The sequence below is a fragment of the Succinivibrio dextrinosolvens genome (assembly GCF_900116345.1).
GTDB lineage: Bacteria > Pseudomonadota > Gammaproteobacteria > Enterobacterales > Succinivibrionaceae > Succinivibrio > Succinivibrio dextrinosolvens_B.
This window is the reverse complement of the sequence record NZ_FPAH01000005.1, coordinates 1-57,671: the sequence shown is the minus strand read 5'-3', so window position 1 is coordinate 57,671 and position 57,671 is coordinate 1. Positions and strand designations below refer to the sequence as shown.

Genomic DNA, 57,671 nt, shown 5'->3' with positions numbered 1-57,671 from the left:
CATTGGCGCATTGGTATTAACTCTCATTCTATGAGTAATATCTCCAAGCTTTTCCTCGTAAACCTCGTATTTGTCAGCAAGACCGATTCCGGAAATTTCCTCTTCAAGAGTCTCTAAAAGTTTAGTTGAAACCTGCTCTGGGATAGCATCCTTATCAGAGCCAGCCTTTAAGATATAGATATTCTTATTCTGATAGATAACGATATCCCCAGGAAGACCAACTACACGCTTGATAAAGTCTACGTTTTTATCCTCAGGATACTTGAATACGATTACATCGCCTCTCTTAGGTGTAGAGGTGTTGATAAGAATTGAATTTGTAAGAGGGTTTCTGATGCCGTAGCTCCACTTGCTTACAGCGATAAAATCACCATCCTGAAGAGTTGGCAGCATTGACCCTGAAGGAATTCTGAAAGGCTCAATAATGAACGATCTGAACACGAATACAAACAGAATCACAAAAAAAAGAGAACCGGTCTGACCAATAATATCCTTTGGCTCAAGCAGCTCTTTCTCAACCTTTGAATCAAGTTTACCTGCAGTCTCTTCCCTAGCTTTTGCAACACTTGCAAGACGCTTTGGTCTGGTAATCTTATAATCGTAAAAATAAGCAATACCAGTCAGAATAGTTAATATAAACAAAATCCATGAAAACAGATTTTCAAAAATAACGTTCATTAAAAATTCTCACTAAAGATAAAAAGTGAGACCTCCAAGTACAATTTATATTAAAACTTATTAGTTGCAGTTCTATTCTTTACCGACCTTCAGAATAGCAAGGAAAGCATCCTGAGGAACTTCTACTCTTCCTAACTGCTTCATTCTCTTCTTACCGGCCTTCTGTTTTTCCAGAAGCTTACGCTTACGGGTAATATCACCGCCATAACACTTTGCAAGCACATCTTTTCTGAGAGCTTTTACAGTACAGCGGGCAATAATCTGAGAACCAATGGCAGCCTGAATTGCAATATCAAACATCTGACGAGGAATAACTTCCTTCATCTTCTCCACAACAGCTCTTCCTCGAGACTGAGCCACGGAACGATGAAGGATAATTGCCAGCGCATCAACTCTTTCACCTGCAATAAGAATATCCATTCTTACAAGGTCATCACAGTTGAAACGCTTGAAACCGTAGTCTAGCGAAGCATAACCTCTTGAGGCAGATTTCAGACGATCAAAGAAATCCAGAACAACTTCTGACATAGGAATCTCGTATGTCAGAGCAACCTGATCTCCATGATAAACCAGACCAGTCTGGATACCTCTCTTTTCCTGACAGATTTTCATGATTGATCCGACATATTCGGATGGCATCAGCATTCTGCACTCAGCAATAGGCTCTCTGATTTCTGCAATATTGGAAATAGGAGGCAGAGAAGCAGGAGAATCAATATGGATTATCTCTCCGTCAGTCTGCAGAATTTCGTATACAACAGTTGGAGCTGTTGTAATAAGATTCAGATTGTACTCACGCTCTAAACGTTCCTGAATGATCTCCATGTGCAGCATACCAAGGAAGCCACATCTGAAACCAAAGCCCAAAGCCTTTGAATTCTCAGGTTCAAAAAACAGAGAAGCATCGTTTAGGGACAGTTTATCCAAAGCATCTCTGAATGCATCATAATCCTCAGTATCCACAGGGAACATACCCGCATATACCTGAGGTTTAACCTTCATAAATCCAGGAAGTGGTTCAACTGCACTGTTCTTAACGTGGGTAATGGTATCACCTACAGGAGCAGCATGAACAGACTTAATATCACATACAACCCATCCAACTTCACCGCAGTTTAAAACCTCAACCTTTTCGCGCTTTGGAGTTGAAATACCTAAACCTTCAACTTCCCAGGCAACGCCCTGAGACATCACCTTGATCTTGTCGCCTCTGCGCAGAGTACCGTTCTTAACACGAACCAGAGCAATAACACCAAGATAGTCATCAAAGTAAGAGTCAATAATAAGAGCCTGTAGTGGAGCATCCGGATCTCCAGCTGGTGCAGGGATCTGAGTTACAATTCTTTCTAAAACATCCTGAACACCAACACCAGTCTTAGCTGAACAAGTACAGGCATCCTGAGCTTCAATGCCAATCAGATCTTCAATCTCATCAATTGCTCTCTGAGGATCAGCTGATGGAAGATCAATCTTATTTAAAACAGGAATAACCTCAAGATCGAGATTAACAGCCTGATAACAGTTGGCAAGAGTCTGAGCCTCAACCCCCTGACTGGCATCAACAACTAGAAGAGCACCTTCACAGGCAAACAGTGAACGAGAAACCTCGTAAGAAAAGTCTACGTGGCCAGGAGTATCAATAAAGTTAAGTTCGTAGGTCTTTCCATCTTTAGCTTTGTACTTCAGAGTAACTGCCTGAGCCTTAATGGTAATACCGCGTTCGCGCTCAATGTCCATATTGTCCAGGACCTGAGAGGTCATTTCTCTGTCAGTAAGACCACCGCACATCTGAATAAATCTGTCTGATAAAGTTGATTTACCATGATCAATGTGGGCAATAACTGAAAAATTTCTTACAAGGCTACGATCAAAAACTTCTGCCATACTCATTCCATTTGAATTCTTTAATTCAGACGTAATCTAGATTTGTTAATCCATATATTAGTTAAAAAAGAATACGTCCAAACGTCATATGCACGATTTATGAATCGCTCATTTTATCATTTTTGCACAGAATCACAAAATTGTAGTTTTATTTGGAATCTGAGATTTTGGAAAGAATCAGAGAGCACAGATCTAAAGGTATTTCTCCCACCACAGCATACTCATTATATTTACTGTTTTTTCTCATAACAGAAAGAGTTCCATCTGTTGCAGAAACAATATTAAGAGAAGACTTGCTGTTTTTATAGACCTTGAATTCAACAATTCCGTCAGAAAAAATCTGATATGAGATTTTATCACCTTCAGATGATTCTTCTTCGCCCTGTCTTTTAATGGAAAAGTTAGCAGGAATTACAAGTTCAGACCAGACCACAGGGAAATCGTTTTCCTCTGCAGTAGACATTTTCTCGATTCTATCAAATGTTTCATCAGGAAAAGACAGATTAATAGCGGCTGTAGAATGGACAGCCGTAACAGTAAACTTTGCAACAACTGCCTGATTAGGAGCAATCACAGCAAGTTCCACAGGAAGATTGGTATCCGCATCTTTGGAGACAATAAAACCGTATCGAATTTCATCCACAGGAGAAAGTCTTAAAACAGTTACCTTTCTGCCTGCAAGGCGGGTTCTGCCAAGAATACTGCAGTCATAGCCCCTGAGATTGGAATCATTGGAGAAAATCTTGTCCCAGATTAAAGTCTGATGCCAGATTAAAGGTCCAACAAAACCACGATTCTGATTGTAGTCAAATCCTTTGTTTTTTCTGATGGAATATCCAGAAACCTCATTGTTCAGAGATTTCCAGGTTGTATAAGGAATACCGTTCTTATTCAGATGAATCAGAGATAAAGGCTCCATTTCAGACTGAGCTGACTGAATTACAGTTGCCTCTATGTTGGAGTTTACATAGGTATTCTTTAAGGAATTAAAATCAAGCTCACACTGCTCGCCTTCAGTTGCATTGGCGGGGGGCATAAATAAAAAAACCGCAGTACATAAAGCTCCTGCGGTTATTTGAATAAATCTTTTCATATAAAACTAATTATTTGAAGCTGTGTCCAGTACATAACCTCTAATGTAATTATTTATACGGTCAACTTCAAGTTTTTGTTGTTTCTTAAGCTCAATATTATTAGCTGAAGCACTATCCTTGTCAGACTTATCCTGATTCAGCTTAATCTCATTTGAGCTTTTACGGTTGGTCTGATAGCTTGCAAGATTTGCTGTGCCGATTGCACCAATGGTTGATGCGGCAGAAACCTCATTTGAAACTGTACCCTCGGCGTTATAAGTCTGATAGCCGATAATGGTAACTGCTGCAACAGAGGCAGCAATTGCCATCTGAGCAATACCGAATGAAACCTTCTTAAATACATTCCTGAATGAATGATAGGAAACAGTCTCAATTTCAGTCTGATCAACAAGGTCAGGAGTAATCTTCTCATCCTTGATTCGATTCATTACAGATGATGCAAAATCTGACTTCAGAGTGTTGCCAGTCATCTCATTTCTGAGTGTTGCACCTATCAGAGACCAGTTCTGAAGATGCTCAATATCATTCTCAGAAAGTTCTAGTTTTCCTTCTGGTAAATTCTCTCCGTCATACAAAGCAGACTTCAGCTCTTCTTTGTCAACATTCTGAAAATTCATCATAGTTACTCCTAAAGTAAATCGTTACTTTCCAGCAAATTTAGACATCTTTTCCTCGATGAACTGTCTGGCTCTAAAGATTCTAGATCTTACTGTTCCTAGCGGGATCTGCAGCAAATCTGCCATATCCTCGTAGGACATGCCTTCAACTTCCCTTAGCATAATTGCCTGTCTAAGCTCCTCAGGAAGTTCATTCATCGCACTTAATATCACCTGCTGTAATTCTTGCGATTCTATTATTTTATCTGGCGACTCTCTGCTTGTAAGAACACCTTGAGAATCAATTGACTGAAATTCTTCTGAGTCAACATCTATATGATTCTTTCGTTTGCTGTTGGACTCCAGATAAGTCTTCGCAGCGTTCACTACAATTCGATATAGCCAGGTGTAAAACGAACTTTCGCCACGGAAATTGTTAATTGCCTTGTAGGCCTTTATAAAGGCTTCCTGTGCAACATCATTCACATCTGCCGAATTTCCTACAAACTTGGAAATAATCTGGGCAACCTTGTGCTGGTATTTTATTACCAGAATGTTGTAGGCACTAACATCTCCCTGCTGCACCCGCTTAACAATAGCCTCATCGCTGGAGGCTTTTTGCAGATTTTCATCGGATGCCATGTTTTACCTTTACCTTTTTTGACCAAGAGTTTTTTTTAAAGTTCAAAAATTTTTTAACGGATTATCAAACTATGATATTTATCACAAAAAAATTAACGACTATTCATCTAATTAAGTAATTTTGACATTCTATGTCAGCTAAAGCAAGTAAGCACCTTTAAAACTGAAACTTTATGACAAACATCTATGTATTTATATGGTGCATAGAAGACTAACAATATGTGTAAAGTACAAAAATACGATCACTCGTTGTAGAATCTTTAAGCTAAATCAAACATTCATTCATCATCGACGCTTAAGCGCCTTAGGATAATTAACATGAACTATACAACAGACTGCCTTATTATCGGCAGTGGTGCAGCGGGACTAACCCTTGCATTAGGTCTTGCAGAAAAGACCAAGGTAATTGTTCTCTCAAAAGAAACAGCTTGTGCTGGATCAACAAATTATGCTCAGGGTGGAATTGCCGGAGTCTATAACATAAAGGATGATGACGACAGTATTGCCGCACATATAAAGGATACATGCATTGCCGGTGGATTCCTTTGTGACGAGAAAACAGTTGAATTTGTGGCTAAAAATGCCCATGATGCAATTCAGTGGCTTATTGATTCAGGCGTTCCATTCGACCTGAAAGAAGAAAAAGCCTCCGACGAACAGTCTCCTTACCATCTGCATCGAGAAGGCGGTCATTCACACAGAAGAATTTTCCATGCAGAGGATCATACTGGTAAATCAATTCAGGAAACTCTGACTGATCTTGCAAGAAAACACCCAAACATCACCCTTCTTGAGAATCACAACGCAATTGATCTTGTAACCACAAGAAAACTTGGCCTAGCCGGAAACAGAGTTATAGGTGCCTATGTATTAAATAATGAAACCTCTCACGTCGAGACAATAAGTGCAAAATTCATTGCCCTGTGTACCGGCGGTGCTTCAAAGGTTTATCAGTACACCTGTAATCCAGAAGTATCCTCAGGAGATGGAATCGCAATGGCCTACAGAGCAGGCTGCCGCGTAGCAAACATGGAGTTTAATCAGTTCCATCCAACCACTCTGTTCTGTGATGCAGACAGAAACTTCCTGCTAACAGAAGCTTTACGCGGAGAAGGCGCCCAACTGAAAAGACCGGATGGCACCAGATTCATGCAGGATTATGATGAAAGATTAGAGCTTGCCCCAAGAGATATTGTGGCAAGAGCTATCGATCATGAAATGAAAAAACTAGGTGCAGACTGTATGTACCTGGATATCTCTTTTAAAGAACCAGAGTTTGTAAAAAAACATTTTCCAACAATTTATGAGCGCTGCTTAAAAGTAGGAATTGATATTACCAAACGACCAATTCCTATTGTTCCAGCTGCACACTTTACCTGCGGCGGAATCATGGTTGATAACAATGCAAGAACCGATATAGAGAATCTGTATGCAGTAGGTGAATGCGCATACACCGGATTACATGGAGCTAACAGACTTGCATCAAACTCCCTTTTAGAGTGTGTAGTCTACGGCAAAGCAGCTGCAACACATATTCTGAAACATCTGACCGATGCAGAGTTATCACCTATCCCAGACTGGGATGAAAGTCAGGTAACAAACTCAGATGAGGAGGTTATCATCACCCATAACTGGCATGAGCTCAGACTTACAATGTGGGATTATGTTGGTATTGTCAGAACCAACAAGAGACTTGAAAGAGCAATGCACAGAATTGAACTTCTGAAAAAGGAAGTTCATGAGTATTACTCAAACTTCAGAGTAACAAGAAATCTTCTGGAACTTCGAAATCTTCTGGATGTTGCTGAAATCATCGTAAAATCAGCAATGATGAGAAAAGAATCTCGCGGCCTACATTACAATGTAGACTATCCTAATCAGGAAGAACATTCAGGTCCAACTATACTGAATCCTTAAGTTTAATTATTTTTTCGACCAGGATTTTTCCTGGTCGACTATTGTTACTCATTTCTTCCACTCCTCCTCAAAAAAAGCTCACTCAACTTTCTGATTCATATTAACAAAAAAACACTTAAGATAATTACGCTCCAAACAGGTAATTGCTATGTTTTAGCAATGTGATGAATGGTATAATTTGCAGGAATTTAATGTATACAGAAAACAAATACAGCACATCACAAATAAATAACAGCTGATTTGTTATTAAACCAGTACTCGGATCTCTCTTAGTATGAAAAAAATTCTATCGCTAATAATCATTGTCTTATTCAGCATTTCAACAGCCATTGCCCAGCCTCATGCTGAATCTCAAAACAATTCTCTTTCAACAAGATTTGGTCAGATAAAACTACCTTCAACCAAGGAACTGACTGCAGCGATTAGTAGTACAAAGGACAATTCAACACTTTCTGAAAAAGACAAAGAAAAGCTTATCGCCACCTATACAAAAGCTATAGAAAAAAACGAAGAAATATCAGATACAAAAGAAAAACTCTCGGGTTTGAACAAACTGTTTTCTACAGCAAAAAAAAGAATTGTTGACTATTCAAGAAAGATTCACGAAGAAAAGAAGAAAACAGTTATAACCGATTCAGAACTGGAATCTCTATCATATCAGGAAGTTTCAGATAAACTAAAGGCAGATACCGAAGCCTTATTACAGGAAAACATTCTTCTGGAAAGAGCAACACAGTATCATAATGATGTACAGACTCTCCCTGAAAAATCACAGAGTACCGTAACCTTTAATAACGAACAGACAAAATCACTAATAGCAGAGATTGACAATAATCCTGATACAGAGAATATGCTTAACCGAGCATATGCAACTATTATTTACGAGACCACTCTTGAGAATAATCTGTATAAGACTCAGCTGTCTAATATTTCTATTCTGCAAGATATATCTACCCTGGAGCTTGAATATTCAACCTTAAAATACAACCGACTGAATGCAGAGATCAAAAAATTATCCGACAGATTAAAGGTTCTTGATTCCAGTGCGGATAATAAAGAATCAAAACTTGATAATGAAACTGTTAAGAATAATCCTTTGTTAAAAAAGATTATCAAGGAGACAAATGAAGTCAAAAACTATCTGTCTCAGGCAAAGGAAATGTATTCTGAATATAAGGAAACCAATAAGGAAGTACGTGATGCAAATCTGAAGGTTACTCAGATTGAAAAGAATCTTGACAGTCAGATAAAGGAATTAAATAAGAGTCTGATTCTTTCAAGACTGTTAAATAAGCAACTGACCTCTCTTCCAAAAGTCAAAATCAAATATGATGTTGATGAGAAAATCGCCAATATCAATATATATCTTTACGAAATCAGGGAAAGACTGAACCAGATCAACGGTGTTTTTGAGGAAGTTGAGGAAGCGATCAAAAAATATCCAGAACTTGAGCCATACCGTGAAGATGTTATCTCCATTTATGGGCAGAGAAAGGCTACTGTCAGTGAGATTTATCAGGTTATTGCAGATTCTCTGAACGAAAATATCGAAATCAAAGTCAATTACGCCAGTTACAAGAAGATTTACGACAAAATCAGTGCCGATATCGGAGAACAGCTGTTCTGGGTAAAATCCAATCAGCCAGTTGGCAACGAATTTTTGAAGCTGTTCCTGCCTACAGCAAACTACGAATGGGAATCTTTAAAACAGAAGCTGTCTTCAAAAGCATTTCTTTCTGATACTACTAAAACCTTGACCACGCTTTTACTGCCTTATTTGCTGATATGTGGAATCGTTCTGATATTCATAAGAAAGATAAAAGATAACAACAACAGACTTGCAAGAAGGTTGGACAGCGCAACAGACTCTGTATTTCTGACTCCACTTGCTCTATTTAATAACATGATTCTTATGATTCCAGGAATGGTCTGGATGATTTGTCTGGGAACCATCATTATCTGTGTGGCCTTAGGAGAGACTCATTCGCAGCGTTCTGTTATTACAGCGATGCTCATGCACATTTTCGTCTTTGTATTTTTCATGCAGATCCTAAAGCCAAATGCACTGGTGCAGAGACATTTCAGTGTTGAGCCTTACAAACTTGCCCATTACAGAAATATTCTGAGCGGAGTCTGGACCTTTGCTCTTCCACTACTGATCTTTGCAAATGTTGCAGAAACCGACGCTGTAACTATTTATTCTGATTTAACTTCATTTTCTGTAGTTCTGCTCTCCTGTATCGGTCTGTTTATCATTTCATTTAGACTACTGATAAACAATCTGAGAGATCTAAATTACACCTCAGCAGGTTACATAGCTTCCTGTTTAATCGGTATTCTGATTACGTCGATTGCAGCTGTTTCCGTTTCTTCAGGATACCTGTATACCGTTGTAAAACTGACCAACAGAATCGCCTATACCTTCTATATTGTATTGGCATATTTCCTTGTAAGTCAGACTGTTCATCGAATGATATATGTCCTTACAGTAAAGATTTACGAGAAAATCTATGGAAATAACGTGTATTCAGACAGCTCTGATCACAAGGGCAACATGATAATAAGTCTTGTATCAGTTTTGAATCTGAATGCTCCTGCTCTATGTGCCCGTATCTATAAAATTGCCAGAATAATTCTAATCGTCGTAACCGCAATTCTTCTGTACATACAGTGGAGTGACCTGTCTTCTGTACTTCGTTATCTGGATACTGTTCATATCTGGAGCAAGACTGAAATTATAAACGGAGCCCATGTTGTAACAGATTACTTATCAATAGCCAACATCCTGTTTGCTATATTCCTGATTTTAATAACCAGCTTCCTAAACAAAACCCTGCCGGTTCTGTTTGAAAAAATTATTCTTATAAGAAAGGACGAAAGATTTAAGAGTACCAGTTATTCCGTAAAAGTAATTTCATCATATATTATTATTGGACTGGGACTTATATCTGCTGCAGGAGCCCTTGGCATTAAATGGGAAAATCTACAGTGGTTGGTTGCAGCTCTTTCTGTTGGTCTAGGTTTTGGTCTTCAGGAAATATTTGCAAATTTCGTCTCTGGTATTATTCTTCTGTTTGAAAGACAGCTTCGTGTAGGCGATATCATCACCCTAAACGGACTCTCAGGAACCGTAAGCAAGATTCGTATACGTTCAACAACTGTAATGTCCTTTGAAAACAAGGAAGTAATGATTCCAAACCGAGAATTCATCACTTCGGCCCTTACCAACTGGTCATTAACAAGCTCTATTACAAAAATGGAGTTTAACGTCGGTGTTGCCTACGGAACAAACATTGAGAAAGCTAAAGGAATTCTTAGAAATATTATTAACAGATGCCGTTATATTGCAAAAGATCAGGCATCTCTCATCTACGTTAAGGCATTGGCTTCAAGTGAGGTTACCTTAGCCTGTGATATCTATGTAACCAAGATCGGTGACAGAAAACTTGCTATTGATTATCTTTCACAGGAAACCTTAAATTCCTTTGCCAACGCTGGAATTGAAATTCCGTTCAATCAGATGGATGTTCATGTTAAAACTCTAGAACAGCAGGAATTCATTGATCAGCTTAAGCAGGGGCTTTTTTCCAGAAACGCTGAACAGCTGAAGTTAAACAGTTCAGATGAGAGTTCAAAAGAAAAATAAGGAAAATTAGACCTTTTTGCTGCAAAATAGGTAAAAAAATCAGATTTTGCAGCAAAAATAAAGAAAAAAGATAAAAAACTAGTAAATAGAATAATCGTCAGCGCCAAGTCTTCCAAAATTGCCAGAGGATTTTGACTTTCTATAGGCAAGAGGAGTCTGTCCAAATTTAATTTTGAATAGCTTAAAGAAATAACCGATATTATCAAAACCATGATCAAGAGCTATATCCGTTATGGATTTTGAGGTCAGCACAATTTCCTGACAAGCTCTTCTCAATCTCAAATCATTTATAAAATCCACAAAACTCATACCTGTACTCTTTTTAAAATAACGGCAGAAATACTGTCTTGATACTTTTAAATAATTGGCAGCATCATTCATGGAAATTTTTTCTGAATAATGATCATTAATAAAAGTTAATAAGTCTTTAATTTTTTGCTGTTTATGCTCAAAATCCTCAGTTTTTGATAGAGAATCAGTCAAAAATAGACCATTTTCATACATAATAGCCAATAATTCCACCAGGTGGGCTTTGATTCTCAAGCGCATTGATCCACTCTGAGAAGATGCATTATCAATGATAAATCTTAAAAGGCGATCAGCGCGCTCAAAACATTCCATATCCTTAGTTATCAGGGGAGGCATCTGTTTACCACCTTCGGTAAGGAACTTAAGAAGTTGAGCTTCGACTTCATCAAAATAATTAAATTCAACAATTGAAGGATTAAAAACCAGAGAAGACTGATCGGAGCCTCTTTTAATAACAAGATTATGAAGGACATTACCAGGTGAAATCGCAATGCATGGGCCCTCAATCTTGTACTCTTTCATAGCATAATTAAAGATAAAGGTTCCTTTTTCAAAACGGTTGATTTCAACCTCAGGATGCCAGTGCATTCCTATGTTTATATTGAATTTCTTTCCTCTGCAGAAATAACTTGCAAGAGGAAAGACATTGGAACCATGCTTGGTGTTTTCTTTTAATTCTTTCTTCAGTTGAGGCATTTGCTCTTCTCATTATCATCCAGATATAGAATATCTAGAGAATATTAACCTTATTATTATATTTATTATTTGATTGAAGACAGGAGAAACAATTCCTGCTACAGCTGAATTTTACCTAAAAACAGCCAACAAAAAATTCAATCATAATTACACAATATTAAACCATTTTTTAAAATCAGTTTTTATTTTCTTCTATGAATAGTTCTCAAAACAAAAAAAATGACCAATATTTTCCCTGTTTATATTGTTCCTAATTTTAGTTCTCATTGATTTTTAAGCAAAATATTTTTTATAAGCAAAAAAATATACTTTCAGTGTATAATTTTGCGTTTAATGGAGAATACAAAAGAAAAAAGTTGAAGGAAAATTATGTTTTTTTCACAGATAGTTTGTAATCGCGCACAGGAAAATATGCGATTTTTCCTATCCAGAATATTTGGCGGTATGCTTATATGCCTAGCAGTCTTACTAGCTGCCAGATTTATTCTGGTATTCAGTTTTGTAAAAGATCAGTATTTTCAGCTTTCCTTAGATGAACAATTCAATTTCTGGCTATTATCCTTAAGATTTGATCTGAAAGTTACCACTATTGCCTACGCACTTCCTTTACTGATTGCATTTATAACCTTTATTAACAAAACCTTTCTATTTTTCAAAGGATTTATTAAGTACTACAACACGCTGATATTCTATATTGCACTTATATTCAGTATTGTTAACTACTTTTACTTCAAGACCTATGATAAATCCATAGATACCTTTATCTTTGCAATATCAAAAGAAGATCCTCTTGCTGTTATCAAAACAGTAATCAATGATTACCCTGTGGGTATTGGAGCAATTGGACTTCTGCTGGCATTTTTTATTTACAAGTATGTCGCAACAGCTATCTTTAAAAAGCTTGAAGGTAAGGTTTACGTTCCTGACAATAGAAGAAAGACCGTTTTCGGCATTATTGTTCTTACTCTGGTATTTTTTGGATTCATCCGCGGTTCATTTGGAACCTTCCCTTTAAGACAGCTGAATGCGCAGGTAACCGATAAACCAGGTATCAATTATTGTCTGCCAAATGGTCCTCTTGCCTTTTACTGGGCATATAAATGGGAGAAAATCTCAACAAAAGTCCCTACAGTCAGCCCTTCAGAAATCCTTAAAACCTATCAGGAATTAGGGATTGAAATTGAAGGAGATACTGTTTCAGCCTTGTTTAAACCATTAAAGAAACATACCGCTCAGAATGATTTCCTAGAGCAGAATCGTCCAGACATTGTTTTCAATGTCATGGAAAGTATGAGTACCCACATGATGACTTTCGATGATGAGAAAGAAAGAGATCTAATGGGGGAACTACGTAAACATTTCAAGAGCGATTTTGTTTTCCGTAATTTTGTCTCTGAAGGTGATGGTACCTCAGACAGTATGACCAGAATGCTGGTTTCTTCTCCTGATCTGAACCTATCAACTTCAATCTATTCAGGAAAGGATTACATCTGCAATATTGCAAAGCTGTTTAATGATGCAGGATATGAAACCATATTCATCACAGCTTCAACAGCATCTTGGAGAAACTATGATAATTTCCTGAGACAGCTTAATTTCAGCAGAGTAATCGAAAGAACTCAGGTCCTGAGAGATTTCCCAAATGCTACCTCTGGTGCCTGGGGCATTGATGATGAATATCTTTTTAAGGAAACATTTAAGATCCTGTCTGAAAAGTCAGATAAACCTCGCTTTATCATGACCCTTTCAATTACCAATCATCCACCATTCAGATTACCATCTGATGTTGAGATTCAGAAGGTATCACTTCCAAAAGAAATTCTGGACAGATTCCCTTATGAAGATACGGAAACCATATTTGCAACTTTCAGATATGGCAATGATCAGCTAGGCAGATTCATCGATATGGTTAAAGCAGATGAAAAATTAAAGGATAATACCTTTATTGCAGCAACCGGTGACCACAATATGAGAGGAATCGGCTATACAGACCATCCAACCGAGCTTGTTTTTGGTCACGAGGTTCCATTCTATCTGTACATGCCTCAGAAGTATATTCAGAACACTAATGTTCATTATGATAAGGAACGTCTGGGCTCACAGAAGGATATAATCACTACTATAGCATCTCATGCTCTGTCAGATCATGAGTTCCACTCTTTTGGCTGTGATCTGCTTTCAAATGAAAAATGTAATTTCCCATTTGCCTTCAACAGCAGTGTTGCTGTTTCATACGAGAAGACGCATGCCTGTGACATCAGTACAGTAGAAAGACCAATATCCTATGATTTTACTCAGATGGAGAATTTAATGGTTGACTCTAAACCAGGCAACCGAAACTGTACTAAGGAAGCTGCGATGAAGAAGCTTGAGACCCAGCTGTATTATCTGCAGGCCAATAAAGCAGAAACAGATGATTATGAAAATCAGAAAATTGAGTAAATCAGAATAGATAGTTTTACAAGAAATTGAGATGAACAGAATACCGTTATTCAAACAAATAACGGTATTTTTTATTACTTGGAGAGGAGCTCCTCAATACCACGGATCATAATATGAATAATCATGGTATGAACTTCCTGAATTCTGTCTGCATAACCAAAATGAGGTACGATAATTGGAAGATCACATAGATCTTTCAGCTTTCCGCCGTCTTTACCCAGAAGAACAACTGATTTAATCCCCTTTTCTTTGCAAACTCTGCAGGCCTCAATAATATTCTTTGAATTTCCAGAGGTTGAGATACCAAGGAACACATCCCCCTTAAAGCCCATTCCTTCAAGGAATCTTGAGAAGATATAATCATAGCCATAATCATTACCTACACATGAGATATGACTTGGATCGCAGATTGCAATTGCAGGATAGGAAGGGCGATCATTACGGTATCTTCCGGTTAATTCCTCAGCAAAATGCATTGCATCACACATGCTGCCACCATTACCGGCAGATATGATCTTTCCATTGGTCTTAATTGAATCAGTCATCATATAAATAGCTTTTTCGATGACTTCTCTTGTATCTTTCTGCTCTATAAAATCGTTAAGAACTTTCAGTTCTTCTCGTAAATCATCAAGTACATCAAAAGATAACATTACATCTCCTATTTCTTTCGACCTAAAACTCTATCAAGCCAGGCTTCCTGAGCTTCATTATCTTTCTTTTTAGCTTCGGCTAAAACTTCACGCTGCTGAGGAGTAAAGATCTTCTCGAGCATCATATTTTTCTGTTCAGATAATCTTTTTTTGAAATCGCCTTTCTTCTCATCTTCACCTTTGACAAGTAATTCCATGTCAAAAGCGTCAGACCAGTCACTTCCGGCAACAGAAGGCTGACCTTCCTCTCCTTTTCTGAGCATATGGGTCTGAGCCAGAGAAAGCATTTTTTCCATGTGTACGACATGACACTCTTCACTCAATGGCATGATAGGTATTTTAATTCCCTCGGGTCTTACCCATTTTTCGTTAACTACGACTTTATCTTCTTCTGAAAAATTCAGAGAAGCCTGTCCGCCGGTCATAGCCAGATAGACTTCTGCCAGAATCTGAGCATCAAGCAACGCTCCGTGAAGAGTACGGGAGGATCTGTCTACTTCATAGATATTACACAGATTATCCAGATTTACCTGATGGCCAGGACAAAGTTTCATAGCAAGTGAAACGGTATCCACAACAGTGGCCATATCACTCGTCTTTTCATTAAGCCCCATCATGAGCCACTCTTTATCCATAAAACCGACGTCGAACTTTGCGTTATGGATCAGGAGCTCAGATCCTCTGATGAAATCTATAAGCTCATGTGCAACTTCACTGAATTTTGGTTTGTCTTTGAGGAATTCATCTGAAATACCATGCACTTTAAAAGCTTCATCATCAACATGTCTTTCAGGATTAACATAAAGCTGAAGATTTCTGCCTGTAACCTTACGATCGATGATTTCAACACAGCCTACTTCGATAATTCGGTGTTCTCCAGGAGTACCATCGTCAGATTTACCTGTAGTTTCTGTATCAAGTGCAACTTGTCTTTTCAAAATACATTCTCCAATATTGTCTTTCCATTTTAGCAAAATTTGTTTTAAAGATATTGTTGAATCTGTTTTACTTTGGCTTGTCAACTATGACAAAATTCACTTTATTGATTTTTTTAGTATGTTTTCTTCTATAAATTTATGTTTGTTATCTAAAAAAATCATAGTGTATATGCAGAAGAACAGTTAAATAAGGATATTCCTATTAGTTAGTTAAAGCTAACAAAATGCACCTTTAAAAAGCTCAATTTATAGCCATTTTTGTGATATATAGCAAATTTTTTAAATCTAAGTATTAGCTAATTTTAATCATGTAACATACATTTGAGGAGCTACATATTATAAATCACTCTTTTTTTGGTAAAATCTCAAAAAGAATGAAATAATAGAAAAACGGATATTATTTTTATTCTTGAATCACATTTTTGTGCTTTAACATACTGAATTATAACAATTATTTATTTATAGTTTTTTATGATATAATAAAAGTGTGAATTTCATGAGATATTGTTTACAAACAGTATCGAGAAAGGGAAGGTTTACCTTCTTTAATAAATAATAATGAGACTTATGAAAGAGGTATTAATCTTCACTGACGGTTCTTGTTTAGGAAACCCTGGCCCAGGCGGTTACGGAGTTATTCTTAAATATAAAGAACATGTAAGAGAATTCGCCCAGGGCTTTATCCAGACGACTAATAATCGTATGGAACTAATGGCCGTCATTAAAGGGCTCTCATCTCTTAAAGAGCCATGTAAAGTAATAATAACAACAGATAGTCAGTACGTAAAAAACGGTATGACTTCATGGCTTGCAGGCTGGAAAAGAAATAATTGGATTTCCAGTACAAAGGCACCTGTTAAGAACAAGGATTTATGGCAACAGCTTGATCAGGAATGTTCAAAACACTCCATTACTTTTAAATGGGTTAAAGGACATGCCGGACATGCAGAAAATGAACGTTGCGATGAACTTGCCCGAGGTGCTGCCGCAGGAGATAACAAAATCCTTGATGAAGGTTTTTGCTCCTAATTATCAATATTAACAACCGGTCCTGTGGACCAAGTTAGGAAGGATGATTAGAAAAACATTATATTTGTGCTTTGGTATTGTGGTAGCTGCATTTGTTTCATTAAATGCATGCTCTTCAAACATGACTGCCAATGCCCAAGAAAACAAAGATGAGCAAAACGAACTAGAATTAAAGAAACTACAAGAGCAGAAGTCTGTATGGGAATCAGACCTTGCAGATAAATCCCGTTTTACTTTAAATCTTAAGTTAAATGCTCAGGAACGCGCTTTGGCTAGAAGTCATGCCAGATCGGTTACCTCAAATTTAAAAAAGAATAATTTCTACGTACATTATCTTTTAACCAAGTTAAAAGAAGCGGATATACCTCTGGAAATGGCTGCAATTCCTCTTGTTGAAAGTGGACTCAATCCTCATGTACACAACAAGGGAGCTCATGGAGCATGGCAGTATGTAAGATCAACCGGATACTCTCTGGGACTGAAAAGATCTCATGGTTACGACGGAATCTATGACTTCTTTGCATCAACTGATGCAGGTGTAAAGTATCTTAACAGACTGTATCAGGATCTAGGAGACTGGCAGCTGGTTGTAGTTGCATACAATCAGGGTGAATACGGTGTTAAAAGAGCGATTGGAAATGCCCAGAAGAAGGGTATTGCAAATCCAACTGCTGATGACATCATTATTTCAAGAACTGCCCGTAACTATCTGACCAGATTTAAGGCATATTCTGATATTCTGAAGAATCCGCAGGCTTATGGTGTAACTCTGCCGAAGATCAAGAACAGAACCGCCTTCAGAAAAGTTGAGGTTGCAGGAAAGGTTAGTTCCTTACATGAAGCAGCACGCCTGTCAGGAGCTTCTTTGGATATCCTGAAGAAACTGAATTCGGGTTATACCTCAGACAAGATCGATCCTGCTCGTGGAATTCTGGTACCTATTGAACATGCAGATACCTTTGAAAAGGCTATCTACGGTAAATCAGCAGTGAAGTATCCTGAGGATATTCCTCTGAAAATAAAGAACTAATCACGAAAAAAGGCTAACGCAATGTTAGCCTTTTTTGTTAACTTCTCTTAAGTTAAGACTCATATTGCTTAAGCATCTCTAAGAACTCTTCCTCGTAAATAACTCTGATTCCAAGTTCATTTGCTTTTACAAGTTTAGAGCCAGGATCAGCTCCGCAGATAACCGCACTGGTCTTTTTAGATACAGAGCCAGAGACTTTTCCCCCCAAAGCTAACAGCTTTGACTTGGCCGTATTTCTATCCATTGCATCCAGAGTACCGGTTATAACAAAGGTCTGTCCGTTTAAAGGGAGAGAGGAAACATCGATTTCCGACTGCTGAGGCAGAGGAATAATCTCAATTCCGGCACTGAAAAGATCACCCTGAGCCACAAGCTGACTTATAATCGATAAATTGTGTTTTTCCGAGAAGAAATCAACTATGTGCTTGGCAACAACAGGACCGATATCAGGCAGAGTCAGAAGTTTCTCGTAGGAGGCTTTGATTAGAGAGTCAATATTCTCAAAATTTGAGGCCAGAGTTCTTGCTGTTGAAACTCCAACTTCTCTGATACCTAAAGCGTAGATGAATCTGTTAAATGGTACCTTTTTGGAGTTTTCTATAGCTTTAAGCAGCTTTTTGGCTATAACATGGCCTAAAAGGCGCTGTTTCTTATCTTCAGTCTCAGCTTCAAGCACTGTGTTTGCCAGAGAGTCCTCAGAAAGCATGTAGATATCGGCAACCGAAGTCAGTGTCTTTGAGGAAACCAGCTCTTCTACAATACGATCACCAAAGCCCTCGATATCCATAGCATCTCTAGAAACGAAATGCAGAATAGATTCTCTTAGCTGAGCAGAACAGAAAAGGCCTCCAGAACATCTTGCAACGGATTCGCCTTCGATTTTTTCAATCAGACTTCCGCATTCTGGACAGTACTTAGGGAAAACAATCTCTCGTTCAGCACCGGATCTTTTTTCTGCAACCACACCTGAAACCTGTGGAATAACATCTCCGGCACGGCGCACAACAACATAGTCACCGATTTTAATACCCAGACGTGCGATTTCATCTGCATTATGAAGGGTGGCACTGGATACAGTTGCTCCTCCAACATATACGGGATCAAGTTTAGCCACAGGTGTAATTGCACCGGTTCTGCCTACCTGAAATTCGACATCCAGAAGTCTTGTCATCATTTCCTCAGGAGGAAACTTATAGGCAACAGCCCAACGTGGAACCTTGGCAGTAAAACCAAGCTCCTCCTGAACAGATAATGAGTTAACCTTCAGAACCACACCATCTATATCGTAATTTAGAGAATCTCTACGTGAGAGAATGTCATTGTAAAAAGCTCTTAGCCCCTCAATTCCATTAACACATCTGATATTTGGATTTACAGGAATACCGAATTTTTTTAGCTCTAAAAGTCGTTGATACTGATCATCAGGCAGCTCATATCCTTCACACTCTCCAACGTAATACGCATAAAAGGATAAAGGTCTTTTGGCCGTAATTTTAGAGTCAAGCTGTCTTAAAGAGCCTGCAGCCGCATTACGAGGATTGGCAAAGACTTTGCCTCCGGTTTCAAGAGCCATCTCATTCCATCTGTTAAAACCATCACGAGGCATAATCACCTCACCGCGGACGTCCAGATAGGAAGGGATATTCTCTCCATGGAGTCTTAAAGGAATAGCCTTTATAGTTCTGGCATTAGATGTTACATCCTCTCCGACTCGTCCATCTCCTCGGGTTGCAGCCTGAACAAGAACACCGTCTCTGTATACAAGGGATATTGCCAGACCATCAAGCTTAGGTTCGGCACAGTACTCCACAGAAGCAATACCGGTAGACTGCATCATGCGTTGATTAAAATCGGTAAGCTCATTGTCATCAAAAATGTCGCCCATGGACATAAGAGGAACTCTATGGGTAACAGGTGCAAATGAGGTTAACGCCTGCCCTCCAACTCTCTGAGTTGGAGAATCAGCTGCAATAAGATCAGGATTACTCTGCTCGAGTAATTCCAGTTCCCGATATAACCTGTCATATTCAGCATCAGGAACAAGCGGTTCATCGTTAACATAGTAAGCAACAGAATATCGGTTTAAATCACTAACCAGAGCTCTGTAACGCTCTTTAATATCTGAATATTCCATTACTAATCCTCTGACTTATCATATTTTTTCAGAGTACGCTCGATAGAATCCAGTTTTTCCTCTGTCATTTCAACATTATCATTGTCATAAAGAACTCCGCCTAAATGCTCGATTAGGCAATTAGCCGCAATTCTCATTGCCTTAAAGTAAATAAAGCATTTTCCCTTGCTTGGCAGATGCATATAGATTGCAAGTGAATGAGTTGAAAAATCTGACATATCTTTAGGAAAAGAATAAGGAGCCTCTAATGAACAGATTCTAAATACAACATGATCCTTTAAGGTAGGATTTTCATACACACAGTAAATATCCTTGTCGCCTCTTATAAAGCCGTAATTTCCGAATAATTCCTCCAAATCAAGGCCTTTATAGACACGACCGTCAGCAGCGTACAGATTTAACTCATAAGTATTGCTGACCTGAGGAGCTGATGTTTTTTTCTCAGGACTGCTGTCCTGAGGAACTTTCTTGGTGTCAGTCTTGTTTACAAAAGTCTCAACTTTCTGAGGTGCAACGTCAAAAGAAGAAGCATCGGTCTGAGGCATAACGATTCTTACCTTGCCGACAGCAGAAGAATTGGCAATTTCCTGATCTTCTTTTGAAGTTTTAACAAGTTTACGGTTAATACTACGACCAGAGAACCACAGACCATGAACAACGAAGGCTAAAATCGCAACTGCCCCTACAATCAGAATAATTGAACTAGAATCGTTGAAAGTCATTGGAACTCCTAAATTTTTATCTCTTCTGCATTCCAATTATTTTACCGCATCTGTGACTTTAAGTCTTTTGAAACAATCGGCTTAAACAAAAATAAAAGAGAAATTGAGAGGAATTTTCGATTAAATAGTGTAACGAAATGGTAGTATTAAATCAGAATGAGCATAGTAAGTGCTTAGTTTTTTTTGTCTGCTTATATTTTCAGCAGTAATAAATACTCCACAGAAAAGAGGAATTATGCAAGGAACAAATCCAGTAAAACTTGGAATAATGGATGCTGTTAGCTATCTGAAAAACGGTATTAGGATAGCGCTGTCTAAAGAGTGCCGTCTTTACATTATTCTGCCTGTGCTGGTAAATATAATCCTGCTGTCAGCTCTGGGTTACTATCTTTTTTCAAATCTCAAGACGCTGGTTTTTAATATTTTCGAGGATATTCCTTCTTATCTTAACTTTCTGGCATATATTATTTCTGCACTCCTGAGTATCACCATTATTTTTGTCAGCTGCTACATCTTCTCGACGCTGGCCACCATAATTGCCTCACCTTTCTATGGTCTGCTTGCAGATAAGGTTGAAATGCTCCTCAATCAGAGTCACGGTGAGGATATGACCGTACCTCAGCTTATAAAGGACATTCCGAGGATCCTTATGAGAGAAGTCAGAAAACAGATGTTTTTCCTGCCACTGGCACTTGTTTGTCTGATAATCTCTTTTATTCCAGCATTAAACCTTATAGCTCCAGTACTCTGGTTTGCGCTCACCGCATGGATGGGCTGTCTACAGTACTGTGACTATGCTTATGACAACCATAAAATTCCTTTTAATTCCATGCAGCGGGATCTCAAAAATAATCCAGTTGCAACCTTAAGCTTTGGAACCGTAATTGCCCTTTCACTTTCGGTACCAATTCTCAATATTCTGATCCCGCCAGCAGCTGTATGTGCAGGAACAAGATATTATCTTGAAATACAGAAAAACATCCTCCAGAACATACGTCATAACAATCAGGAGTAGATATGTATACATTATCAGGAGTATCAGCAGGAGCAGGAGTTGGAGCAGCCCCTTCCCTGACCATATCAAAAACCAGAAACACCAACTCGACTGATGAAATATTTGCTTATGACGTTGAAACCGAAATCGATCGTTTTAACAAAAAATCCTCTCGTTTTTCTCAGAAACTTCTTCAGATTGTCAATCCAGCAAAGGACTCAGTAAGGGATCTTATCGGTGCAACCGCAGGCTTCATCACCTCTGCAGACAATAAACTGGAAATACTTGAGCTTATAAAAAGAGGTTGTTCTGCCAGCATGGCTGCCAGAACTGTACTCTTTGAAAATCTGGATAACTTTTTTAAAAAGGAAAACGATCTTAAAACAGATAAAGGCGAAATACAGTCTCTATTAAACGAATTTATTCATACCCTGGAGCATTCGAAGGCTGATGAAATTGAACTCCCAGAATTAAAAGAAGATGTGATTATAATCGCTCGAACAATTTCACCGGCACAGCTTCTTTCACTGGATACAAAATTTGTAAAAGGCGTAGTACTTGAAGAAGGCAGAGATTCCAGTCACCTTGGAGTCGTACTCAGAGAGCTGAGCATTCCAGCCGTTTTCGGTGTTTTTGATGCAACCAATATTAAATCAGGAACCTATGTAATAGTCGACAGCAACGCTGCAGTTGTGATTGTAGAACCGCCTGAGGACATGACAAAAGGAATTCTTCGCAGGCAGGAATCTCAGTTATTTCAGATAAATGACGAATCACTTCTGAATATAACTCTTGGAGCAGCTGTCGGAGCAATAAGTCCAAATGATGATGTTGAGAAAATTACCGCACACGGACTTGGTCTTCTGCGTTCAGAATTTCTATTCTTAAGCTCCATGACAGAACCAACTGAGGAGGAGATGACTCAGAGGTTTTACCAGATTTTCTCAAAAGTCAAAAAGAATGCCCCTCTAACCTCAAGAACCTTCGACTTTGCTGATGACAAAAAGCCTTTGTTCACAGTAATTACCGATGATGACGGTCCGCTTAAAGGATACGGTGCAGGAGTGGGAACAGCCCTACTGAAAAAAGAAATCAGAGCAATGCTAAGGGCATCAGTTGGACAGGAAATTACCATCGTATTCCCTCTTATTACAAGGATCAGCGAAAAAGATTATCTTTTCAAACTGGCAAATGACTGTCAGGATGAACTTGAAAATCAGAAAATCCCACATGGAAAAATGTTAATCTCCTTCATGGTGGAAACTCCTGCAGCAGTACTTCTAGCGCCAGCTTTTGCAAACAACAGTGCCATGATGCTTTTAGGAACAAGCTCTCTGGCAGAATATGCATCGGCTCCCTGCCCGGCTGATTCAGCTTTTACCCCTGTTCTTGCTAAAATGATAGCCATGGCAGCAAAAGCAGCCCACGAGGCAGGTATTACCCTAGGAGTTGCAGGACGATTTGCTGCAAGAACTGAGCTTTTACCATTCTTTTACAAGATGGGGGTATCTTATCTTGTAACAGGTACATATAATATTCAGAAAGTAAAAGGTGTTGTTGAAAGGCTTAATCTTGAACACGACATTCAGCCTGACTTCGATATAGAGCTCTACAACAAGATTGTTACCTGTTATACAGGTTCAGAGTTAAGCGATATACTGAATTCCTTCTCCTGTTAAATACTGAAGAAGGAATTCTTCTAGAATAACTGCAGATACTGGTACATTTATGTTTCAGTAAATGGCTGCAATCTGTTTTAATTAGGATTTTTTATGGGTATCTTTTCTTTCTTTTCTAAGAATGACGATGCTATCAACGAGGCAAAAAACGAAGCAGATCTAGAGCTTCTGGCTCCAGTTACAGGAAATCTGGTCCCCCTAGGAGAAGTTCCTGATCTGGTTATATCAGAAAAACTGATTGGTGACGGCGTAGCCATTATTCCAGATGATTCACATATACTTGCACCTTGTTCAGGTATCATTTCAAGACTCGTTGCCTCTAATAATGCTTTTGCTATCAGAACCGATAGTGGAATTGAAGTTTACGTAACATTTGGAATAGGTACCTCCAACTTTTGCGGTGAAGGATTAAGTTCCAACGTAGGTATCGGCGATAGAGTTGAAACAGGAACACCAATTATTAACATAGATATCAATCATGTATCAGAACAGCTTGAGTCAACCATTACATCAATGATTGTGGTTAATTCCTCTGCCTCGATCGCAAGAGTAATCAGTGCTTCGGGAAAGGTTGTGGCAGGACAGACCCCATGTACCTGGGTTATCCTTGAGGATGACAATACGCAAAAAAAGGATGATGAGCAATCTCAACATCCTTAGTCAAATATACATCAATCTGCATTTGGATAGACCAAATGCAGATCTCAGAACAATTATCACACACCTAAAATCTTATACATTGCTTAAAGTAGCAGACTCTGACATTTCATCAGCACCATTTACAGTAGCATCACTCTGAGCAGCTGTCTCATTCTGATCAGGCTCCTGTCTTCCGTGAGGATCAGTAGGACTCTCATCCTCAGACTGAGTCTGAACTTCAGCTCTTGGCTGAACATTTAAAGTCGAATTATCAGCTGCTGTTGATGAAACCGCTGCAGATTCTGTCTCTTCAGCTTCAGGAGTTTCCTCACTTTGAACAGATGCCTGAGGATTGTATTTCTCAGCAACTTCCTTCTCAATCTTTGCCAGATTCTGCTCTCTCTGCTTCTTTAAAGTCATGTAATCATAGGTATAGGAAACATCTGAAGTCTTTTTATCAGTTTTCTCTGTATCCTGAGCACCTGTCTCATTAAACTTCTTTAAAGCATCTAGAGCATCTTTGCTTATCTCAACATCCTCAGAACCAGTAGCTTTCTTGAGTTTCTCTTCAAAAGCCTTCTTAAATCTGGTCTCTGTACTTACAGAAGCACTAGCTTCCGTTAAAGTTTGAACATAGTTCTGCGAACCAGTGTTCTGAGTGTTTGAAGAAGAAAAGCTGGCAATAGCATTCTGGATGCTGGTTAGTGCACTTGCATCTATACTCATACTTTCCTCCTAAAATTAGTCTAAATTTCCCCTCTACAATTGTTATCGGAATTCCTGCAGAGGAACTTTAGAAAAAAAATAAAAAAAATCCTCTAATTTAGATAACTAGAGGATTTTTATAAAGATTTTGTTAAAAATTAGATATTGGCAACAATCTCTTCAACTGTCTTCTTAGCATCACCAAAGCACATAGCTGAGTTTTCCTTGAAGAACAGAGGATTCTGAACACCTGCATAACCAGGATTCATAGAACGCTTGAACACAACAACGTTGCGTGCCTTCCAAACCTCAAGAACAGGCATACCTGCAATTGGGCTGGTTGGATCTTCAGCAGCGGCTGGGTTTACAGTATCGTTTGCACCGATAACCAGTACGGTATCAGTATTCTCGAAATCATCATTGATTTCATCCATCTCGAATACGATATCATATGGAACCTTAGCTTCTGCTAAAAGAACATTCATATGACCTGGCAGACGTCCGGCTACAGGATGAATTGCGAAGCGAACGTCTACACCGCGAGCCTTTAATTTCTCGGTTAGAGAAGCTACAGCATTCTGAGCCTGAGCAACAGCCATACCATAACCAGGGGCGATGATTACAGAGCTTGAATTCTTACAAAGCTCAGCAACATCCGCAGCCTTAAGTTCACGGTACTCACCCATCTGCTCGTCATCCTTGCTGATGACAACCTCGTTACCGAAGCCACCGGCAATAACAGAGATGAATGAACGATTCATAGCCTTACACATGATGTAGGACAGAATAGCACCTGATGAACCTACTAAAGCACCGGTAACAATCAGAAGATCGTTTGACAGCATGAAACCTGATGCAGCTGCAGCCCATCCAGAGTATGAGTTCAGCATTGAGATAACAACAGGCATATCAGCTCCACCGATTGCAGCAACCAGATGAATACCGAATACAAGCGCAATGATGGTCATTGCCAGTAAAGGTAGAACTGGGGCATGCAGAGTTGATACGTCACCGCCAGCTACGAACCATATTAAGAGCAGGAATGATACAACTAGTGCACCTAAGTTCATAGCATTGCCGAATGGTAGAGTTAATGGAGCTGATTTGAAGATTCTCAGCTGATATGTACCATTTAACTTACCGTATGCAACGATAGAACCAGTGAAGGTTACAGCACCGATGAAAATACCTAGGAAGATTTCAACCAGTTCAGTATTGAACATAGCAAGGGTCATCTGTGGGTGAGCTAAAGCTGATACAGCCTGCTCCTTACACTGAGCAACCTTCTCTAAAACTTCCTGAGTTGAACCTTCAAAAGGTACTGCGCAACTTGCAACTGCTGCAGGATCAGCACCTAACTTGATAAAGCTGTTAAAGCCTACAAGAACAGCTGCTAAACCTACGAAACTGTGCAGACAGGCGATAAGCTCAGGCATCTGAGTCATCTGAACTCTCTTTGCAACATACAGACCGATAACAGCACCGATCAGCATTGCAACGATAATTGCTGCAAAACCAAATGGACTTACGGTAGTGAAGGTTGCAATCAGAGCAATGGTCATACCAACCATACCAGACAAACAGCCCATTTTTGCAGTTTCCTGCTTTGATAGTCCTGCTAGCGCTGTAATGAATAATAGCGCTGCAAGAATGTAGGCCATATGAGTTAAACCTAACAACATACTAAATTATCTCCTTACCTACTATTGCTGTTTTCTGAACATTGCCAGCATACGACGTGTTACAGCGAAACCACCGAAAATGTTGATGGATACGATTAACACACCAATGAAGGCAAATATGCCGATTAGAACTGAACTGTTGCTGATCTGGACCATGGCACCAACGACCACGATACCGGAAATAGCATTAGTTACAGACATCAGAGGAGTATGCAGAGAATGAGAAACATTCCATACAACATAGTAACCAACCACAACAGCAAGTACGAATACAGTGAAGTGAGGCAGGAACTCTGATGGAGCGTAAGCGCCCATTAACATAAACAGCACTACCATGCCAACCAGGCAGCCGATCTTCAGAGCGGTATTTGGTTTCTTTGGCTCAACCTTTGGAGCTTCAGCGGCCTTTGTAGCCTGAGGAGCAGCGGAAACGCTGATCTTTGGAGGTGGGAAGGTAACTTCGCCTTCCTTGGTAACAGTCATGTTGCGTAGAACAACATCTTCAAAATCTACATCAATCAGACCGTCCTTGTTCTTGCACAGAAGTTTTGCAAGGTTTACAAGGTTGGTTGAGTAGAGCTGAGATGACTGAGCAGGCAGACGAGCAGCAAGATCGGTATAGCCAATCATCTTGACGCCGTTTGGTGTGGTAACAACCTTGCCGGCTTCAGTGCCTTCACAGTTACCGCCTGTTGCAGCAGCCAGATCAACAATTACTGAACCAGGCTTCATTGAGGCAATCATTTCCTTGTTGATCAGACGAGGAGCCTGCTTGCCAGGAATTGCAGCTGTAGTGATGATGATATCAACTTCCTTACACTGCTTTGCGAATAATTCCATTTCAGCCTTGATAAACTCATCAGACATTACCTTTGCGTAACCGTCACTTGAGCCACCGTCTTCATTCTTGAAATCAAGCTTTAAGAACTCACCGCCCATTGATTTAATCTGGTCGGCTACTTCAAGACGAGTATCAAATGCACGAACAATAGCACCTAATGAGTGAGCAGTACCGATTGCAGCAAGACCTGCTACACCAGCACCAATAACCATAACTTTTGCAGGAGGAACCTTACCAGCAGCAGTAACCTGACCGGTAAAGAATCTGCCGAAGGCATGAGCAGCTTCAATAACAGCTCGATAACCAGAAATGTTTGCAGTTGATGATAGAGCGTCTAAAGACTGAGCACGTGAGATACGTGGCACCATATCCATTGCTAAAACAGTTACCTTTTTAGCATTCAGCTTATCAACAAGCTCCTTATTCTGAGCAGGACGTATAAAGCTTACTAAAGTCTGACCTTCATGCATCAGTTCAATTTCAGCATCGGTTGGAGCATTGAGCTTGAAAATAATATCAGCCCCCCAGACCTGCTTTTTATTGACAACCTTTGCACCTGCCTGTTCATAGGCAGCATCGTCAAAACTTGAAAGCGCACCAGCTTCGCTTTGAACTGTGATATCAAAGCCTAATTTTTTAAGTTTTGCAACGGTATCAGGAGTTGCAGCAACTCGAGTTTCACCGCTTAAACTTTCTTTAGGAATACCTATAAGCATCGCATTTCCCTGTTTGATTAAAGACACTTTCGTGACAACATTGTATTTTTAAAAGAAGACGATTAGTCCTACTTCCTTATGTATTATAGGTTCTATACCCTTCCTACAAAATGTAGCTTTTTTCAAAACTGTTATTTATTCGCTAATAATCTCCCTCGCTAGTCATTAAAGGCTTAAATTTCAATTAGTTAAAAATTATTAAAAATAATTTCTTTATAAAAATCAATTGCTTCCATTTAGTGCATAACATTTTGTATTATCGCGTTTTTTTTATAAATCATAAAAAAACAGACTGAATAATCTATTTGACACTAAAGATAGAATACCACTAAATATTTTTAGCAAAATAAGCTGAAGAAATAAACATGCACAATGTTAAAGTGCGAGCGTCTTATCAAGATTTTCCTTAATATCACATAGATGCATGGTATAGGCATCTTCTGCAGGGGAATTTCCGACAGGATTGTAATAAGCGGGGCGGGTTCCAACTATCTTGAAACCGTATTTCTTGTACAGATTCTGAGCAACTATATTACTTACTCTTACTTCAAGGAAACATTCCTGAACCTCATTTTTAAGGGCAGCAAGAAGGGTGTCCCTTAAAAGAAGACTACCAAGTTTCTTTCCCTGATAATCAGGATCAACTCCTATAGTCAGAAGATCAGTGGTAAATTTTGTATTGTAAATGACAGAAAAGCCGATCAGGTTCTGAGAATTAAATAGCCCAATGATTAAGTAACTGTCATCAAAGCACTCGATTAGAGACTGTGCGTTCCAGGCATTCTTCTGGGTACGAAACTCGATTTTTTCCATACTGTTAACAAGAGACAGATCATCTCTTGTCAGAATTCTTGTATAAAAAGGATTATTAGCCATTCAGTCTTGCTCCAAACTCTTTTAAAAGAGCATCCCATATATAGCGTTTGCCCTGCTGCAGAACCAGTACTGTGCCAGCATCTATGAGTCTTGAAGCATCAGCAAGAATAATATCTGATGGAAGATAATGCACTTCATCGTTATATTCTTTTACATCCAGGCCTTTGTTTTTAAGAAAATCCACCAGAGATTGAAGATAATCGACGGATGCCTGCATATCAACGAATACATCCGCTCTTTTGGATCTTAATCTGTATGGTATGGACTGCCATCTTGCGCCTAAAGGCTGAACAATCTTGGATGTATTCACCGCAAGACCATCTACAACAGGACTTGAATTTGCTGGATTTTCAAGGTGGTGATTAACGCTTTGCGGATATGCCTGATCAATATGCGCCTCAGATTTTTCAGATATAACAGTATTATCTTTAGCAGCGGAAGGCGCCTCCGTTTCTTCTGTAGATTCAGGAGCGATGACAACAGAATCAGCTGTACCCTTAGGGAACGGATTTTGACTAACAGATGACATTTCTCTCTGATGAGAAAAATCTGTTACAGGAACAGACTTAACAGATACTTCTGAAGATTTATTCTCGGCATCGGCATCAGGAGCTGGACCATACTTTAATACAGTCCCCTCTTTGAGTTTCCATGTAATCTGAGTGTTTTTTAATATCATTTTTTTAATATTTACAAAAACCGCGCTCCAGAAGAGTAAACATTAAAGTTCCTTCTTTCGAGATCCAAAAGCTTTTAATTGAAAGTAGAAGTCATTATAAAGGAAGAAGAAAGAAATAGAAAAGCAAAGGTTTCTTTACTTAGAAAAATTTTTTCTTTAAGGGAAATTAAGAATACTAAGGAGAGTGGCAGGGGCAGTAAGACTCGAACTCACAACCGTCGGTTTTGGAGACCGCTGTTCTACCATTAGAACTATGCCCCTGTAGAATTTGCCGTAGTATTATCTTTAAAACCAATGTATTTGTAAAGAGTTATTTGTAAAATTGTTCATATAATTAAACACATTGTATATAATTCACAGCTGAAACAATGATAACAAATAACTCTATCAGATTGATTTAACAAGGTTTTAGTCAAACATTTTCCAATATCCCCTCCCAAATTATGGAAGGGATATTTTTGTATTAGTCATCCCAATGATGGTGGTGATGATGGTGATGGTGGTGATGAGGACGAGGAGGCTCATGATAAAAATGGTGATGCTCAACTACGTGCTCATGTGGTCTATGGTGTCTTGGGTAAAATGGGTAACCACTGCTATATGAGAGATTACTTCCGTCCTTACTGTAGAAGAATCCGAAACTATCTCCCGCAAAAGAGACATTAGCAGAGGATAAGCCTAATACTAAGGCAGAAACAGTCAGGATTTTACTTAATTTCATACAAAACAGCTCCTAATTAAACAAGTTTGTCTTGCTGAGTCACAGAGTAAAGGATCTCGCTTAGGATGGACTTAGAAATAATGAATTAAAAACAAGCAGATATTTTAAATATGACTAATTGTATAATAAGCAAAAACTAAGTATATTGTCCCTAACGAGGATGAATATGGCAGAACAGAAACAAAGAGTGAGAAGAAAAGAGTCAAGAGCAGATGAGATCTTGGCCTGCGCAGACAAGCTTTTCCTTGAAAATGGTTTTGAGGAAACAACTTTTTCAGATATTGCAAAGGAAGGAAAGATGGCAAGATCTACCATCTACCTTTACTTTAAGGATAAGAATGAAATCCTGAAGGCAATTCTGCACAAAAGTTTTATCTCTCACATGCCTATCATTCAGCACGAAAGTCTGTATGAAAGCAAAACTGTGGGAGAACTTTTCAACAATGCAGTTATAGGTATTGAAAAGTTCTTTGATGAACCTCTGTTTATCCGTCGTTATCAGATGCTTTTCAATCTGGCAATAAAACATCCGTACATTGCCAAGATGATGAACGAGGAATCTATTCTCCCAACAAAGAATCTGTGGAACAAGCACTGTTCAAGACTGAATGTAAGTCAGAAGATGACAGATTACTTCTTTTCCTCCCTGTACAGTATTTTCCTGATGGCATGTCTGTCCGGAAATATTTTTGGTGAAGAGAATCCGTTACTCGACTTTAAGGATTTTTCAAAAATCTACAGAGAAGGAATTCTGAAGCTTGAACTTCTACAGAAAAAAGAAGAACCACAAAAGTCTGAATAAACAATAATACATTCTGCCCGTACAGCACACTTTTGGTGCGGATTATAATTAGATGAATCATGACTAAAAAGCGATTTTTCAGGCGCTTAAGATCCCTCTGAATTTAAATTTCTGCTTTCTCACAAAAAAAAGAATCTTCTAGAGTATAATGTAGCTTTCAGGAACAGCGTAAACGCAAGCGCTCCTGAAAGCGAATGCGTCCCAGTTCTTGCTGGTTTTCTAACAGTAAAGGGACAAAACATGACAAATCCACTTTTCCAAAAAGATATAATCTCTATATCTGAATTCTCCAAAGACCATATCGAATTAATTCTTAAAACTGCGTTTGAACTTAAGAAGAATCCTCGCACCGATCTGTTAAAAGACAAACTGATTGGTGTAACCTTCTTTGAAGGCTCAACCAGAACACGCCTTTCATTTGAAACTGCAATTCAGAGACTAGGCGGAAGAGTTATCGGTTTCCCTGATGCAGCCAATACATCATTAGGAAAGAAAGGTGAAACCTTCATGGACTCAATGAGAATCATCACCTCCTACACTGATGCTCTGGTAATTCGCCATAACAAGGAAGGTGCTGCCAGATTAGCTGCAGATATATCACCAGTACCTGTTATCAATGCAGGAGACGGTTCAAACCAGCATCCATCTCAGACCATGCTTGATCTGTTCACCATCAAGGAAACCCAAGGCAGATTAGAAGACATTTCCATAGCCTTTGTAGGTGACCTGAAATATGGCCGTACAGTTCACTCTCTAGCTGAGGCTTTATCCTTATATAACGCAAGAATTTATCTGGTTTCTCCTGAATCTCTGGCAATGCCTCAGTACATTCTTGACGATCTGACCAAGAGAGGCATCACCTTCTCAGTACACACAAATCTTGAAGAAGTTATGCCAAAGATTGATATTCTGTACATGACTCGCGTCCAGAAAGAAAGATTCGATGAAACAGAATATCAGCACCTAAAATCAAAATACATCCTAACCCCAGAAACCCTTGCTGATGCAAAGGAAAACATGAAGATCCTTCACCCTCTGCCAAGAATTGATGAAATTGTATCTTCAGTTGATGATACCCCTTACGCATACTACTTCAAGCAGGCAGCAAACGGTGTATATGCCCGCGAAGCTATCCTTTCACTGGTTCTGAACAAGGAGATTTAAGATGTCAGAAGCTCATGTAGAAAACAATAAATCAAAACTCCTTGTAGAGGCTATTGCTAATGGAACAGTAATCGACCATATTGCTCCAGGACAGGCAATCAACATCATTCGCATGTTTAAATTCTTAGGAAAAGGAAATCAGCTTACTGTTGGTTTTAACCTTCGTTCAGGAGATTTGGGAAAGAAAGACATCATCAAGATTGCTGATGTTGTATTTTCTCCAGCTCAGACAGAGCAGATTGCAGTTCTGGCTCCAAATGCAACCATCAATCAGATTGAAGACTACAAGGTTGTTGATAAGTACAAGTTAAGACTGCCAGCAGAAACAGTAGGTGTTTTCAAATGTCCAAACAGCAACTGCATCACAAATGAAGAAAAAGATGCAAATGCACGTTTCAAGATTTCCACTGAAGGAGATCAGATCCAGATGAAATGCCGCTACTGTGAAAGAGTCTTTTCAAGAGAAGTTGTACTTGAATTCAACGGTCTAGGTTCTTAAAAGTAAATCTCATAACATTCCCTTCCCTAAAAAGAAAAGGAGAAGGATAATTCCCTGTATCTTTATAGATACGGGGAATTTTTATTTAGCTAATTTCTTATAATACTTAATGATTCTACTGGACTATGCTGGTCAGAATTCTTCTCTACATACTCAAGGATCTGATCTGAAGATAATGGTCTGGAAAAGTAAAATCCCTGCAGAAACTCAATTCCACATTCCTTAAAGTAATTTGCCTGAGCTTCAGTCTCGACGCCTTCTGCAACTATGGAACAGCCAATGGAATGAATCATATTTATAATCGAGAGTAGCACCGTCATAGATTTTCTATTTTTTCCATCAAACGCCTGCCAGATCAGAGACTTATCAATTTTTATCAAATCATAACTGATTGATGCCATATTGTACAAATTGGAATACCCCGTTCCAAAATCATCCATTGAGAGTTTATAACCTAGTTTTCTTAACTTGCTAATATTGGCCTTAGCAGTATTACCTGAGTGTACAGCTGCTGTTTCCGTTATTTCAAAGTATATAAAATTAGGAGCAATACTGTAGTTCTTGACCGCCTGATGTAAACGGTAAGGTAATGACGGATCTGAAAGCTGAATGCCTGACAGATTCACGCCAATCCCCAGAATATTATTTTTCTTGTCCAAATTGTATTTTCTGATAAAACTGCAAACCTTGCTCATTACCCTGTCTCCCAGAGGGGAAATTAAGCCTTTCTTTTCGGCAATAGGGATAAACACATCAGGGGAAACATAGCCAAGAGAGGATTCATCCTTAAGTCTGACCAGAGCCTCCAGAGACACACATTTTTTGGTTACAGCATTGATAATCGGCTGGAAATAGACTTCAAATCCATCCTCATCAACAGCCTTCTGCAGCAGACTCTCAATAGCCTCTCTATACTCTCGCTTTTCAGTAGTATCCTTATCAATTACATGAATGGTGTTATCGGTGCTGTATTCATCGGCATTTCTGCAGAATGAAAGTAAATCCATCAGATCTTCAGAATCAGAAACAATATCAGGACACTCTACCGAACATACAGAAAAAGAAGGTGAAACCATGTAATCAGCAAGCAACAGAGTTCTATCAGACAATTTAAAATTACTGTATAGATTATCCAGCTCTTCCTTAGAATAGATAATGAAACCAAAACTGTACTCTAGTGTCCTGAAAATATTACGGCTTTTAAAGTCAGGAATGGTTAGAATTGCCTTTTCTATACAGTCCATACAGACCTTCTGTCCATATGTAGCCCTGATTGAATCAACATTCTGTAGCGAGAAATTTATCACCCAGAAATGGCGTCTTAACTTTAAGAATTCCTGAACTGTATATTCAAAAGAATACCTTGAAAAAGCCGACGGTATATCCTTATCCGTATGTTCCTTCGGATTTTCAAAGATTAAATAGAAAAACAGAACCGCTACACAGGACGATGCTGAGGACAGATGCATATATGGAAAGAAATACTGAACCATGGCGGTTGTAAGCCATATAAAGAGAAACTGAATAAATTCATAATATGTGTTGCTTTTCTTTAACGGATCAGACCTTAAAAGCATAAAAACTATAAGCAGGAAATAACAGGCAAAGGCCAGATAGCAGCTTTGTGAAATCAGTCCATAGGAATAAGCTTCATCCGCCTCAGAGTGATATCCTATATCTCCCAAAACAACCATCATAAAAGAAACGCACAAAGGAATAGTTCTTAATACAAACTGCAGATTTGTATAGTTTTTTATTGGTCTTGTTCTCAGATCAATATACATATAAATCAGCCAGATATTGATGTTAACCGTAACATAGAAAAGCTGATGAACTATCTTGGCACTTAATATAGTGAAGTATTCTGGGTTGTAATAAGAAAAAAGACATAAGCATTTAAACAGAATACTTGATACCGAAAAGAAAATCAGGACCTCAAACATTTTTGTGGTAAAAAGATTCAATCTTCGATAACGAAAAAACTCCATCACTACAATGAAGATAATAATTAAAGAGGCAATCTGCAAACCGTAAGACATGTTTTCCACATCCTCAAAAAAATGTCGAGTATTCTTTTAGGAGTAATTTCTTTCTGAAGATATTTAAAACATATCACTTTCCGTAGATTTGTGCCTAGAAATGGCTCACAAGACTGTGTTTTTTATGATAATGTAAAAAAAAATAACAATTCTCATCTATTGAAAAATGACCACAATGCACTTTGCTGACTACTATGATTCTCCTCTTGGCACTCTTACTCTCGCAAGTGACGGGAATAGTCTTATAGGACTCTGGATTGAGAGGCAGAAAAACTATGCTGACACTCTAGGAGATGACTTCACAGTAAAAGATATCCCTGTCTTCGCTCTAACAAAGAAGTGGCTAGATCTGTATTTTGAGGGCAAATGTCCTGACTTCATACCGGAGATTTCCTTGAAAGGAACTGATTTTCAGGAAAAAGTCTGGAAGGAATTGTTAAGAATTCCTTACGGACAAACTACAACCTACGGAGAAATTGCAAAAAGTCTGACTGTAAAACAGGGTCTAAAACATATGTCAGCTCAGGCTGTTGGAGGCGCAGTTGGACACAATCATGTATCAATAATCATTCCCTGCCACCGTGTCCTGGGAAACGGAGGCAAACTTACCGGATACTCAGGAGGTCTAGCAATTAAGAAAAAACTTCTCCAGTTGGAAGGAATTAACTCTTTTCCAGAAGACAGATAGTCTCAACATGTGAAGAGAATGGAAACATGTCAAATCCCTTGACGGCTTTAACTTTAAATCCGTTTGAGCAGAGAGACTTCAGATCTTTGGAAAGCGCGGTCAGAGAGCAGAAAATATAGGCAAGTTTAAGCGGAGACTTCAGCTTGCATAACTGAAGACAGGCCTTATCGCCAATACCGGCTCTGGCAGGATCACAGATAATAGCTTTAATAGACTTATTCTTCAGATAATCCGGAATACCTCTGGTAATATCCGCAACCTCAAAGAATACGTTATCGATGCCATTAAGCTTGGCATTATCCTTTGCCGCAATAATTGAATCCTCAACTATTTCAATCCCATGAACTTCTTTGAATGATGGAGAAAGACATAAAGACATAGTGCCAACGCCACAGCATAAATCAAGAGCAACTGATTCTTTGTCAACTCCACACCAGCGGACGGCCTCTTCATACAGCAGTTTGGCAATCGGATAGTTAACCTGTAAAAAGGTATGAGGACCTGCAGCATATCTATAGCCGCATAAAGGCAGTTCAACCTTTTCTCTGCCAGCTACAAGATAAGTTGTATCCCCTAGAATTCTGTTCCCTTTCTCGGAATTAACATTGATGTATACGGAATCAATAGCAAACTGTCTGGCAATATTTAGATATGTATTTTTTAATTCCTCTGATGCCTTTGAGGATACAATCAGAGTACATAATTTACCCTCAATAGTATCTCTTAGAAAAAGAGCTCTCAGCTCCCCTCTGCCGGAAAGTTCATCATATACGGAAACCTTTTTTTCAGTCAGTTTTGAACATAATTTATTGGCAAAATCTGAAAACCATGCTGGTTCAAATTTAGATGAGCTTATCTCAATAACATCATGAGAACGGCTTTTATAGAACCCATTGATTATCCTGTCATTATCAAGAGCAAAATGTCTTATGGATTTAAATCTTGATGGTTTGGAAATGTCACAGGACTGCATCCCCTCTACAAGGTCAGCAGACAAGCCTGCCTTCTTCACCGCAGCCATGATATCCTGTTTTTTCTTTCTTAAGGATGCCTCATAAGTCATATGACCGTAGGCATATATGGAAGGATGTTCTAATTCGTTGAAATTCTCAGCTCTGTCTTCTGATTTTCTGACAAAAGATATAATTTTCCCAGGTCTTCTTTTAGAACCGTTAGCAAAGGGAGCACCGATCTCAACAAGAAGCTCTTCACCTTCAAGAGCCCCCTCAACGTAGATCTCGCTATCTTCATAGTAGGCAATCCCCTGTCCAAAGGAATTAACCTCAGAAATTACGATCTGACAAGGACAATCGTACATCTTATAGACTATACTTTTCTTAGACATATACTGAACATTTTTTCTACTTTTACACAGAAACGATTTTATCAAAAATGAGATAATATTCCTAAACTAACGTTCAACAAGAACATATTACAAGGACTTAAGATCATGAAGCAGAAATTATCATTACCAGCAATCGCTATTGCATCATCCATCCTGATTCTAAACGGTTGTACCAATCCAACCACCGAAGCAGGCGCTGTTAATACTTATTATGAGGGCACAATTACAGATATTGAATCTATAGATATGGATAACAAGCAGCAGGATTCTTCAACAAATGCTGTAATGGGAGGTGTTGCAGGAGCAATTGCCGGCAATTTGATTAATGGTCATACCACAGGAACCCTGGTAGGAGCCGGAGCAGGTCTTCTTGCAGGAAAAGGATATTCCATGCTTGCAGACAGAACTGACGGTGTAAGAATGACTGTTGAGACCGAGAATGGACCTATGATTATCGATATGCCTTTCTCCTGTAAGTACGGGGTAGGAAAAAAGGTTCGTATTGTGTCAGGAAGTTCAAACGGCACAGTGATGGTTGAAGAAAACGGTCATTACGTAACAGCTACAAAAGACAGCAAGAGCAAATGTCCGTCAGTACTAGAGAAGAAATAATCAGAATAGTTTAGAAAAGGATGGTGGCCCATTCCCGACTTGAACGGGAGACCAAACGATTATGAGTCGTCTGCTCTGACCAACTGAGCTAATGGGCCATATTTCGAGGAACTATTTTACATATTTTATTTTTATCAGTCAAGGAATTAGCCGGCTATTGTTGTGCTCCGGCAATGTTTTCTCACCGTTTGACATCATCTATTTCTGATAATTTCTGATTATTCTCTGAATAGCTCCATGTTCCTCAAGAGCATTCGGATTACCCTGAGAGAGCTGAATCTTCAGCATCTGAGCACGCTCTCTCAGAGGTTTAAGTAACACATCACCTAAAAGTACCGCAAAATAATCAATTCTGTCATTGAAAGGAAGTTCCGCGCCTGTGGTAGTAACAAGATTTAATGGAGCATCCATTAAAAAACGTACTGTTTTTTCATATTCAGTTCCGCGGGTTATTTCGATAAAGTTTGCAGGAGTTATTTCTGGATTCTCTGAGATTAGCTGCAGAATTCCCTCCAGATGAGAACTTCCGTTTACATCCATTCGCCTGCACAGAGAAACAAAGGTATCTAAGGCAAACTCATGATATACGGATGATACAACAATCGGCTGCTGCACAATAAAGGCCATAAGCTTTCTCATTGGAGTCTTCAGAATATCTCCTGAATCAGCTTTCTTTTCGTTACTGAAAGATTCAGAGACAAATCTTGGTTCACTCTTGGTTATTTTTACAGAATCCTTATTATCCTTGAGCATGTCATAAAGCTGATTTTCAGATATTCCGGATGGACCTGATAATAGCTTGATGCACACCATCTGCACTGCAGATAATGGAATCTGAGCAATGAGTTTTATTGAATTGTTTATAAAAATGGATAGTTCATTCGGATCCTGCAGATTAAAGGACTGTGAATTGTGCAGCACCAGAAATTCTGGATAGCTCATTGCCTCATCAAGAAACTTTATAAAAGCATCAAGTCCCTTTTCTCTTACCAGAGAATCAGGATCGTGTTCAGGAGGAAGAAAAGCAAAGCTAATCTCCTTACCTTCCTGCATAATTGGAGTAATAAGCTGTAAAGCATGCCATGCGGCATCTCTACCAGCACTGTCGCCATCATAGCAGAAAACAATTCTGTCTGTATAACGGAACATGGTCTGAATCTGCTCTGGAGTAGTTGCTGTACCCAGAGAGGCCACTGCATAGGAGCAGCCCGCCTGTCGGACTGAGATTACATCCATGTATCCTTCCACAACCACTAGACGCTGTGGTCGGTTGTTATTTGAAAGAAGACTTTCATACAGACCGAAGAGTTCCTGTCTTTTTCTGTAGATAGCAGTTTCTTTGGTATTCATGTATTTAGGCTTATCATCGCCCATGGTTCTGCCACCAAAAGAAATAATACGTCCTCTCTTATCAAAGATAGGGATCATTACCCTATTTCGATACATGGCATGAACACCGTACTGGCCCTGAACAAGCAGACCAAGGTCTTGCAGTTTCTTCTCATCTCCTGGATTTTTGCAGATTGCATCCTGAAGGAATCTTGGATTGGCAGGAGCAAAACCAAGTCGACATTTCTGAATAGTTTCATCAGAAAGGCCTCTATTGTTTTTAAAATAATTGTAACCGACCTGACCTTCCGGAGATTTCAGGCAAACAGAAAACAGGGAGGCACACCTGTCCATAAGCTCATAGTATTCCTTTAGCCTGTCATACTCGTCTTTAGAATGGGAAGATGACTTATCGTATTCAACTTCGAATCCAGCAAACTGAGCAACTTCTTCCACTGCCTCAACAAAACCAAGATTTTTGTATTTCATTACAAAATCAATGACGTTACCATGTTCCTTGCAGCCAAAGCAGTAGAACATCTGTTTAGATGGGGTAACACTGAATGAAGGAGTTTTCTCATGATGAAAAGGACAGCAGCAGGTATAGTTTGAACCAGCTTTTTTTAGCTGCACATAATTATTAATCAACTTCTCAATAGCAACATTAGGTAGAAGCTTTTCCGTAATAAAACTTTTCTTGATAAATGGCATTATTTGTGTCCTTTTCGTTTTTCAAGAACTCATTTTACTTAAAAAAAATCAGTCAATGTTTCTAAGGTATCTATTTTTTCCAAATTTAAAGAAAATTATTAAAAAAACATACAGAAAACAAAATATTAAAGCCGGATTATTGTTAAAATCGACCGTGGACAAACAGGTATTTCCAGCTTTTAGCAATCCCCAAAAAATAATGAAAAAAAATCTGAATAATATCAATGAGATTAATAGCCTTTTTGACCGGCTATTCCCTTTAAACAGAAGTCTTCTTGGAGAAGGATACAGAAAATCCCTTAACATCCTGTGTGAATATATACCTTTTCACCATATATCCTACCCTACAGGTAAACAGGTTCTAAATTGGAAAATACCAAAGGAATGGGTTATTCACGAAGCATATATAGAGGATCAGAATAAAAACAGAATTATCGATTTTAAATACAACAACCTGCATGTAGTAAATTATTCCCAGCCATTTGATGATTTCATTACTCTTGAAGAATTAAAAAAACATATTTATGTTTCTCCGCAGCTTGAGGATGCAATACCGTATACAACATCCTATTACAGAGCTAACTGGGGATTCTGCATGTCGCAGAAGCAGTTAAGATCTCTGACTGATGGGATATATCATGCCTGTATTAATAGCGAATTTACGGACGGCGAGCTGGTAGTTGGAGACTGTCTTCTTGAAGGCGAATCAAACAAAGAAATACTGATATCAGCATATCTGTGTCATCCCTCAATGGCAAACAATGAATTAAGCGGACCAATTGTTCAGGCTATGCTTTATCAGAGAATAAAGAAATGGAAACACCGCCATTTCTCCTACAGATTTCTGATCAATCCCGAAACTATAGGCTCTATAGCATATTTATCAGATCACTATGATAGCTTAAAAGCCAATACTTTTGCAGGGCTTGTCTTAACTTGTCTTGGAGGACTGCAGGATACATTCAGACTGAAACAGTCAAGAAATGAAGACTCGCCTTTCGACCTTCTAGTTGATCGAATCAACGACGGCACCTATTCAGAATTCTGGAAACGTTGTATTCCTCAAGATAAACGACATATCAGAGTAGAACGCTTTGATCCTTCCTGTGGTTCCGATGAAAGACAGTACTGTTCTACCGGACTAAATCTTCCGGTGTCCCAGATTGCAAGAAAGGTCTACGGTACCTATCCAGAATATCATACCTCTCTTGATAATAAAGAGCTTATGGGAATTGAGTCTTTGGAAGATTCATGCAACTATCTTGAGAATCTATTACTTCTCCACGAAAAAGAAAGGTACTACCAGAACAACTATCCAAACGGAGAAGTTAAGCTTGGAGATTACGATTTATACCCAGGTGTTAACACTAACGGAAACAGAAATGATTCCAGCATGAATGAAGTTATAAATAATCCAAACTTTATCAGAAGAGTAATGTTCATTCTCAATTACAGTGATGGAACCAAGCCTCTGAGCTATATTGCCAAAAGACTAGGATGCAGCTGCACTGAACTTCAGACAGTTGCGGATATTATTGAAGAAAAAGGTCTGATTCGGAAAATATAAGGATTTAAATCATGAAAAAAGTTGTGCTTCTCTGCGGCTCTCATCCGAGACATCTGTACGTTGCCAATGAACTGTTAAAACAGAATCTTCTTGCGGGTATGGTAATGGAGCTTCGGGAAAATTTCGAGCCATTGCCTCCTGCGGAACTTTCAGATCTTGATAAAAAGAATTTCATTCTTCACTTTAAAAAAAGATCTGAGTCTGAGAGTAAATTTTTCACACAGATAGAGCCTTCTGTTTTTAAAGCGCAGATCCCTTTCCTAGAGGTAAACTTCAAGGATTTGAATTCAGATAAGACCTTCAGTTTTGTTGATAATTTAAAGGCAGATCTTATGATTTCCTACGGAATACATAAGCTAGATAATAAGATTCTGAGCCTTCACAACGGAGATAATTTCAATATACATGGTGGACTATCTCCATGGTTTAAAGGAAATACCACCCTTTTTTGGCCATTTTATATGCTGAGACCGAACTGGGCAGGCATTACGATTCATCGTCTCACTCACAAGCTTGATGGAGGAGAAATACTTCATCAGAGTCTGCCTAAACTTGAAAGTGGCGATTCCATGCATGATGTAGCAAATAAAGCAGTTATAAAGGCTACTGAAGATCTTATAAAAATCATCAGAATGTATGACAACGGTAAAGAGCTGCTCTGTCATGAACAGAAAGGTAACGGAAAACTCTTTTTATCCGATGACTGGACTCCCCAGACACTAAGAGTTATCTATAACCTCTTTGATGACAGGATTGTAGATATGTTTTTAAATGGAGAAATAACCAGTAATCCTCCGAAAATTATTGATTTTTTCAACCAAAATTAGCAAATAATCAACATATTTCTCAAAATATTACAACAAAAGCAAAATTTGCGTTTTTGAGGAGAAATACTAAAATATACCAATATTTTGTTTAAAAAATCCTGTTTTAGTATCAGAACAGGTCAATTTGAGGAAAAAATGTCAGCATATGTATTTGGCGACCTCCACGGTTGTTATGATGAATTTTCAAAACTTCTGCATAAAATCGACTTTAATGCAAGTAAAGATGAGCTTTATCTGACAGGTGATCTTATCGGCAGAGGTCCTCACCCTGAAAAAACTCTTGATACAATCATAAATCTCAAACAGAAATTCCCAGATAAGATTCATTGTGTCCTTGGAAATCACGATCTGAATTTTCTGGCGATTGCTGCCGGTTTCCATACTGCAAGAAAAAAAGATAATCTTGAGGGATTACTAGCCTCAGATAAACTGGATCTCTACCTGCAGTTCTACTATTCAACTCCACTGCTATACATTGATCAAAACAGAAAGCTCGCTGTAAGTCACGCCGGAGTTTATCCTATGTGGGATCTTGAAGAGGCACAGAAACACTCGAATATCTTTTCAAATGTACTGGCAGATCCTGTTTCAAGAAAGCTATTTTTAGCCAATATGTACGCAGATCACCCCGTATGTTATACAAAAGAACTCGAAAGTAGTGACCTAAACTACTGGAGATTCATTGTTAATGCCTACACAAGAATGAGACTCTGTGATAAGAAAATGAACCTTGACTATGGTCATTCTGACTGCTCATTAAAAGAAGCAGAAAAAGATCATCTGTATCCTTGGTTTAAATATGGAAAACCATACATGTATAGAAATACTGCCTATACTCTGGTATTTGGTCACTGGGCAGCACTAAATGCAGAATGTAATGAAAAAAATATTATTGCACTGGATACAGGTTGTGTCTGGGGAAATAAGCTAACCTGCCTGTGTGTAGATAACGGTAAAAAAACTACAGTGAAATCAGGCGTAAAGATCGAATTCAGTTCGATGAAGAAAACTAGTTAAGCTCTTTTCCAGGTTTCAAATACGTATTCAAAACCACAACTTTCAGAGAAGAAAGATTCGCTTGAATCCAGTTTAAAAGGATATGAAGAGAAATCTGGGAATCTGGTATCCCCTTCTACAGTTTTTCTGATTCTAGTTAAATGAAGTACTGAGGCTAAAGGAAGAGCCTCCTCGTACATACGGGCTCCGCCAATAACCATTAGAGTCTTATCTCCAACAAGATCTATAGCTTCATTAAGACTCTTAACCACAACCAAACCTTCAACCTTCTTATCAAAAGTTGAGCTGACCATAATATTAAGACGGTTGGGTAAAACTCTTCCGATTGACTCAAAAGTTCTTCGGCCCATCACTACAGGGTGACCTGTTGTGATTGCTTTAAAATGTTTTAGATCTTCAGATAAATGCCAAGGAATCTCTCCTTTATTACCAATCACGTAGTTATCAGCAAGTGCAACAATTATCTGAATATCTGCCATTTTTATGCCTTATAAATGAATTCTGGACCATCTTCCTCATCATCAAAATCGTCGTCATCGTCAAAACGATTTTCAGGAAGTTCAGGTTCAGTCCAAACAAAGTTATCAGCCTTAGGTTTCTCAGGTTCCTGCTGTTCCTTGAGTTTAACCTCATCAACAAGATCCTGCAGAGCATATAGAAGCTCAGGAACGCCAGTCTTGTTTAAGCCGGAAATAATAAAGGTTCTCTCTGGTTTAACCTCAACAGCTTCAATAATACGTTCAAGAGTTTCCTTAGCCTCTTCCTCAGTGCCAAGATCAACCTTGTTTGCAACAAGCCAGCGAGGCTTATTGTATAGTTCATGAGCATACTGTTTAATCTCGTTTTCAATAACCATTACGTTATCAACAGGATCAGACTCATCAACAGGATGAACGTCTACAAGATGAACAAGCACACGACAGCGCTCAAGATGCTTTAAGAAACGATGACCTAAGCCTGCACCTTCAGATGCGCCTTCAATCAGACCAGGAATATCCTCAATTACAAAGGATCTTCCCTCCGAGGTCTTAACTACACCTAAAGAAGGAACAAGTGTGGTAAATGGATAGTCGGCAACTTTTGGCTTAGCCGCTGAAACAGAACGCACAAAGGTAGACTTACCTGCATTAGGCAGTCCAACCAGACCAACATCTGACACAAGCAGCATTTCCAGTTTTAACTGTCTTCTTTCACCTGGAGTACCGTTTGTCTTCTGTCTAGGAGCCTGATTGGTTGCTGATTTAAAATGAGTATTACCATAACCATGACGACCGCCACGAGCTACACACAGCCCATCCCCCTCTTTACGAAGATCACCGATAACCTCACCGGTTGCAACGTCTGTTACACGGGTTCCCACAGGAACCAGTAATACCTTATCTTCACCTTTTGCACCGGTACAGTCGGAAGTTCCGCCATTCTTACCGCGCTCAGCTTTATAGAATTTTGTAAATCTGAAATCAACGAGGGTATTCAGATTGGTATCGGCACGCAAATATACGTTACCGCCATCTCCGCCGTCGCCACCATCTGGGCCACCGCGAGGAATATATTTTTCTCTTCTGAAGCTGACAATGCCATTACCACCATCACCAGCTTCTACTCGGATCACGGCTTCATCAACGAATTTCACCTGACTATCCTCCTGATTTCTAGGTGGCAACAGCAGCCACAACTAAAGAAAACCTATTGTACAGACTAAAAAGGCCCGCCGGAGCGAGCCTCTTTATTGTAACTCTTAAGAATTACTGCTGAGTCTCAACGATCTCAACAAACTTACGGCCCTTAGAACCACGAGTTACGAAGGTAACCTTACCATTTGCCTTAGCAAATAGAGTGTCATCCTTACCTAAACCAACGTTTGCACCTGCATGGAAATGAGTACCACGCTGACGAACGATGATGCTACCTGCGGTAACTACTTCACCAGCATAAGCCTTAACGCCTAGACGCTGACCTTGTGAGTCACGGCCGTTACGTGATGAGCCACCAGCTTTCTTGTGTGCCATTTCAGTTTTCTCCTAATATTACTGATTAATACCAGTAATCTGTAAATCGGTAAACCACTGACGGTGACCGGTCACCTTCTGGTGGTGCTTACGACGACGGAATTTAACAATCTTAATCTTCTCGCCACCGTGTGCGCCTAATACCTTAGCGGTAACCTTAGCGCCATCAATGTAAGGAGCGCCAACTTTGATGTTGGTGCCATCTGATACTAATAGAACTTTATCTAGTTCGATATCGCTGCCAGCCTCAGCATTTAGAAGCTCAACGCTTAGCACGTCGCCCTCTGAAACCTTGTGCTGCTTGCCGCCGCAAAAAATAACTGCGTACATGCTCAAACTCCGAATAAATGCAGGAGTTCGTCTCCCGCAATCAAACAAAACTTTGCCCTCTAGGGCCATAATGGGTCATTATTTTACAGACAATAAGAATAAAAAGCAAGTCTATTTCAAATAGACTCACAATTAATATTTCTGACTTGAAGCTTCCATTAATACAGAGAAAAAAAGATTTGTATTAACTGACCTATAAAAGCGCTACGAATTTTAATTCTAAATAAGATTAATTTCAAGAAATTTATTAATTGAAAATTAATATGATGATACAATACTGTTGATAATAGAGAGAAATGCATGGAAAACCAAGACATTATTATTCAGCAGGATTTAGATTCCGTTGAAGGAATTTTATCGTCTGTACTGACAGACTCAATTTATGAAGCATCGATTAATGAGATGTGCCTGAGAGTCGTCAAGTCCGGTGGAAAAAGAATCAGACCAATGTTATCACTTATGGCATGGCACGCTTTAGGTGATAAGGGTGAAAAAAAATCCATACTGAATTTTGCTGCAGCTACAGAACTTCTACATACCGCAACTCTTGTTCACGATGATGTGATTGACAAGGCAACTGTAAGAAGAGGAAAAGCAACTTTAAATGAGACTGACGGCAATCATGCCGCCGTTCTTGCTGGTGATTACCTTTTCACCAGATGTTTCTTCTGTATCCATGACATAAATAATCAGAGAATCGGCAATATGCTGAATAATACTCTGGCATCTTTAGTATCCGGTGAAATCAAACAGCTTCATACTCAGGGAAATCTTAATATTTCAATTCCTGACTATGAACAGACTATTTACTGCAAGACAGGAGCTCTGTTTGAACTGGCAACTGCCGGCGCAGCTATTCTAAGTGGCGAATCCGATAAAGTTATCGCAGCACTTCAGGAATATGGTAAACAGCTTGGAATTGCATTTCAGGTTGCTGACGATATTCTTGACTACACTTCCTCTTCAGATACACTTGGAAAGAATATCGGAGAAGATCTTGAGGACGGAAGAATTACTCTCCCCCTGATTCTTGCCTTACAGAGTTGTTCTTCTGATGAAAGACAGATTCTTGAGGAGGCAATCAGAAACGTTAATCTTGATTCTGTTCTTAGCTTTATCAACAAGACAGATTCCATCCAAAAATCAAAAGATTTTGCTTTAGCTGCTGTTGAAAAGGCGAAAAAAGCACTTACAATCTTACCTCAATCACAGTACATAAGAAGTCTTGAAGCGATTGCCCTAAAGGCTGCAACAAGAACAAACTGATTTTTTGTACATTTTCTATTCAGGCATTAAACTTTTATTTATAAGCAGGATCTTTTCTTACTCAGGAATTCAAAATGCAAGAAACAACCTTTTTATATACCTATGATCTTAATATGACCATGACTCTCGGATTGGCTGTTATCCTGCTGTGTATTGGACATTATATAAAGAAAATCTTCCCTATCCTGACCAAATACTTTATTCCTTCACCAGTTTTAGGCGGAATCGTATTCTCTATTGTTACCCTCATAGGCCACCAGACACATACCTTTAACTTTACCTATGATGAACAGCTCAAAAACCTGCTGATGATTGCGTTCTTTACCACCATCGGCTTTACCGCCAGCTTCAGAATGCTTATAAACGGTGGTCTGGGAGTAGTGCTGTTTCTTTGCAGCTCAATTATTCTGATTGTTATTCAGAACGGTATAGGTGTCGGAATCGCTGAGCTATTCGGAGAATCTCCTTTGCTGGGAATGGCAGCAGGATCAATTCCTCTGACTGGTGGTCACGGTACATCTGCTGCCTTTGGTCCTGAGCTCCAGAGATACGGTCTTGATGCCGGACTGACAGTTTCAATTGCCGCAGCTACATTTGGACTGGTAGCAGGTTCCATTATTGGAGGTCCTGTTGGTGAGAGACTTATCGCTAAATACCACTGCAAGACCTCAGATATAACGTCCACAAATACAGATATGGTAGAAGGTAAGCTCACTCCTGAAGAAAAGACCATGAATGAGTCTCATCTTATGACAGGATGTGCTTATATTATTATTTCAATGGTACTAGGAAGTTTTATCATCACAGGGCTGAAGAATATCGGCGTAATCCTACCTGCTTATATCGGACCAATGATTATAGCCTCAATTATTCGTAACTATTTTGATCTTAAGGGAAAACATATTCCTATCAGAACCATTAATGTAATCGGAAGTCTTTCCCTGCAGTACTTCCTGGCAATGGCGCTTATGACCATGAGACTGTGGGAGCTTATCGATCTGGCAATACCACTGTTTACCATTCTCCTTGTTCAGACAATTGTCATGGCTCTGTTTGCCTACTTCGTGACCTTCAGAATTATGGGTAAGGATTATGATGCTGCAGTAATCTGCGTTGGTCAGTGTGGTTTCGGCATGGGAGCAACACCAAATGCCATGGCAAATATGTCCACCTTCACTGGGGGTAATGGACCTTCACCTAAGGCTTTCTTCGTGGTGCCAATGGTGGGAGCTTTATTCATCGACTTTGTGAACGCCTTTATAATTACAATGTTTCTGCAGTTTTTCGGTTAGAAAATCACAGAAAACGGCGAAAAAAAAATCAGGTCAAATGACCTGATTTTTTTTCGTTTTTATTTAATCAAATCCTAATCAAAAGGATTATCTAAGTAGATAGTCTGATCTCTTTCTGGACCGGTTGACAGAATTGCAACCTTAGCACCAGACAGCTCTTCTAGTCTCTTGATGTAATGTTTTGCATTCTCTGGCAGATCGTCCCACTTGGTGATACCAAAGGTTGACTCCTTCCAGCCAGGCATTGACTCATAAACAGGAGTAACGCCCTCATACTCATGAGCAGACAGAGGAGGAAGCTGACTGATTGTGCCATCCTTTAACTTGTAAGCTGTACAGATCTTAAGCTCATCCATGCCATCCAGAACGTCCATCTTCATCAGAGCTAAACCGGTTAAAGAGTTGATAGTTACAGCTCTGCGCATTGCAACTGCATCATACCAGCCGGTACGACGAGGTCTGCCGGTAACAGCACCAAACTCAGCACCGCGCTTGCGGATACCTTCGCCGATTTCATCATTCAGCTCAGTTGGGTATGGACCGCCACCAACACGGGTAGTATAAACTTTAGCAATACCTAATACATAGTCGATATGTAGAGGACCTGCACCTGAACCGGTTACACAGCCACCAGCTACAGTATTTGAAGAAGTAACATATGGGTAGGTACCATAATCGATATCCAGGAAAGTGCCTTGAGCACCTTCGAATAGAATCTTCTTGTTGTCACGACGGCCGTTTGCAAGGATTAGAGATACATCATCAACCATAGCAAGTAATCTGTCACGAATACCTTCAATGTATTCAAGAACAGATTCATAGCTTACTTCTGGCTCATGGTAGTAATTCTTTAACTGGAAGTTTCTGTACTCAAGTAAAGTCTTCAGTCTTTCCTTGAAGTTTTCCATATCATACAGATCGCCAACTCTTAAACCACGACGGGCAACCTTATCCTCATAACAAGGACCGATTCCTCTACCAGTAGTTCCGATAGCGCTCTTGCCTCTTAGCTTCTCTGCGCCCTTATCAATTGCAGGATGAACAGGAAGAAGCAGTGCAGAAGCACCGGAGATCTTGATTCTGCCTTCAGCATTCTCAACTCCGGCCTTATTTAATTCTTCAATTTCTTCGAATAAAGCACCTGGATTTACAACAACACCTGAGCCGATAAGACACAGACAATCCTTGTGCAGAATTCCTGAAGGAACAAGTCTTACAACTACCTTTTTGTTACCAACAACCAGAGTGTGTCCAGCGTTGTTGCCACCCTGACTGCGAACAACAATATTAGCTTTTGAAGTCAACAAATCAGCGATCTTACCTTTACCTTCATCGCCCCATTGTGTACCAAGCACAATAACATTATTAGGCATTTGTTTTTATCCTCGTTCCATGTAATTGTCAAAAAAAATACCTAAACCATTATACAAAAATGATTTAGGCATGTGATTAATTTGTGCCTTTTGCACCATTTGCGTCATTGAAGTACTTGAAGAACTCGCTGTCTGGCTTCAGTACTAGGACATCCTTGCCGGATGTCATTGACTTCTTATAGGCATCCATTGATCTCAGGAATTCAAACAGTTGAGGATTCTGTTTATAGGCCTGAGCATAAATTCTGGTAGCCTCTGCATCGCCCTCACCTCGAAGAGTTCTGGCCTGACGCTCAGCCTCAGCAATTTTAACCACAACTTCTCTGTCTGCGTGGGCTTTAATGGCTTCCGCCTCTTTTCTACCCTGTGATCTGTGAAGTTTTGCCACTGCATCACGTTCTGCACGCATACGCTGATAAATTGAGTTTGAAACCTCTGGAGGAAGATTAATCTGCTTAATTCTAACATCTACAATCTTGATACCCAGAGCCTTGGCTGATGCACCAATATCCTTTAAAGCATTCTGCATAACTTCATCACGCTTTGACTGACTTGCAACAGCAACTACTTCCGAATCACTTGAATCAAAGACATTCTCTTCTTCTGTCGCCTGATTCTTTCCTGAATTCTGACCGGAAACAATCTGATGAATTGTAAGCCTACCAATCTGACTTCTCAGGGAGTTATTAATTCTTCTTCTTAACAATTCCTCTGCCTGCATCTTGTTACCACCGGCAGTTGTCAGGTAATAGGTTGCAGCATCAAGGATCTGCCACTTAACGTAAGAATCAATGATAACGTCCTTCTTCTCGGAGGTAACAAATCTGTCAGCAGATGAGCTGATGGTCTGAATCTTTACATCCAGAGCCTTTACCTGATCGATAAAAGGAGCCTTTAAATGTAAGCCAGGATCAACAATCTGGAGTTTACCTTCAGAGTCTCTTACAACCTTACCGAATCTGGTAACGATTCCCTTAGTGCCTTCAGTTACAACATAAAGACTGTTAAAGCCGATAAAAGCAAGAACAAATATGAGAATCAGAGAGATGTTTAAAGTATTCTTATTCATTATCTTCCCCTTCTTGATGAAGTTCCGTATGAGTTCTGAGAATTTCCTGTTAGAGGAGGATATGACTCAGTTACAGATAAAGTTTCCTTGTTATCTGACAGATCCTTTGAATTTACGCTGGCACTGTCCTCTTGAGCCTTTGGCTTCTGTGGAAGCTGCTGCATAGCATTCTGAGGAAGTGGAAGATACAGAACAGGAGATGAACCTTTAGGAGTATCCAGCAGGATCTTCTGAGATTTGCCCAGTACTTCCTGCATGGTTTCAAGATAAATTCTGGTCTTGGTGATATCTGGAGCTGCATTGTATTCTGGGAGAACCTTCTCGAATCTTGCAACCTCACCTTCAGCCTTTAATACCACCTGTGAACGGTAACCTTCAGCTTCCTGTCTGATTCTCTGAACCTGACCTTCAGCCTTTGGCAGAACCTCGTTGGCATAAGCCTCAGCTTCTCGCTTGTATCTCTGCTCATCTTCCTGTGCAGCAATAGCATCATCGAAGGCTTCTTTTACCTGTTCAGGAGCTCTGGCTGGAAGGAAGTTAACATCAACAATGGTAAGACCGGTATTATATGGCTCGATGATAGAGGTCAGAAGTTCACGAGTAGCCTGTCTAACAAGCTCTCTTCCTGAAGTAAGAATATCATCCATCAGAGTATGACCGACAACATATCTTAAGGCACTGTCGGTAGCCTCTAAAAGTGTATTATCTGGATTTACAACGGAGTACAGGTATTTAACAGGATCGGAAATTCTGTACTGAACATCCATTTCCACGATAACCACATTCTCATCCTCAGTAAGCATAGTACCTGAAGACTGAATTGAACGAACCTGCTCAATATCTACAACATTTACAGTATCAATACCGGAGAATTTCCATCTCAAACCGGAATCAACAACGTTGTAAACCTTACCAAAACGCAGTACTACACCTTTTTCAGCTTCCCTTACGGTATAAAAGCCGCTGAAAATGTAAAAACCAAGAATCACGGCAACAATCAGGCCAATCATATTGAAACTTGGCTTATCCTGTTTTGAACTGCCGCCAGATCCTGTTTTTTTGCCACCAAGGAAATTCTTCAGAAGATTAAGAATCTCCTGGACAGGATCATTGTTGCGTTTTACAGTACGGCCCCAAGGGTCGGTATTTTTCTGCTTATCTTCGTCTGAAGAATTGTTTGAGCCAGGAGCATTCCAGCCCATTAGATCTTTATTATTTTCCATAGTTTCTAATTCACTGAGTCAAAATCGAATTCGTTACTTTTTATCCATGGTTTTTCCAGGGATGAACAGCACAGTGAAAGTTCACCGTTGGTTTTGCTATCTATAATAGAAGCTTCAACCGCTGTAATTCTTATATTGAGAACTGCAAAGCCCTCTTCATCATAATTTTCTGAATCAACTGACTTTGCTGCATATAAAAGACTTCGTAATCTTCCATTTTCAGCTCCTATCTTAACAGTAAATTCACATAAATTATCAGATAATAATTCACTAACCGCTGATAATAAATTATCAATTCCCCATCCGGTCTTTGCACTTACATAGACTCGGGTAGGTTTACCGGTTTCATCTCTTATAATGCTGTTTGCGCAGTCTTTTACAAGATCAGCCTTGTTATAAACAATCAGAGTCTTTACCTCTGAGGCTCCAACCTGATCTAATACCGCATTAACAGCATCAATGTTTGATTCCTTTCTTTCATCAGAAGCATCCACAATGTGCATTAGAAGATCTGCCTGAGCGGTTTCTTCCAGGGTGCCTTTGAATGCAGCAACCAGATCATGAGGAAGGTGTCTGATAAAACCTACGGTATCAGCTAAAACCGTTTTTCCAACCACAGGAAGTTCAATTGTTCTTAGTGTAGGATCCAAAGTTGCGAACAGCTGATTTGCAGCATAAACCTGAGCATTTGTCAGTCGGTTAAACAATGTAGATTTTCCGGCATTTGTATAACCTACAAAAGAAACAACAGGAATAGCGTTTTTCTTTCTGAGACTTCGGTTCTGCTCACGTCTTGAGGCCACTACAGCAAGTGACTTTTTAATTGCGGCGATTCGTTCTCTTAAGGCACGTCTATCAAGCTCAATCTGGGTTTCACCTGGACCGCCTCTAAGACCGAAACCTCCCTTCTGACGTTCAAGGTGGGTCCACCCACGGACCAGACGGGCCTGTTCATATTGAAGCTGAGCAAGTTCAACCTGTAGTTTACCTTCATAGGTACGCGCTCTTTGAGCAAAAATGGTAAGAATAAGAGCGACTCTATCCATCACTCTTACGCCGAAAGCTTTTTCGAGATTTCTTTCCTGGGCGGGAGTTAGACTATTGTTAAAGATTACAGTCTGAACTTCTAGTGCATTGACAAGCGATGCCACTTCCTCAACCTTACCTGAGCCGATAAAGGTGCTAGGATCCGGAGCATCTCTTTTGCAAGAAACACTCTCAACAACATCGCCTAATGCAGATTCTGCTAGAAGATGTAACTCTTTTAGGTCTTCTTGTGATTGAATCTGAGTTAACTCAACATGCACTAATAGCGTCGAGCCTAACGACTCAAACTCTTGTTTGGGCATTATGAATCAGTCTCAAATTGAACAAAATGCTTATTCTGCAGCTTGATTTTCTTCTTCTTTCTCGTCGCCAGTTGAGATATTAACTGCACGAGCTGGAACGATGGTAGAAATAGCATGCTTATAAACCATCTGGCTTACCTGATTCTTTAACAGAACCACGAACTGATCGAATGATTCAACCTGTCCCTGCAGCTTGATTCCATTTACAAGGTAAATTGAAACGACAATATGTTCCTTACGTAATGCGTTTAAGAATGGATCTTGAAGTGATTGTACTTTAGCCATGTTAAATCCCTAGTTATATTTATTTTATCGGGCTATCTCGAAGATAGGGATTCAGCTGTAACCGCTGATTTACCTTCTTCCCTTATCAATTATTTTTCTGATGACAAAAAGCCACCGCTGTCACTTTTGCAAGAGACACCTGTATTGTAACAATAAACTGATGTTTTTTTTACAGATGTTTTATTTTTTAGCAAATAAAAGTGTTTTTTTCAAGAATATGTTACCCGATTCACTAAAATTGATAATATTTTCCTTATAGGATGATTCATTAGAACTGGGATTGATTCACTTTTTTCAGGTTGATCTTAACGGACAAGATCAAATCTATAGGAAACGCTTTCAAAATAGAGATGAGAGATTTATTAAAAAAAGGCCTCATTAGAGATGAGGCCCCGGAATTGTATGAAATTTTCTATGAAATTATGCAAACAGCTCTGCTGGCATATCAGGCATTGCACCAGCCTGAGTGCAGACATAAGCTGAAATCTTAACAGCCTTCTCATGAGCCTGAACCAGAGAATCGCCCTGCATTAGGCGGCTGATAAAGGTTGCAGTGAAGGAATCACCTGCGCCAACAGTATCTACAACTTCAACCTTAGGAGTTGGAAGAACTGAAATATCGTCATTTAAGAATACTGTACTCTGAGAAGCACCTTCAGTGAAGATGAAACAGTAGATGCCCAGGCTCTTTAAATACTCATAGTAGGCTTTTGCAGTCTTTTCCTGTAATCTTGCAAACTCGCAAAGAATTGGAAGCTCATCCTCGTTACACTTGAAAATCTCGGTTCTCTTTAAGGAAGCCTCGATGATCTCTCTTGAGTAGTAGTTACGACGCAGATTTACATCGAATACACGAAGTGAACCCTTTGGCATTGCATCTAGAAGAGCCATAATGGTCTTGTGAGAAACAGTTCCTCTCTGAGCTAAAGATCCGAAGCACATTAAATCAAGCTGTCTTGCAATTCCAAGAGCTGTTTCTGTAAGAGGAATATTGTCATAGGCAGTATCTTCAACAAAGGTATAGGTAGGAACACCGTCATCAGTTAAATCAACATTTACAGCACCTGTTTCCTTTGTATTTTCAATCAGAAGAGCAGGTAAAAATCTTGCAGCTAGAAGATTGCGAGCCTGAAAACCTAAAGAATCAGTACCAACAGAACTGATTGCCAGGGACTCTAAGCCGTTCTGTCTGCAGTGATAAGCAAAGTTTGCAGGAGCTCCACCGATCTTTGGTCCGGTAGGGAATACATCAAACAGCACTTCGCCAAGACCAGCGCACTTTACTTTTTTACCTTTGAATTTAGAAAAATCTAACATCATTTATCTCCTGTTAAAAACTGATGCTGCCAAGAATTACCTTTAATGAGTAAACTCTCAGACCGAAAATTTTTATCCTAACCTCATGTGTTGTTCAGAAAATCAAATATCCTAAAAAGGATCCATACTAGTCTGCGTTTGGACTTGAAGTGGAAGCCCTACGCAGCAGCATGGATTTTAAACACACGTTATTAATCTTTTCTTTGCTGCCGTTGATGCGCTCTAGAACCATACTGGCAGCCATTCTTCCCATTTCATCAACAGGCTGACATACAGAAGTAATAGGAGTCGGATAAAAACGACACCAGTTACTGTCACCATATGAAACCACTGAGACATCATTAGGGATCTTGAAGCCTTTAAGGTTTAGAGCATAAAGAATTCCGGAAGTAATTGCGTTATTTGCTCCGACAATTGCAGTTGGTCGACTGCTTTTAGCTCTCAACATTAAAATATTTGTCTGCTCAAAGGCTCCGACAAACAATTCTTCATAGGAGTCGGCAATAATCTCATGAATTTCTGCCTTAACTCCACTCTGTTCTACTCCGGCACATCTCTGTGAGAAGGTATAAACCTTCTTGGAGCCAGATATAAAAGCGATTTTCTCGTGGCCAAGTTCCTGAAGATACTCAAGTGCCTGCTGAACACCGCCCATGTTATCTTCGATGACGCTGTCAAAATTCAGCTCATCTATATGTCTGTCAACCAGAACAACAGGCATATCTATAAAATCATTTGCAACTGTTTTGCTAAATTTTGCAGTAGGCATGATGATCAGACCTCGTAAATTAAGAGGCGCCCACTGCTTTAAAATCTTTGCCTCTAGTGAGCTATGCTCATAGTTACAGCCGACAATAACCGAATAATTCTTAGAGTCCAGATAGTCAGTAACAGATTTAACAATTGCATTGGAAAATGAATTTGTCAGATCTGCAGCTATAACTCCAATCAGCTTGCTTGAGGATGCAACAGTAATATCATCCCTCAACTTCTGAAGATAGCCCATCTTTTCAGCGGCATTTAAAACCTTGTGTCTGGTTTCAAGAGAAACCATATCTGGCTTTTTCAATGCTCTGGAAACTGTGGAAGGTGAAATTCCAAGATGCTCAGCTATCTGTGAAATATTAACCATAGTTTTTATTTTTTTACCCCAAATTACCTCGCAGATTATATAAATGAAAAAATTTGTTGTGTTGAAAAAAATCCTAATCTTTGAGAGGTATCAAATTACATTATGCAATTTTTTGCATTTTACATATTATACATAACTTATAAGCAGAAGCAAATTTTAATAATCAGCAAGACAACTTTCAATTGTGCACTATGTTGGTTATTTAAGGATCAAGATGGCGCATTTTGTATTATTATTTTATTTTTCATATAGTTATTTTTAATCTTCTAGAATACTGCTTTATATAGATAACTACATACAATTGGTTAATTGCTGAATATTTAAGAGGATTATGCAGTTTTTTATGTGATTGCAAAATTTTGCATAACTTTTTGTGAAAGGAATGATTTTTTTATAAATCGTGTTATGGCATTATTCTTATCGCAAATTTTTGCACCGCAAGCGCGGACGTAAGGACAAAGGAAAAATTTAAATGAACAAAAAACTTTTACTGTGGGCTATAACTTCAGCTCTCGCAGGTTTCTTATTCGGTTTTGATACCGTAGTTATTTCAGGTGCTGAAAGCAAAATTCAGCAGTTATGGTCGCTTTCTGGCTCCATGCATGGTCTAGCAATTTCTGCTGCACTATGGGGAACCGTTCTAGGTTCTATTTTCGGTAGTATTCCTACTGCTAAATATGGTAGAAAAAAGACCCTTATCTTCAACGGTGTTCTATTCTTAGTAGGCGCTATTGGTTCTGCTGTTGCATGGAACGTATCATCATTCTTTATCTTCCGTTTCATCGGTGGTCTAGGAATTGGTATTTCAACAATTGCAGCACCTCTATTCATTTCAGAAATCTCACCTGCTGGTGATAGAGGTAAATTAACCGGTCTGTTCCAGTTCAACATCGTATTCGGTATTCTGATTGCATTCTTCTCTAACTATGTTATCGCTAACATTGCTCCAGATGAGTCTGCATGGCGTTGGATGCTGGGTATTCAGGTTATCCCATCAATTCTATATACCATCATGTGTTTCTCTCTACCAGAGTCACCACGCTGGTTAATTGTTGACGCTAAGAACGATGCTGAAGGTAAGAAGGTATTCTCTTTAATCAACCCAGAAATGTCTGATGGTGAGTTAAACGAGTTAGTTGCAACCGTTAAGGCCTCAGCAGCAGAGGAAGGCAAGTTAAAGCAGTCTGCTTCAAAGTTCTTCTCAAAGAGATTAAAGTATCCAATCCTGTTTGCATTCTTAATTGCTGCATTCAACCAGTTATCAGGTATTAACATTATTCTTTACTTCGCTCCAAGACTGTTAGGCCTAGCAGGTATCGAAGATCCTGTTGCAGCTTCAATCGCTCTTGGTGTTACCAACCTGATTGCTACCTTCATCGGTATTCGCTTAATTGACCTTCTAGGTCGTAAGACCCTTCTTCTGATTGGTTGCGTTGGCTATATCGCTTCTCTGTCAGTATGTACCTATGCATTCTTCCACTTCGAAGAGCTTAAGGTTGTTTCAAACGCAATTGATACCGCTTCAACTGCAGAGCAGTTAATCAACATGAACAACGAGACTGTATTCTTCACCCCTGAAGATAAGTCAAAGGCTGAAGTTGCTTTCGAAACCGCCAAGAAGAAGCTATCTGATTCAACTCAGAAAGCTTCTTACACCGGTACTAAGGTTGCATTTGACGGTGAGTCATTAGCTGAAGTTCGTGATATCGCTCTTCAGGTTAAGCATGAGGCTTCATCTTCACTAGGTTCAGTAAGTACTCTGGTTCTTATCTGTATGATTACCTTCATTGCTTCTCACGCAATCGGTTCAGGCACCATCATCTGGGTATTCATCTCTGAAATCTTCCCTAACGATCAGCGTGCTGCAGGTCAGTCATTAGGTTCAGCAACTCACTGGGTATTCGCTGCAGGTCTGACTCTGCTGTTCCCAATCGCAATTGCTAACTTTGACGCAGGCTTCATGTTCGGCTTCTTCGCTCTGATGATGATTGTTCAGATTATCTGGTGCGCAATCATGATGCCAGAGACCAAGGGCAGAACTCTTGAAGAGATTGGTGAAGCTTTATCATCAAAATAATCCAGTTATAAATTTTCCATACTAACGTTTTGAGGCATCCTGTTTTCAGGGTGCCTTTTTTATTGGATTTAACTGTATCTTGTCTTTGACAGTTTTTAGTTAAAAAGTTATTAACTTCAAAGAGTTAATAACTTTAAAAGTAGCAATATTTTTGAGATTTATAAATTTTTTAAAACTTTTTTGAAATTTTTTTAGCGGTCTCAATTTTTCCTTTTGTGAGTAGTTCACAGTCAAATCTCATTCCCATCAAATCATATAAACCATCAGTAATATCAGTTCTGGTATAGGTGCCTGTGTAGTACTTGTCGATTGAGGTGATCTGCATTTTGCGCAGTGTTGAGATTAGCTGCTGAATAGGGATAATCCTTCCCATCTTCTCGTTTAGTTTCTGCTCAAGTATTCTAAGA

General features: G+C 39.2%; 50 protein-coding genes and 2 tRNA genes (1 of these 52 running past the window's edge). 19 read left to right on the top strand and 33 right to left on the bottom strand.

The window, feature by feature from the left end; all coding sequences use genetic code 11:
• The 5 genes from lepB to rpoE form a co-directional block, all read right to left on the bottom strand.
• On the bottom strand, positions 1 to 642 hold the 5' portion of the coding sequence (lepB, locus tag BM308_RS02690) for a signal peptidase I (protein WP_306704912.1). 258 nt of this gene lie to the left of the window's left edge; the window shows 642 of its 900 coding nt (coding positions 1-642); its start codon is at positions 640 to 642; its stop codon lies beyond the left edge, outside the window.
• 108 nt (positions 643 to 750) lie between these two features.
• A complete protein-coding gene (gene lepA / locus BM308_RS02685; RefSeq protein WP_074942753.1) occupies positions 751 to 2,562 on the bottom strand; it encodes a translation elongation factor 4 in 1,812 nt (603 codons plus the stop codon).
• A 148-nt stretch (positions 2,563 to 2,710) separates the two neighbouring features.
• A complete protein-coding gene (locus BM308_RS02680) occupies positions 2,711 to 3,598 on the bottom strand; it encodes a MucB/RseB C-terminal domain-containing protein (RefSeq protein ID WP_074942752.1) in 888 nt (295 codons plus the stop codon).
• A gap of 63 nt (positions 3,599 to 3,661) precedes the next feature.
• Complete coding sequence (locus BM308_RS02675) at positions 3,662 to 4,276, bottom strand: sigma-E factor negative regulatory protein (RefSeq protein ID WP_074942751.1); 615 nt, start codon at positions 4,274 to 4,276, stop codon at positions 3,662 to 3,664.
• 21 nt (positions 4,277 to 4,297) lie between these two features.
• A complete protein-coding gene (gene rpoE, locus BM308_RS02670; protein WP_074942750.1) occupies positions 4,298 to 4,894 on the bottom strand; it encodes an RNA polymerase sigma factor RpoE in 597 nt (198 codons plus the stop codon).
• 318 nt (positions 4,895 to 5,212) lie between these two features.
• On the opposite strand from rpoE, the gene nadB reads away from it, so the two are divergent.
• Together nadB and BM308_RS02660 are read left to right on the top strand one after the other, a co-directional pair.
• Positions 5,213 to 6,811 carry an L-aspartate oxidase gene (gene nadB, locus BM308_RS02665; RefSeq protein WP_074942749.1) on the top strand — a complete coding sequence of 533 codons (1,599 nt, stop codon included), beginning with the start codon at positions 5,213 to 5,215 and terminating at the stop codon, positions 6,809 to 6,811.
• Positions 6,812 to 7,085: 274 nt separating this feature from the next.
• Positions 7,086 to 10,457, top strand: coding sequence for a mechanosensitive ion channel domain-containing protein (locus tag BM308_RS02660; RefSeq protein ID WP_074942748.1), 3,372 nt, complete (start codon positions 7,086 to 7,088; stop codon positions 10,455 to 10,457).
• Between the two features lie 78 nt (positions 10,458 to 10,535).
• On the opposite strand, the gene BM308_RS02655 is transcribed toward BM308_RS02660, so the two are convergent.
• Positions 10,536 to 11,462 (bottom strand): helix-turn-helix domain-containing protein, encoded by a 927-nt coding sequence (locus tag BM308_RS02655; protein ID WP_074942747.1) that lies wholly within the window; start codon positions 11,460 to 11,462, stop codon positions 10,536 to 10,538.
• A 411-nt stretch (positions 11,463 to 11,873) separates the two neighbouring features.
• Here BM308_RS02655 and BM308_RS02650 point away from each other — a divergent pair, with 411 nt between their 5' ends.
• The gene (locus BM308_RS02650; protein ID WP_177214401.1) at positions 11,874 to 13,904 is read left to right on the top strand and encodes an LTA synthase family protein; all 2,031 of its coding nucleotides are present in this window, start codon (positions 11,874 to 11,876) and stop codon (positions 13,902 to 13,904) included.
• Positions 13,905 to 13,978: 74 nt separating this feature from the next.
• Here BM308_RS02650 and lpcA read toward each other — a convergent pair whose 3' ends face one another.
• The gene (gene lpcA, locus BM308_RS02645) at positions 13,979 to 14,557 is read right to left on the bottom strand and encodes a D-sedoheptulose 7-phosphate isomerase (protein ID WP_074942745.1); all 579 of its coding nucleotides are present in this window, start codon (positions 14,555 to 14,557) and stop codon (positions 13,979 to 13,981) included.
• 8 nt (positions 14,558 to 14,565) lie between these two features.
• A complete protein-coding gene (gene dnaQ, locus BM308_RS02640) occupies positions 14,566 to 15,495 on the bottom strand; it encodes a DNA polymerase III subunit epsilon (RefSeq protein WP_074942744.1) in 930 nt (309 codons plus the stop codon).
• Positions 15,496 to 16,062: 567 nt separating this feature from the next.
• Here dnaQ and rnhA point away from each other — a divergent pair.
• Together rnhA and BM308_RS02630 are read left to right on the top strand one after the other, a co-directional pair.
• The gene (gene rnhA, locus BM308_RS02635; protein ID WP_218152526.1) at positions 16,063 to 16,524 is read left to right on the top strand and encodes a ribonuclease HI; all 462 of its coding nucleotides are present in this window, start codon (positions 16,063 to 16,065) and stop codon (positions 16,522 to 16,524) included.
• Between the two features lie 43 nt (positions 16,525 to 16,567).
• Positions 16,568 to 17,554, top strand: a complete 987-nt coding sequence (locus tag BM308_RS02630) for a transglycosylase SLT domain-containing protein (protein WP_074942742.1) — start codon at positions 16,568 to 16,570, stop codon at positions 17,552 to 17,554.
• Between the two features lie 52 nt (positions 17,555 to 17,606).
• Here BM308_RS02630 and ligA read toward each other — a convergent pair whose 3' ends face one another.
• Together ligA and BM308_RS02620 are read right to left on the bottom strand one after the other, a co-directional pair.
• Positions 17,607 to 19,688, bottom strand: coding sequence for an NAD-dependent DNA ligase LigA (ligA, locus tag BM308_RS02625; RefSeq protein WP_074942741.1), 2,082 nt, complete (start codon positions 19,686 to 19,688; stop codon positions 17,607 to 17,609).
• Positions 19,689 to 19,690: 2 nt separating this feature from the next.
• Positions 19,691 to 20,410: a cell division protein ZipA C-terminal FtsZ-binding domain-containing protein gene (locus tag BM308_RS02620; protein ID WP_074942740.1), complete on the bottom strand. Its 720-nt coding sequence runs from the start codon at positions 20,408 to 20,410 to the stop codon at positions 19,691 to 19,693.
• A gap of 235 nt (positions 20,411 to 20,645) precedes the next feature.
• Between BM308_RS02620 and cysZ the strand changes: the two genes are divergently transcribed.
• The 3 genes from cysZ (at position 20,646) to BM308_RS02605 (ending at position 23,743) form a co-directional block, all read left to right on the top strand.
• Complete coding sequence (cysZ, locus tag BM308_RS02615; protein ID WP_083425411.1) at positions 20,646 to 21,425, top strand: sulfate transporter CysZ; 780 nt, start codon at positions 20,646 to 20,648, stop codon at positions 21,423 to 21,425.
• Between the two features lie 2 nt (positions 21,426 to 21,427).
• Positions 21,428 to 23,083: a putative PEP-binding protein gene (locus BM308_RS02610; protein WP_074942739.1), complete on the top strand. Its 1,656-nt coding sequence runs from the start codon at positions 21,428 to 21,430 to the stop codon at positions 23,081 to 23,083.
• 93 nt (positions 23,084 to 23,176) lie between these two features.
• Positions 23,177 to 23,743 carry a PTS sugar transporter subunit IIA gene (locus BM308_RS02605; protein ID WP_074942738.1) on the top strand — a complete coding sequence of 189 codons (567 nt, stop codon included), beginning with the start codon at positions 23,177 to 23,179 and terminating at the stop codon, positions 23,741 to 23,743.
• 72 nt (positions 23,744 to 23,815) lie between these two features.
• Here BM308_RS02605 and BM308_RS02600 read toward each other — a convergent pair whose 3' ends face one another.
• From BM308_RS02600 to BM308_RS13165, 7 genes are all read right to left on the bottom strand, one after another.
• Positions 23,816 to 24,448: a hypothetical protein gene (locus tag BM308_RS02600; protein ID WP_074942737.1), complete on the bottom strand. Its 633-nt coding sequence runs from the start codon at positions 24,446 to 24,448 to the stop codon at positions 23,816 to 23,818.
• Positions 24,449 to 24,585: 137 nt separating this feature from the next.
• On the bottom strand, positions 24,586 to 26,109 hold the full coding sequence (pntB, locus tag BM308_RS02595) for a Re/Si-specific NAD(P)(+) transhydrogenase subunit beta (RefSeq protein ID WP_074942736.1): 1,524 nt from the start codon (positions 26,107 to 26,109) through the stop codon (positions 24,586 to 24,588).
• 21 nt (positions 26,110 to 26,130) lie between these two features.
• Complete coding sequence (locus BM308_RS02590) at positions 26,131 to 27,666, bottom strand: Re/Si-specific NAD(P)(+) transhydrogenase subunit alpha (RefSeq protein ID WP_074942735.1); 1,536 nt, start codon at positions 27,664 to 27,666, stop codon at positions 26,131 to 26,133.
• 375 nt (positions 27,667 to 28,041) lie between these two features.
• Positions 28,042 to 28,542: a ribosomal protein S18-alanine N-acetyltransferase gene (gene rimI, locus BM308_RS02585; RefSeq protein ID WP_074942734.1), complete on the bottom strand. Its 501-nt coding sequence runs from the start codon at positions 28,540 to 28,542 to the stop codon at positions 28,042 to 28,044.
• A complete protein-coding gene (locus BM308_RS02580; RefSeq protein ID WP_074942733.1) occupies positions 28,535 to 29,221 on the bottom strand; it encodes a hypothetical protein in 687 nt (228 codons plus the stop codon). The genes rimI and BM308_RS02580 overlap by 8 nt, the downstream gene beginning before the upstream one ends.
• Positions 29,222 to 29,406: 185 nt before the next feature.
• A tRNA-Trp gene (locus tag BM308_RS02575) sits at positions 29,407 to 29,482 on the bottom strand.
• Positions 29,483 to 29,684: 202 nt separating this feature from the next.
• Positions 29,685 to 29,942, bottom strand: a complete 258-nt coding sequence (locus BM308_RS13165) for a hypothetical protein (protein WP_083425410.1) — start codon at positions 29,940 to 29,942, stop codon at positions 29,685 to 29,687.
• A gap of 166 nt (positions 29,943 to 30,108) precedes the next feature.
• Here BM308_RS13165 and BM308_RS02570 point away from each other — a divergent pair, with 166 nt between their 5' ends.
• The 3 genes from BM308_RS02570 (at position 30,109) to pyrI (ending at position 32,407) form a co-directional block, all read left to right on the top strand.
• A complete protein-coding gene (locus tag BM308_RS02570; RefSeq protein WP_074942732.1) occupies positions 30,109 to 30,744 on the top strand; it encodes a TetR/AcrR family transcriptional regulator in 636 nt (211 codons plus the stop codon).
• Positions 30,745 to 30,984: 240 nt separating this feature from the next.
• On the top strand, positions 30,985 to 31,908 hold the full coding sequence (gene pyrB / locus BM308_RS02565) for an aspartate carbamoyltransferase (protein WP_074942731.1): 924 nt from the start codon (positions 30,985 to 30,987) through the stop codon (positions 31,906 to 31,908).
• 1 nt (position 31,909) lies between these two features.
• Positions 31,910 to 32,407: an aspartate carbamoyltransferase regulatory subunit gene (pyrI, locus tag BM308_RS02560; RefSeq protein WP_074942730.1), complete on the top strand. Its 498-nt coding sequence runs from the start codon at positions 31,910 to 31,912 to the stop codon at positions 32,405 to 32,407.
• A gap of 89 nt (positions 32,408 to 32,496) precedes the next feature.
• Here the strand turns inward: pyrI and BM308_RS02555 are convergent, their stop codons facing one another.
• On the bottom strand, positions 32,497 to 34,446 hold the full coding sequence (locus tag BM308_RS02555) for an EAL domain-containing protein (protein WP_074942729.1): 1,950 nt from the start codon (positions 34,444 to 34,446) through the stop codon (positions 32,497 to 32,499).
• Between the two features lie 166 nt (positions 34,447 to 34,612).
• Between BM308_RS02555 and BM308_RS02550 the strand changes: the two genes are divergently transcribed.
• Positions 34,613 to 35,134: a methylated-DNA--[protein]-cysteine S-methyltransferase gene (locus tag BM308_RS02550; RefSeq protein ID WP_306704884.1), complete on the top strand. Its 522-nt coding sequence runs from the start codon at positions 34,613 to 34,615 to the stop codon at positions 35,132 to 35,134.
• On the opposite strand, the gene rlmD is transcribed toward BM308_RS02550, so the two are convergent.
• A complete protein-coding gene (gene rlmD / locus BM308_RS02545) occupies positions 35,109 to 36,479 on the bottom strand; it encodes a 23S rRNA (uracil(1939)-C(5))-methyltransferase RlmD (RefSeq protein WP_083425408.1) in 1,371 nt (456 codons plus the stop codon). The genes BM308_RS02550 and rlmD overlap by 26 nt on opposite strands.
• Positions 36,480 to 36,584: 105 nt before the next feature.
• On the opposite strand from rlmD, the gene BM308_RS02540 reads away from it, so the two are divergent.
• Complete coding sequence (locus tag BM308_RS02540; RefSeq protein ID WP_074942726.1) at positions 36,585 to 37,091, top strand: outer membrane lipoprotein; 507 nt, start codon at positions 36,585 to 36,587, stop codon at positions 37,089 to 37,091.
• A gap of 21 nt (positions 37,092 to 37,112) precedes the next feature.
• Here the strand turns inward: BM308_RS02540 and BM308_RS02535 are convergent.
• Together BM308_RS02535 and dnaG are read right to left on the bottom strand one after the other, a co-directional pair.
• A tRNA-Ile gene (locus tag BM308_RS02535) sits at positions 37,113 to 37,189 on the bottom strand.
• Positions 37,190 to 37,289: 100 nt separating this feature from the next.
• Positions 37,290 to 39,131 carry a DNA primase gene (dnaG, locus tag BM308_RS02530; RefSeq protein WP_074942725.1) on the bottom strand — a complete coding sequence of 614 codons (1,842 nt, stop codon included), beginning with the start codon at positions 39,129 to 39,131 and terminating at the stop codon, positions 37,290 to 37,292.
• A gap of 199 nt (positions 39,132 to 39,330) precedes the next feature.
• On the opposite strand from dnaG, the gene BM308_RS02525 reads away from it, so the two are divergent.
• The 3 genes from BM308_RS02525 (at position 39,331) to BM308_RS02515 (ending at position 42,542) form a co-directional block, all read left to right on the top strand.
• Positions 39,331 to 40,698, top strand: coding sequence for a DUF4910 domain-containing protein (locus BM308_RS02525; protein WP_074942724.1), 1,368 nt, complete (start codon positions 39,331 to 39,333; stop codon positions 40,696 to 40,698).
• Positions 40,699 to 40,709: 11 nt separating this feature from the next.
• Positions 40,710 to 41,525: a formyltransferase family protein gene (locus tag BM308_RS02520; protein ID WP_074942723.1), complete on the top strand. Its 816-nt coding sequence runs from the start codon at positions 40,710 to 40,712 to the stop codon at positions 41,523 to 41,525.
• A 135-nt stretch (positions 41,526 to 41,660) separates the two neighbouring features.
• Complete coding sequence (locus tag BM308_RS02515; RefSeq protein WP_074942722.1) at positions 41,661 to 42,542, top strand: symmetrical bis(5'-nucleosyl)-tetraphosphatase; 882 nt, start codon at positions 41,661 to 41,663, stop codon at positions 42,540 to 42,542.
• On the opposite strand, the gene BM308_RS02510 is transcribed toward BM308_RS02515, so the two are convergent.
• From BM308_RS02510 to rplU, 4 genes are all read right to left on the bottom strand, one after another.
• Complete coding sequence (locus BM308_RS02510) at positions 42,539 to 43,021, bottom strand: dihydrofolate reductase (RefSeq protein ID WP_074942721.1); 483 nt, start codon at positions 43,019 to 43,021, stop codon at positions 42,539 to 42,541. The two genes, BM308_RS02515 and BM308_RS02510, sit on opposite strands and share 4 nt — an antisense overlap.
• 2 nt (positions 43,022 to 43,023) lie before the next feature.
• Positions 43,024 to 44,175, bottom strand: a complete 1,152-nt coding sequence (gene cgtA / locus BM308_RS02505; RefSeq protein WP_074942720.1) for an Obg family GTPase CgtA — start codon at positions 44,173 to 44,175, stop codon at positions 43,024 to 43,026.
• A 112-nt stretch (positions 44,176 to 44,287) separates the two neighbouring features.
• Positions 44,288 to 44,551, bottom strand: a complete 264-nt coding sequence (gene rpmA, locus BM308_RS02500; protein ID WP_031491644.1) for a 50S ribosomal protein L27 — start codon at positions 44,549 to 44,551, stop codon at positions 44,288 to 44,290.
• Positions 44,552 to 44,569: 18 nt separating this feature from the next.
• On the bottom strand, positions 44,570 to 44,881 hold the full coding sequence (gene rplU / locus BM308_RS02495; RefSeq protein WP_074942719.1) for a 50S ribosomal protein L21: 312 nt from the start codon (positions 44,879 to 44,881) through the stop codon (positions 44,570 to 44,572).
• 300 nt (positions 44,882 to 45,181) lie between these two features.
• Between rplU and BM308_RS02490 the strand changes: the two genes are divergently transcribed.
• Both BM308_RS02490 and gltS read left to right on the top strand, forming a co-directional pair.
• Positions 45,182 to 46,147: a polyprenyl synthetase family protein gene (locus BM308_RS02490; protein ID WP_074942718.1), complete on the top strand. Its 966-nt coding sequence runs from the start codon at positions 45,182 to 45,184 to the stop codon at positions 46,145 to 46,147.
• A 74-nt stretch (positions 46,148 to 46,221) separates the two neighbouring features.
• Positions 46,222 to 47,439: a sodium/glutamate symporter gene (gene gltS, locus BM308_RS02485; RefSeq protein WP_074942717.1), complete on the top strand. Its 1,218-nt coding sequence runs from the start codon at positions 46,222 to 46,224 to the stop codon at positions 47,437 to 47,439.
• A gap of 74 nt (positions 47,440 to 47,513) precedes the next feature.
• Here gltS and BM308_RS02480 read toward each other — a convergent pair whose 3' ends face one another.
• From BM308_RS02480 to BM308_RS02450, 7 genes are all read right to left on the bottom strand, one after another.
• Positions 47,514 to 48,812 (bottom strand): adenylosuccinate synthase, encoded by a 1,299-nt coding sequence (locus tag BM308_RS02480; RefSeq protein ID WP_074942716.1) that lies wholly within the window; start codon positions 48,810 to 48,812, stop codon positions 47,514 to 47,516.
• A gap of 76 nt (positions 48,813 to 48,888) precedes the next feature.
• On the bottom strand, positions 48,889 to 49,881 hold the full coding sequence (gene hflC / locus BM308_RS02475; RefSeq protein ID WP_074942715.1) for a protease modulator HflC: 993 nt from the start codon (positions 49,879 to 49,881) through the stop codon (positions 48,889 to 48,891).
• Complete coding sequence (gene hflK, locus BM308_RS02470) at positions 49,881 to 51,083, bottom strand: FtsH protease activity modulator HflK (RefSeq protein WP_074942794.1); 1,203 nt, start codon at positions 51,081 to 51,083, stop codon at positions 49,881 to 49,883. The genes hflC and hflK overlap by 1 nt, the downstream gene beginning before the upstream one ends.
• A 26-nt stretch (positions 51,084 to 51,109) precedes the next feature.
• Positions 51,110 to 52,453 carry a ribosome rescue GTPase HflX gene (hflX, locus tag BM308_RS02465; protein WP_074942714.1) on the bottom strand — a complete coding sequence of 448 codons (1,344 nt, stop codon included), beginning with the start codon at positions 52,451 to 52,453 and terminating at the stop codon, positions 51,110 to 51,112.
• Between the two features lie 30 nt (positions 52,454 to 52,483).
• A complete protein-coding gene (gene hfq, locus BM308_RS02460; protein ID WP_074942713.1) occupies positions 52,484 to 52,738 on the bottom strand; it encodes an RNA chaperone Hfq in 255 nt (84 codons plus the stop codon).
• Between the two features lie 420 nt (positions 52,739 to 53,158).
• Positions 53,159 to 54,058, bottom strand: coding sequence for a carbohydrate kinase family protein (locus BM308_RS02455; RefSeq protein WP_083425407.1), 900 nt, complete (start codon positions 54,056 to 54,058; stop codon positions 53,159 to 53,161).
• 124 nt (positions 54,059 to 54,182) lie between these two features.
• Positions 54,183 to 55,187 (bottom strand): LacI family DNA-binding transcriptional regulator, encoded by a 1,005-nt coding sequence (locus BM308_RS02450; RefSeq protein WP_074942711.1) that lies wholly within the window; start codon positions 55,185 to 55,187, stop codon positions 54,183 to 54,185.
• Between the two features lie 472 nt (positions 55,188 to 55,659).
• Between BM308_RS02450 and BM308_RS02445 the strand changes: the two genes are divergently transcribed.
• On the top strand, positions 55,660 to 57,264 hold the full coding sequence (locus tag BM308_RS02445) for a sugar porter family MFS transporter (RefSeq protein WP_074942710.1): 1,605 nt from the start codon (positions 55,660 to 55,662) through the stop codon (positions 57,262 to 57,264).
• 169 nt (positions 57,265 to 57,433) lie between these two features.
• Here BM308_RS02445 and BM308_RS13300 read toward each other — a convergent pair.
• The coding region (locus tag BM308_RS13300; protein ID WP_177214400.1) for a hypothetical protein at positions 57,434 to 57,671 on the bottom strand (238 nt) is incomplete at its 5' end.

Coding starts and splice junctions, on each gene's coding strand:
- lepA (WP_074942753.1), bottom strand. CDS start 2,562: ATGGCAGAAGTTTTTGATCGTAGCCTTGTAAGAAATTTTTCAGTTATT.
- BM308_RS02680 (WP_074942752.1), bottom strand. CDS start 3,598: ATGCCCCCCGCCAATGCAACTGAAGGCGAGCAGTGTGAGCTTGATTTT.
- BM308_RS02675 (WP_074942751.1), bottom strand. CDS start 4,276: ATGATGAATTTTCAGAATGTTGACAAAGAAGAGCTGAAGTCTGCTTTG.
- rpoE (WP_074942750.1), bottom strand. CDS start 4,894: ATGGCATCCGATGAAAATCTGCAAAAAGCCTCCAGCGATGAGGCTATT.
- nadB (WP_074942749.1), top strand. CDS start 5,213: ATGAACTATACAACAGACTGCCTTATTATCGGCAGTGGTGCAGCGGGA.
- BM308_RS02660 (WP_074942748.1), top strand. CDS start 7,086: ATGAAAAAAATTCTATCGCTAATAATCATTGTCTTATTCAGCATTTCA.
- BM308_RS02655 (WP_074942747.1), bottom strand. CDS start 11,462: ATGCCTCAACTGAAGAAAGAATTAAAAGAAAACACCAAGCATGGTTCC.
- BM308_RS02650 (WP_177214401.1), top strand. CDS start 11,874: ATGCGATTTTTCCTATCCAGAATATTTGGCGGTATGCTTATATGCCTA.
- lpcA (WP_074942745.1), bottom strand. CDS start 14,557: ATGTTATCTTTTGATGTACTTGATGATTTACGAGAAGAACTGAAAGTT.
- rnhA (WP_218152526.1), top strand. CDS start 16,063: ATGAAAGAGGTATTAATCTTCACTGACGGTTCTTGTTTAGGAAACCCT.
- BM308_RS02630 (WP_074942742.1), top strand. CDS start 16,568: ATGATTAGAAAAACATTATATTTGTGCTTTGGTATTGTGGTAGCTGCA.
- ligA (WP_074942741.1), bottom strand. CDS start 19,688: ATGGAATATTCAGATATTAAAGAGCGTTACAGAGCTCTGGTTAGTGAT.
- BM308_RS02620 (WP_074942740.1), bottom strand. CDS start 20,410: ATGACTTTCAACGATTCTAGTTCAATTATTCTGATTGTAGGGGCAGTT.
- cysZ (WP_083425411.1), top strand. CDS start 20,646: ATGCAAGGAACAAATCCAGTAAAACTTGGAATAATGGATGCTGTTAGC.
- BM308_RS02610 (WP_074942739.1), top strand. CDS start 21,428: ATGTATACATTATCAGGAGTATCAGCAGGAGCAGGAGTTGGAGCAGCC.
- BM308_RS02605 (WP_074942738.1), top strand. CDS start 23,177: ATGGGTATCTTTTCTTTCTTTTCTAAGAATGACGATGCTATCAACGAG.
- BM308_RS02600 (WP_074942737.1), bottom strand. CDS start 24,448: ATGAGTATAGATGCAAGTGCACTAACCAGCATCCAGAATGCTATTGCC.
- pntB (WP_074942736.1), bottom strand. CDS start 26,109: ATGTTGTTAGGTTTAACTCATATGGCCTACATTCTTGCAGCGCTATTA.
- BM308_RS02590 (WP_074942735.1), bottom strand. CDS start 27,666: ATGCTTATAGGTATTCCTAAAGAAAGTTTAAGCGGTGAAACTCGAGTT.
- rimI (WP_074942734.1), bottom strand. CDS start 28,542: ATGGCTAATAATCCTTTTTATACAAGAATTCTGACAAGAGATGATCTG.
- BM308_RS02580 (WP_074942733.1), bottom strand. CDS start 29,221: ATGATATTAAAAAACACTCAGATTACATGGAAACTCAAAGAGGGGACT.
- BM308_RS13165 (WP_083425410.1), bottom strand. CDS start 29,942: ATGAAATTAAGTAAAATCCTGACTGTTTCTGCCTTAGTATTAGGCTTA.
- BM308_RS02570 (WP_074942732.1), top strand. CDS start 30,109: ATGGCAGAACAGAAACAAAGAGTGAGAAGAAAAGAGTCAAGAGCAGAT.
- pyrB (WP_074942731.1), top strand. CDS start 30,985: ATGACAAATCCACTTTTCCAAAAAGATATAATCTCTATATCTGAATTC.
- pyrI (WP_074942730.1), top strand. CDS start 31,910: ATGTCAGAAGCTCATGTAGAAAACAATAAATCAAAACTCCTTGTAGAG.
- BM308_RS02555 (WP_074942729.1), bottom strand. CDS start 34,446: ATGTCTTACGGTTTGCAGATTGCCTCTTTAATTATTATCTTCATTGTA.
- BM308_RS02550 (WP_306704884.1), top strand. CDS start 34,613: ATGACCACAATGCACTTTGCTGACTACTATGATTCTCCTCTTGGCACT.
- rlmD (WP_083425408.1), bottom strand. CDS start 36,479: ATGTCTAAGAAAAGTATAGTCTATAAGATGTACGATTGTCCTTGTCAG.
- BM308_RS02540 (WP_074942726.1), top strand. CDS start 36,585: ATGAAGCAGAAATTATCATTACCAGCAATCGCTATTGCATCATCCATC.
- dnaG (WP_074942725.1), bottom strand. CDS start 39,131: ATGCCATTTATCAAGAAAAGTTTTATTACGGAAAAGCTTCTACCTAAT.
- BM308_RS02525 (WP_074942724.1), top strand. CDS start 39,331: ATGAAAAAAAATCTGAATAATATCAATGAGATTAATAGCCTTTTTGAC.
- BM308_RS02520 (WP_074942723.1), top strand. CDS start 40,710: ATGAAAAAAGTTGTGCTTCTCTGCGGCTCTCATCCGAGACATCTGTAC.
- BM308_RS02515 (WP_074942722.1), top strand. CDS start 41,661: ATGTCAGCATATGTATTTGGCGACCTCCACGGTTGTTATGATGAATTT.
- BM308_RS02510 (WP_074942721.1), bottom strand. CDS start 43,021: ATGGCAGATATTCAGATAATTGTTGCACTTGCTGATAACTACGTGATT.
- rpmA (WP_031491644.1), bottom strand. CDS start 44,551: ATGGCACACAAGAAAGCTGGTGGCTCATCACGTAACGGCCGTGACTCA.
- rplU (WP_074942719.1), bottom strand. CDS start 44,881: ATGTACGCAGTTATTTTTTGCGGCGGCAAGCAGCACAAGGTTTCAGAG.
- BM308_RS02490 (WP_074942718.1), top strand. CDS start 45,182: ATGGAAAACCAAGACATTATTATTCAGCAGGATTTAGATTCCGTTGAA.
- gltS (WP_074942717.1), top strand. CDS start 46,222: ATGCAAGAAACAACCTTTTTATATACCTATGATCTTAATATGACCATG.
- BM308_RS02480 (WP_074942716.1), bottom strand. CDS start 48,812: ATGCCTAATAATGTTATTGTGCTTGGTACACAATGGGGCGATGAAGGT.
- hflC (WP_074942715.1), bottom strand. CDS start 49,881: ATGAATAAGAATACTTTAAACATCTCTCTGATTCTCATATTTGTTCTT.
- hflK (WP_074942794.1), bottom strand. CDS start 51,083: ATGGGCTGGAATGCTCCTGGCTCAAACAATTCTTCAGACGAAGATAAG.
- hflX (WP_074942714.1), bottom strand. CDS start 52,453: ATGCCCAAACAAGAGTTTGAGTCGTTAGGCTCGACGCTATTAGTGCAT.
- hfq (WP_074942713.1), bottom strand. CDS start 52,738: ATGGCTAAAGTACAATCACTTCAAGATCCATTCTTAAACGCATTACGT.
- BM308_RS02455 (WP_083425407.1), bottom strand. CDS start 54,058: ATGATGTTAGATTTTTCTAAATTCAAAGGTAAAAAAGTAAAGTGCGCT.
- BM308_RS02450 (WP_074942711.1), bottom strand. CDS start 55,187: ATGGTTAATATTTCACAGATAGCTGAGCATCTTGGAATTTCACCTTCC.
- BM308_RS02445 (WP_074942710.1), top strand. CDS start 55,660: ATGAACAAAAAACTTTTACTGTGGGCTATAACTTCAGCTCTCGCAGGT.